The sequence below is a fragment of the Streptomyces sp. NPDC047002 genome (assembly GCF_040704505.1).
Classification (GTDB): Bacteria; Actinomycetota; Actinomycetes; order Streptomycetales; family Streptomycetaceae; genus Streptomyces.
In genome coordinates, this window is sequence record NZ_JBEYWC010000008.1 from 1 (window position 1) to 54,568 (window position 54,568).

Genomic DNA, 54,568 nt, shown 5'->3' on the forward strand with positions numbered 1-54,568 from the left:
ATCTTCGGGCACCTCGCCGCGCGGCGAGCCTGTCGGCTCAGGTGGTGGAGAGCCTGCGGGAGCAGATCACCTCGGGGGCGTGGCCCGCGCCACGACGTTGGTGATGCCGAGGCCGTACGCGAGCAGTTGGTCCTGCTCGTCGGGGCGCAGCTGCCGCGGGGTGAAGCCCGAGCGGTGCAGCACGGGCCAGAAGCGGTTGCCCGGCCTGGCGAAGTGGTGGCCCAGCGCAGCCGACAGCAGGCCCGGGTTGATGCCGCAGAACAGCACCCGCAGGCCGGGCGCCGCCACGTCGGGGACGAGGCGGCCGCGCGCGGCCTCCAGTTCCGCCGGGGTGACGCGCGGGGCGGGCTCCTTGCCTGCCACCCCGGTCAGAGGATCGAGCCGGGGGTGTATCCGGCCGCGTCCGGGTGCTGCTCGGCGATCTCCTCGACGCGCGCCACGACGGAGGCGATCTGGCTCTCGGCGGCGCCGGTGAAGGAGAGCTTGTCCGCCATCAGCGCGTCGAGCCGTGCCCGGTCGAGCGGCATGCGGTCGTCTGCGGCGAGGCGGTCCAGGAGTTCGTTGCGCTCGGCGCCCTGCTCGCGCATGGCCAGCGCGGAGGCGACCGCGTGCTCCTTGATGACCTCGTGCGCGGCCTCCCGGCCGACTCCCGCGCGCACGGCGGCCATCAGGACCTTCGTGGTCGCGAGGAACGGCAGGTAGCGGTCGAGCTCCCGCGCCACGACGGCGGGGAAGGCGCCGAACTCGTCGAGCACCGTGAGGAAGGTCTCCAGCAGCCCGTCGAACGCGAAGAACGCGTCGGGCAGCGCCACCCTGCGCACCACGGAGCAGGACACGTCGCCCTCGTTCCACTGGTCGCCGGCGAGCTCGCCCGTCATGGACGCGTAGCCCCGCAGGATCACCATCAGGCCGTTGACGCGCTCGCAGGAGCGGGTGTTCATCTTGTGCGGCATCGCCGACGAGCCGACCTGGCCCGGCTTGAACCCCTCGGTGACCAGCTCGTGCCCGGCCATCAGCCGGATCGTCTTGGCGAGGGAGGACGGGGCAGCCGCGAGCTGCACCAGCGTCGAGACGACGTCGTAGTCGAGGGAGCGCGGGTAGACCTGCCCGACGGAGGTGAACTCCCTCGCGAAGCCGAGGTGTCCCGCGATCCTGCGCTCCAGGTCGGCGAGGTCCGCCGTATCGCCGCCCAGCAGGTCGAGCATGTCCTGCGAGGTGCCGACCGGGCCCTTGATCCCGCGCAGCGGGTACCGGCCGAGCAGGTCGTCGAGCCGCCCGTACGCCACGAGCAGCTCGTCCGCGGCGGTCGCGAAGCGCTTGCCGAGCGTGATGGCCTGCGCGGCGACGTTGTGCGAGCGGCCCGCCATCACCAGCGCCCCGTGCTCGGCCGCCAGCCTGCCGAGCCGCGCGAGGACCGCGACCGTGCGGTCCCGCACCAGTTCGAGCGAGACGCGTACCTGGAGCTGCTCCACGTTCTCCGTGAGGTCACGCGAGGTCATGCCCTTGTGGATCTGCTCGTGCCCGGCGAGGGCGTTGAACTCCTCGATCCGCGCCTTCACATCGTGCCGCGTGACCCTCTCGCGCTCGGCGATCGACGCCAGGTCGACCTGGTCGACGACGCGCTCGTAGTCGGCGACCGCGGACGCCGGCACCTCGATGCCGAGGTCCTGCTGCGCCCGCAGCACGGCGAGCCACAGCTGCCGCTCCAGCTTCACCTTGTGCTCGGGGGACCAGACGACGGCGAGCTCGGTGGAGGCGTAGCGGCCGGCAAGGACATTGGGGATGCGTGGCTTCGCGGAGAGTGTCACAGTGACGATTTTACTGGGGCGCCGGTCCTGCCCCGGTCCCGGCCCCGTACGGCAGCAGCTCCGGGCGCTTGGGCGGGCGCCCGTCGCCCGACGAGCGGCCGGTCGCGCGCCGTACGATCCACGGCCACAGGTACTCCTTCGCGAACCGCAGGTCGCTGCCGCGCCGCAGCAGCCAGCGCGGCGGCACGTGCGGCGGCAGCGCGGCGCGCCAGTCGTGCCGCGCCTCGTAGCCCAGGGTCTCCCACACCGCCTCGGCGATCCGCCGGTGCCCCTCGGCGGTCGGGTGGAGCCGGTCCACGCCCCACATCCGCTGGTCGCCGAGGACCGGCGTCCCGTACAGGTCGACGACGAGCGCGCCGTGCCGGGCCGCCAGCGCGTCGATGTGCGCGAACAGCTCCTCCATGCGCGGCCGCACGCGCTCCATCACGGGTCCGTTGCGGCCTGGGCTGCGCATCAGCACCAGCTGCCTGCAGGCCGGGCGCAGCCGCTCCACTGCCTCGTCGAGCAGGCCCCGCACGCGGCCCATGTCCACCGTGGGGCGCAGCACGTCGTTGAGCCCGCCGACCAGGGTGATCAGGTCGGGCGTCATCGACGCCGCGAGGCCGACCTGCTCATCGACGATCTGGCCGATCAGCTTGCCGCGGACCGCGAGGTTCGCGTACCGGAAATCGGGGTTCCGCTCGGCGAAGCGGGCCGCGAGCAGATCGGCCCAGCCCCGGTACGAGCCGTCCGGCAGCAGGTCCGACATGCCCTCGGTGAAGGAGTCCCCGACCGCCGCGAAGCTGGTGTATTCGTCCGTCGTCTCCATGACGCGGACGATCCTACCGCGCGGTAGCAACCCGCCGAGGCCGCTGCGCGGGGCGGTCGGCGCCGGTCCGCGGGGCCGTCCCCGGGGTCGCGGGTACTGGTCCGTGGGACCGGGGGCGGGGACCGTCGGCGTCGGTCCCTGGGGCCGCCGGTGCCACCCGAAGCCGCTCGGTACTGCTGCGCGGGAGACCTTGGGAGGCCCCCAAGCGGCCCCTGAGCGCCCGGAGCCGGGACCCCGGGCCGCCGTGCCGCCCGAAGCCGCCCGGGACCGGAGGCAGAAGGACCCGGGGAGGTTCCGCGCGCGCCCGGATGAGCCCCTGGGAGGCCCATGGGGGCTGTCGGAGCCGGGCCCCCGGGCTGCCGGAGCCTGGCCTCGGGCTGTACCGGCGCCGGGTCACGGGAGCCCGAAGGCGTCAGGAGTGCCTGCCGACCAGCTCGCGCAGCACGTCCTCCATGGTCACCAGGCCCTTCAGCCTGCCGTCCTCGTCGAGCACCGCCGCCTGGTGGGTGCGGCTGCGGCGCATCGCGGTGAGCACGTCGTCCATCGGGGTGGCGTCCCGCACCCTGGCGATCTGCCGCATCTCGGCCACGGCGAACGGGCGGTCGCGGTCGACGGCGTCGAGCGCGTCCTTGACGTGCAGGTAGCCGAGGATGCGCCGGTTCGAGTCGACCACGGGAAAGCGGGAGAAGCCGGACTCGGCCGAGAGCCGTTCGAGTCCGTCGGGCGACACCCCGAGGCGCGCGGTGACCACCCGGGCCAGCGGCGTCACCACGTCGCGCACCGGCCGCCTGCCGAGTTCGAGCGCGTCGTGCAGCCGCTCGGACGCCCGGTCGTCGAGCAGCCCCGCATGGCTGGTCTCCGTGACGAGACGCCCCAGCTCGTCCCCGGAGAACGCCGCTGCCACCTCGTCCCTCGTGTCGACCCGCGCCAGCCTCAGCAGGGCGTTGGCGAAGGAGTTGATCGCGAAGATCACCGGCTTCAGCGCCCGCGCGAGCCCCACGAGCGGCGGCCCGAGCAGCAGCGCGGCCCGCGCGGGCTCGGCCAGGGCGACGTTCTTCGGCACCATCTCGCCGAGCAGCATGTGCAGATACGTCGCCAGGACGAGCGCGATCACGAACGCGATGGTGCGCCCGGCGCCTGCCGGCAGCCCCGCGGCGTGGAAGACCGGCTCCAGCAGGTGCTCGATGGCGGGCTCCGCGACGATGCCGAGGACCAGCGTGCACAGGGTGATGCCGAGCTGCGCCGCGGCCAGCAGCGCCGAGACGTGTTCGAGCCCCCACAGCACGGTGCGTGCGCGCTTGTCGCCCTCCTCAGCCAGCGGCTCGACCTGGCTGCGGCGCACGGACACGAGCGAGAACTCCGCGCCGACGAAGAAGGCGTTCACCACCAGCGTCAGCAGGCCGATGATCAGCTGGACCGCGGTCACCGCGCTCCTCCCTCGCCGCGCCCGGGAGCGCCGTCCCCCTGCTCCCCGGCGGGCAGCGGCGCCCGCAGCGTCACCCTCGCCGCACGCCTGCCGCGCGCGTCCGACACCTCGAAGCGCCAGCCGTCCTCCGTGTCGACCACGTCGTCCTCGGCGGGGATCCTGCCGAGCGCGGCGGCGACGAACCCGGCGAGCGTCTCGTAGGGCCCCTCAGGCACCCGCAGTCCGACCGCCTCCAGCTGGTCCGTCCGCACGGCGCCGTCGGCCGACCACAGCGCGCGGCCCGCCGCGTCGTCGCCGACGCGCGCCAGGTCGGCCGTCTCGTGCGGGTCGTGCTCGTCCCGCACCTCGCCGACGACCTCCTCGACGATGTCCTCGAGCGTCACCACCCCCGCGGTGCCGCCGTACTCGTCGATCACCACGGCCATGGTGCGCCGCCCGGTGAGCCGGTCCAGCAGCCGGTCGACGGTGAGCGTCTCCGGCACGAGCAGGGGCTCGCGCATCAGCGAGGTGACCGGGCGGCGCGGCCGCTCAGCGGCGGGCACCGCGAGGACGTCCTTGATGTGGGCCGTGCCCACCACCGTGTCGAGGCCGCCCCGGTGGACGGGGAAGCGGGAGAGGCCGGTCGCCCTGGTGGCGTTCGCGACGTCCTCGGCGCTGGCCTGCGCGTCGAGTGCGACGACCTGGACGCGCGGCGTCATCACGTTCTCCGCCGTCAGCTCCGCGAGGCTGAGGGTGCGTACGAACAGCTCGGCGGCGTCGGGTTCGAGCGCGCCCTCCTTCACGGAGTGCCGGGCCAGCGCGACCAGCTCCTGCGGGGAGCGCGCCGAGGCCAGCTCCTCGGTCGGTTCGAGGCCGAGGCGGCGCACGATCCGGTTGGCCATCGCGTTGAGGTGCCCGATGAAGGGCCGGAAGACGGTGGTGAAGTACGACTGGGGCGTCGCGACCACCTTCGCCACGGCGACCGGGGAGGAGATCGCCCAGTTCTTCGGCACGAGCTCGCCGACGACCATCAGGAAGACGGTGGACAGCGCCGTGCCGATCACCAGGGCGAGGGACGAGGCGGCGGACGGCGAGAGCCCTGCCGCCTCCACCGGGCCGCGGATCAGCCGGGCCACGGACGGCTCCGCCAGCATGCCGACGACCAGGTTGGTCACGGTGATGCCCAGCTGGGAGCCGGAGAGCTGGAACGTCAGGCTGCGCACGGCCCGCAGCGCGCCGGCGGCCCCGCGCTCGCCGCGCTCGGCGGCGCGCTCCAGGTCGCTGCGCTCCACGGTGGTCAGCGAGAACTCCGCTGCGACGAACCCGCCGCACAGCAGCGAGAGCAGCACCGCCACGGCGAGCAGGAGGACCTCGGTCATCGGTTCACCTCCGTCCCATGATCGGTCAGGAGGCTGCCGCGCGCGCGGCGCCCGGTCTCCTGCGGGGTTGCTCGGCCACGGTTGCAGGGAGGCTCGCCCATGGGCGGACGTTCACACCTTCCGGGGGTCGGGGCCTGTCGGCCCGGGGTCGTCACGGTGCCCGCGCCCCTGCCGGGCACGGCGGGGTGCACGGACAGAGCACGCATGCCCCCTTATGGTAAAGGAACGGCAAAGCGGCGCGGGGTGTCAGCCGGTCAGCGGCTTGACCCGGCGCGTCCACTGCGGCTCCGGCGCGTACCCGGCGGCCCGCCGGGCGTGGTGCGCGAGGCCGTTGCGGTCCGGCACCAGCGCATCGCCGCGCCGCCCGCCGAGCGAGGCGAAGCGCTCCTCGGCCGCCGCGAGCAGCGCGCAGGGGTCGCGCTTCAGCAGTCGGGCCACGCCCGCCCCGTCGTCGCTGATGTTCGACCCCTCCGCGGCGGCGCGCCAGAAGGCCGCCACCTCGCCCGAGAGCGTGCGCGACGTGGCCAGGCTCGTCAGGGACGGCACGGCGGACGTCACCGCCATCGCGGACGAGCTGCGCGGCTGGTGCCTGTGACCGCCTGACCTGCCCGGCGGCCCACGGGCGGACCCGGACCCGGCCCCGGATGCCCTGGCCCGGCGGGACCGGACCCGACGAGAGCGGTTCCTCGGTCGTGACGGCCCGCCAGGACCTGTGGTGGACGCCTGCGGCTACGATCCGTTGCGGGGACTGCCGCAGGCGCACGCGCCGGCGGTCAGGGCCGACATCAGGATGCGCACCTCGGACGGCCCGGCCGTCCGCGAGACGCGGCCCCCGTGCGGGGGCACGGCCGGGCCGGAGGAGGGGACATGATCACACTGACCAAGGACGACGGCGCCGCCGACCTGACGGGCGTGACGAAGATGGGGGTCGGCGCCTCCTGGGACACGTCCTCGGGCGGCAGCGGCGGCATCGTCGGCTGGGCGAAGAAGCAGCGCGGCGTCGACCTCGACGCCGTCGCCGTCCTCATGCAGGGCAACGAGCCCGTGCGCTACGCGGGCCTCGGCTCCCTCGACCCGCTCGGCAACGGCTCGGTCGTCCACTCGGGCGACAATCAGACGGGGCGCGGCGACGGCGACGACGAGACCGTCGACGTCACCTTCGCCGACGTGCCGTCCAACGTGACGTCGATCGTCTTCGTGTGCGCCGCGTTCAAGAAGGGCAGCGCCCTGGAGAAGGCGGCCAACGTCTCGCTGAAGATCTACGACGCGACGGGCGGCAGCACGCAGCAGGTCGCCGACATCTGGCCCTCGCTGCTCGGCGACGGCAACGCGGTGGCCGTGGCCAAGGCGTTCCGGGACGGCGCCTCCTGGAAGCTGGAGGTCGTCAACCGCCGCGGCAAGGTCAAGCAGGGCGACACCGCCTCGCTGATGCGGTTCGCCATGGGCAGCTGACCGGCTGCCCGCACCAGGGCCCCCGGGGCGCGTCCCGGCGCGCAGAACGGCGCGGTCAGGAGCCGACGAAGCAGAACTCGTTGCCCTGGGGGTCCTGGAGCACCTGGAAGCGCCCGTAGGTGTCGACCACCAGCTCGCCGAGCGCGGTCGCGCCCAGCGCCACGGCCTCCGCCGTCGCCCCGGGGATGTCGTCGGGCGCCAGGTCCAGATGGAGCCTGTTCTTCGCCGCCTTCGGCTCCGGCACCCGCTGGAAGGCGAGCCGCGGCAGGTCGGGCGGGTCCACGTACGACCAGTGCGGCTCCCGGTCCACCGGCTCTGCGCCGAGCAGCGCCGCCCAGAACCGGGCGAGCGCCGCCGGGTCGGCGCAGTCGAAGACGATCTCGTCGAGGCTTGCACGCATACGCCGAGTCTACGAGCGTCCGTTGCCGCTGTCCGGCGCTCGCGCCCGCCGGCTCCCGCGCCGCGGCGGCCGCCTGTCAGGCGCCCCGCGCGTCCTGCGGTGCGAAGCGGGCGCTGAAGGCGTCCGCGTCCCAGGTCCCGCCGAGCGTGGGAGCGAGCCAGCCGGCCGCCGCAGCGCGGAAGCCGGCTGGCGCGAGCGCCCCGGCGCCCTGCGGGAGCGCGCCGAGCAGCGGCATGCCCGAGACGGCAGGCAGGTCCACGAGGTTGCACCGTTGCGCGAGGTCGGGGGAGTTCGGCCAGCTGCCGATGACCGCGCCGAGCGCGCCGACGCCCCGGTGCTCCAGCGCCTCCGCCGTCAGCGCCGTCGCGTTGAGCGTGCCGAGCCCGGCCCGTACGACGACGAGCACCGGAGCGCCGAGCAGCCGGGCCGCGTCGGCGAGCGTGCCGCCCTCCCCGTCGAAGCGTACGAGCAGCCCGCCCGCGCCCTCCACCAGGACCAGGTCGTGCTCGGCCGCCAGCTTCTGCGCCGCCTCGGCGACGTCCACCGGCCGCACCGGCTCGGCGCCCGCCCGCCTCGCCGCCGTGTCTGGTGCCAACGGGTCGGGAAACCTGGCCAGTTCGAAGGTCGCGACCGGTCCCGCGAGCCGCCCTGCGAGCGCGACGTCCCCCTCCTCGCCGGGCGCGAGCCCGGTCTGCGCGGGCTTGAGCAGCGCGACGGACCGCCCGGCGGAGGCCGCGAGCGCGGCGACCGCCGCCGTCACCATCGTCTTGCCGATCTCCGTGTCCGTGCCGGAGACCACCACCACCGGCATCTCAGCCCTCCCGAGCCGCCGCGGTCACCGCGCGGCAGATCGTCGCCAGGTCGTCGTCGCCCGTCACATAGGGCGGCATCGTGTACACGAGGTCGCGGAACGGCCGCAGCCACACGCCCTCGCGTACCGCGGCGGCCGTCGCGGCCGCCAGGTCCACCTCGTGGTCGAGCTGCACCACCCCGATGGCCCCGAGCACCCGCACGTCCCGCACACCGGGCAGCAGGGCCGCCCCGGCGAGACCCTCGCCGAGGCCCGCCTCGATGCGCTTGACCTCGCCCGCCCAGTCCTGGCCGAGCAGCAGGTCGAGGGAGGCGCAGGCGAGGGCGGAGGCGAGCGGGTTGCCCATGAACGTCGGGCCGTGCGCCAGCACGGGCACGTCGCCGCGCGAGATGCCCGCGGCCACCCGCTCCGTGCACAGCGTCGCCGCCATCGTGACGTATCCACCGGTCAGGGCCTTGCCCACGCACATCACATCGGGCGCGACGGACGCCTGGTCGGCGGCGAACAAGGTGCCCGTACGCCCGAACCCGGTGGCGATCTCGTCGAACACCAGCAGCACACCGTGCTCGTCGCACGCCTCGCGCAGCACCCGCAGATAGGCGGGGGAGTGGAAGCGCATGCCGCCCGCGCCCTGCACCACGGGCTCCACCACCACGGCGGCCGTCTCGTGCGCGTGCCGCGCGACGGTCTCCCGCAGCGCGTCCGCGTACGCCTCCTCGTACGCCGCGGGCGGCGCCTCGGCGAAGACCTGCCGCGGCAGCGCCCCGGACCACAGCTCGTGCATGCCGCCCTCGGGGTCGCACACCGACATGGGGTGCCAGGTGTCGCCGTGGTAGCCGCCGCGCCAGGTCAGCAGCCGGTGCTTCTCGGGGCGGCCGAGCGAACGCCAGTACTGCAGGCACATCTTGAGGGCCACCTCGACCGAAACCGAGCCCGAGTCGGCGAGGAAGACATGGCGCAGCGGCTCCGGGGTGATCTCCACGAGCCGGGCGGCGAGCCGCACGGCGGGCTCGTGTGTGAGCCCGCCGAACATCACATGGCTCATCCGGCCGAGCTGGTCGCGGGCCGCCTCGTTGAGCACCGGGTGGTTGTAGCCGTGGATGGCCGACCACCACGACGACATGCCGTCGACCAGCTCGCCGTGGCCCTCGGCGGGCTCGGCGAGCCGCAGCCGCACTCCGGAGGCAGAGGTGACGACGAGCGGGTCAGCGCGGCCCGGCATCGGGCCGTAGGGGTGCCACACATGGGCCCGGTCCAGTGCCAGGAGTTCGGGTACGGCGAGGCCGCCGGGGGCGAGCGGCTCAGGCATTCGGCGCCAGGTCCGTCCCCGCGCCCCTGCGCCGCACCGCCACCAGGTCCGTGCGCGCGCCCTCCGCCGCGGCACCCTGCTCCGGCGCCTCCGGCGCCTCCGGCCCGCAGGGGGAGCCCGCGGCCCCGCAGCCGTCCGCCGCGTGCGCGCCGTCCGGTGAGCGGTCCGCCGCCGCGCCCTCTGCCGCAGCGCCGTCTCCCGCGCCCGCGCAGGCGCGGCCCTCGCCGCAGCCGTGGCCCGCCGCCTCCGCGCGGTGCGCGGGCAGCGTCGTCTCGTCCGCGCCCTCGACCGTGAAGCCGGCGTCCGCGATCATCTCCAGGTCCTTCTTGCCCTCCTGGCCCTCACTGGTGAGGTAGTCGCCGAGGAAGATCGAGTTGACCAGGTGCAGCGCCAGGGGCTGGAGGGAGCGCAGGTGCACCTCGCGGCCGCCCGCGAGCCTGACCTCCACGTCCGGGCAGACGAACCGCGCCATCGCGAGGATCCGCAGGCAGCGCTGCGGCGTCAGGTTCCACTCCTCGGCGAGCGGTGTGCCCTCGAAGGGGATGAGGAAGTTCACCGGCACCGAGTCCGGGTCCAGCGCGCGCAGCGAGAACACCACGTCGACCAGGTCGGCGTCGCTCTCGCCCATGCCGGCGATCAGCCCCGAGCACGCGGAGAGCCCGGCCGCCTGCGCGCGGTGCACCGTCTCCACCCGGTCCGCGTAGGTGTGGGTGGTCGTGATGTCCCCGTAGGTGGATTCCGAGGTGTTGAGGTTGTGGTTGTACGCGTCGGCGCCCGCCGACTTGAGGCGCTCGCCCTGCCCGGCGGAGAGCAGGCCGAGGCAGGCGCACACCTCGACGCCCTCGTTCTCCTCCTTGATCGCCTCGATGGTCTTCGAGACGCGGTCGATGTCGCGGTCCGTCGGACCGCGTCCGCTCGCCACCAGGCACACCCGCTTCGCGCCGCCCGCGACCCCGGCCGCCGCGGCACGCGACGCCTCGTCGGGCTTCAGCCAGGTGTACTTGAGGATGTCCGCGGTCGACCCGAGCCGCTGCGAGCAGTACGAGCAGTCCTCAGGGCACAGGCCGGACTTGAGGTTGACGAGGTAGTTGAGCTTCACCCGCCGCCCGAACCACTGGCGGCGCACCTTTCCGGCCGCTGCCACCACGTCGAGCAGCTCGTCGTCGGAGGTCGCGAGCACCGCGAGGGCTTCCTCGCGCGTCGGCTGCTCGCGCCGCAGCCCCTTCTCCACCAGTGTCTTCAGCAGATCCATGAACCGATCCTCGCGGACGGCCGTCACGCGGTGCCAGGGTGGAAGCCACCAAAACGACCACTGCGAAGTGTGGACATGACCACACCTCGGGACGGTTTGCCTCCGGTTAGTGTCTGTGCACTGCCTACAAAAGGACCCGACGCCATGGCCCACGACCCCTTCGCCTGGACCGAGGAAGCCGCGCGCGAGCGGGAGGGCTCGGGACTCGTACGGGCCCTGCGGCCGCGCCCCGAGCACAGCGACGTGCTCGACCTGGCGAGCAACGACTACCTGGGCCTCGCCCGCCGCCCCTCGGTCACCGAGGCGGCCGCCGACGCCGCGCTGCGCTGGGGCGCGGGCGCCACCGGCTCGCGCCTGGTGACGGGCAGCACCGCGCTCCACGCCGAGCTGGAGCGCGAACTCGCCGCGCACTGCGGCTTCGAGGCCGCCCTCGTGTTCTCCTCCGGGTACGCGGCCAACCTCGCGGCCCTCACCGCGCTGACCGCGCGCGGCTCCCTGCTCCTCTCCGACGCGGGCAACCACGCCTCGATCGTGGACGGCTGCCGCCTCTCTCGCGCGCAGACCTCCGTCGTGCCGCACGCCGATCCCGAAGCGGTCGGCAAGGCCCTCGACGCGTACGGCGGCGGACGGGCCCTCCTCGTCACCGACGCGGTCTTCTCCGTGGATGGTGACGCGGCCCCGCTGCGCATGCTCGCCGACGTCTGCCGTACGCGCGGCGCCGCGCTCCTGGTGGACGAGGCGCACGGACTCGGCGTCCTCGGGCCCGGCGGGCGCGGGGCGCTGCACGCCGCGGGGCTCGCGGACGCCGGGGGGCGGCTCCCCGGCGGCGTCGTCGCCACGGTGACCCTCTCCAAGTCCCTCGGCAGCCAGGGTGGCGCGGTCCTCGGCCCGGCGGCCGTGATCGAGCACCTGGTCAACACCGCGCGGACGTTCATCTTCGACACCGGGCTCGCGCCCGCGGCCGCAGGCGCGGCGCTCGCGGCGCTGCGCTGCCTGCGGGCGGAGCCGCACCTCGCCGAGCGCGCGCGGGAGGTGGCCCGTACCCTGCACACCGCGCTGACCGCGGCGGGACTCCAGGCGGTCCGCCCGGAAGCGGCGGTGGTGTCCGTGCGGGCGCCCTCGCCGCACGCGGCCGCCGCATGGGCGGCCGGCTGCCGCCGCGCCGGCCTCGCCGTGGGATGCTTCCGGCCGCCGTCCGTACCCGACGGGATCTCCCGGATCCGGCTGACCGCACGCGCCGACCTCACGGACGGCGAACTCGGCCGGGCCGTCCGTACGATCGTCGAAACCGCGCCCGAACACTGAGCGTTCGCCGCCCGGGGCGGGGCCCGGCCGGTGTCGCGGGCCCACAACCGGCCGAGTATCGAACAGTTCACTGCTTCGGGCGACAGATGCGGCATATCCCGGCGAATGGGCGGGCCCGGCGGCAGCATGGACCGCACGCCGACGCGGGGCGGACCGCTCCGTCCGCGCCGCGCGTGCGACCCCGTGCCCGCACTCGCACCCGGGCCCCGCCCGGTGGAAAAGGGACAGCCCCGCCATGGCAGACCACCAGGAAGCATCCGTCACACTGCCGAGCGAGCCCGCCTCGGTCCCGGTGGCCCGCAGATATGTCGCAGAACTCCTCACGGAGTGGGGCCTCCCGGTGGAGGCGGAGACTGCTGAAACGGTCCGCCTGGTCGTCTCCGAACTTGTCACCAACGCGGTGCTGCACACCTTCGGTACCTCGCCCACCTTCACCGTGGACGTGGCGCTCGACCGCCACGAGCGCCTCAGGATCGGCGTCACCGACAGCCATCCGCGCTGGCCGAGGCGGCTGCCGGCGGCCGTGCAGCAGGACAACGGGCGCGGCATGGTGATCGTCCGCTGGCTGGCCGCCGAGTGCGGCGGGCGGCTCTCGGTCACCCCGACGCCCGAGGGCGGCAAGACGGTCTGGATCACGCTGCCCTGGGTGGCGGCGGCCTGAGGCCTGCCGAGCGTGCCGCCGCCACCGCGCGGGCGGCGGGTCAGGCCACGCGCCCGTACCAGACGTCCTTCGTCCAGATGTGTTCGAGCCGCACCGTGGAACCCGTCTTGGGCGCGTGCCAGATGCGGTCGTCGCCCGCGTAGATGCCCACGTGGTAGGCGTTCGAGCCGCTGTGGAAGAAGACCAGGTCGCCCTTGCGCCTGGCCGAGGCCGCGATGTGCTCGGTGCCGTTGTACTGCTGCTGCGTGGTGCGGGGCAGCGACGTGCCGGCCTTCTTGTACGCGTAGGCGGCGAGCCCCGAGCAGTCGAAGCTGTCGGGCCCCGCCGCGCCCCAGTGGTACGGCGCGCCCGCCTTGGACGCGGCGACGCTCACCGCCCGGACGGCGACGGCGGAGGAGGCGGCGTGCGCGTCGGGCTGGGCGCCGGGGGCCACCAGGGCGCCGCCGACGGCCACCAGCGTGAGGGCCGACACGGTGCCGGCCCGGGAGAACAGAGACGGGACATGAACCTGCGCAGTCATGCGCAACCCTTCGTCAGCCGCCTGTGAAGGATGGCCTGTCGGGTTCGGGCGCGAAGGTGCCCGGCCGCCGAAGCGGCTTCACCCCGAGGAGCGGTCGCGTCGCCGCGCCGTTCCGTAACGCTCGGGTCCTCCACTCCTGCCGATCCACTCGTGTCCGCACGAAGTCCGGTACGGCGGCAGGACTCGGCGTCCGCCCGGACCGCCTCGCCAGGTGACGAGGGCTTGCGACCTGTCGCAGGGATCGTGACAAGCCGCCCGCGGATTTCCGAGCCGAAACGGCGATATGTGAAACTCATCACAGTTGATCTGTTTGTGCGTATTCGCCAGGTCGGTGGGAGGCTCCGCGGACCGGATCCCGGGCGCGGGCCAGCGGTGGTGGGGGCCGCTCAGCGTGTACGCATCGTCGCGGTACGCAACCGGGGCGTGCGCCGCACCGCCGGGGACGACTGGTCCGAACGGGGCCGGGCCCGACCCGCCGATTGCGCCGTCCGGGGAGCCCGCAGGGGAGCAGTGCCCGGGTGCGGCGGCCGGGGTGACTCCGGGCTTACGCCGAGGTGTCGCGCGGCAGCGCCACCCGCCCGGCGCGCCGCTCGCCGTCGAGCACCCGCAGCGCCCTGGCGAGCGTGCCCGCGTGCAGCTCGGACTCGCCGCGCGTGTGCATGCGCGCCAGGGCGTCCCGCAGTTCCACGGTGCGCGCGGGCAGCGCCTGCGCGGCACGCAGCGCGGCATACGTGTCCCCTCCGCGCGCCGGGTTGAGGCGGCCGACCAGGTCCACGACGGCCAGATAGCCGTCCACCACGTCGCACTCGGCCCGGGTCAGCGCGGGCAGCGGCGGCAGCTCGGGCGGCAGCACCGGCCGCTCACCGCCCCGCGGGGGCGCCCGCGCCCGCCGAGGGTCCGGCGGCGCGGCGGTCGACGACATGGTCCACGAGCCCGAACTCCAGGGCCCCTGCTGCGTCGAGGAAGGTGTCGCGGTCCAGGCTCGCCTCGATGTCGGCCGCTTCCCTGCCGGTGTGGTGCGCCAGCGTCCGCGTCAGGAACGCGCGCTGCCTGACCAGTTCCTCCGCGTGGATCAGCAGGTCGGACGGCTGCCCGCGCACCGGCTCAGGGAGGGAGGGCTGCTGGAGCGCGATCCGCGCGCCGGGCAGCGCCATCCGCTTGCCCGGCGCGCCGGCCGCCAGCAGCACGGCGGCGACCGAGGCGACCTGGCCGAGGCAGGTCGTGCCGACGTCGCAGGAGATCGTCCGCATCGTGTCGTAGACGGACGACATCGCGGTGACCGAGCCGCCGGGTGAGTTGAGGTAGAGCGCGATGTCCTGGTCTGGCGCCGCGTACTCCAGGTGCAGCAGCTGCGCGATCACGTCGTTGGCCGCGGCCTCGTCGACGGGCGTGCCGAGGAAGACGATGCGCCCTTCGAGCAGCTTCGAGTACGGGTCGAGGGTCCTGGTCCCGAGGCTGGTGCGCTCGGTGAACTCCGGCAGGACGTACCTGGCCGACGGCTGCTGCATGGCTCCTCCTGGAACGAAGAACGCAAAGTCTGTACAGGATGTACAGAACTATGATGGGGACTATGGCCCACGAGATTCCGGTGACGCAAGCCCGCGCCGAGTTCGCCGAACTGATCAACCGCGTCGTCTACGGCGGGGAGCGCGTGGTGGTCACCCGGCACGGAAAGCCCCTTGTCGCCCTGGTCTCCGCCGCTGACCTGGACTTCCTCGAAAGCGCCGAGGAGGGGGCGGGGGAGCAGGTGGCCCGCTCCGTCTCCACGGTCCGCGAGGTGCCGTCCGCCGAAGGCGAACGCCCGCGCTTCGGGATCGCCGCCCACCACACGTCCGAGCGCCGGCGGGAATGACCGCGCCCCGGCCCGGCGCGCTCGCGCGAGGCCGGGGCGGCGGGCATCCCGTCAGGGCCGCGAGGCGAGCCAGGCGTCCTCGGCCGCGTAGTCGAAGAGGCCGTCGCCGTACGCACGCGCCATCGCGGGGAAGGCGTCACGCCAGTCGGCGTGCGCGGCGAGCCGCTCGGTCAGGTAGGCCACCGTCGCGGGCAGCGAGTCCGCGTACGACGTCACCGGCCGGTAGCCGAGCGCGTGCTCGGCCCCGCCCATGTCGAGGACCACGGGGTGCGGCAGCGACCAGGGGGTGTCGCCGACCCCGTCCGCGGGCGGCGGCCCCGGCACGAGCACGGTCTCGGGGGCGCCGCCCGTCACCGCGTCCACCGCCGCCGCGATGGCGGCGACGCTCGGCGCCTCGGGATCGGCCGCGTTGAGCACCCGGGAGCCGGGGGCGCGGGCGGCCAGCCTGATCAGCTCGGCCAGGTTCGACGTGTGCACCGGGTGGAAGCGGCTCTCGCCGCCGTACGCGAGGACGCGCCGGGTGCGGCCGTCCAGCGCGCGCTTCACGAAGTACAGCTCGCGCGGGGTGCGGCAGTGCGCGCCGTGCACGGCGCCCGCCCGCAGCACGGTCGCGGGCAGCATGTCCCCGGACGCCGCGAGCCGCCGCTCAAGACGCACCTTGCGGGTGCCGTACGAGGCGTCGCCCGGCGCCACCGTCCGCTGCGACTCGGGGACGGGCACCGGGTAGCGGGGGAAGCCGCCCGGCTCGCCCTGCGTGTCGAAGCTCCGGCCCGCGTCGTCCTCGTAGACCGCCGCGGTGGAGACCACCACGGCGGAGCCGATCCGCCCCGCCGCCGCCAGCGCGGCCAGCTGCCCGGCGTGCTCCTCGTCGTACGCGACCAGGTCGACCACCACGTCGCAGCCGTCGCCGACGGCCGCGGCGAGCGCCGCGTCGTCGGCCCGGTCGAGCGCGGCGGCCCGCACCTCCTGCGGCCACGCCGCGTCCCGGCCGCCGCCGCGCGAGGCCGCCGTCACCCGCCAGCCGTCCTCGGCGAGCACCCGCACGGCGGCGCGCCCGATCTGTCCGGCGGCGCCGATCACCACCACGTCTCCTTGTGTCATGCCGGGCACGCTAGGCGCGGCGCGGCGCCCGCGACCAGCGCCGTTCGCCCGTCGCGGATACGCTAACGGCGGCGCCGCAGCGGGAACCTCCGGGACGGTCCTGGGAGTTCCGCCTTGACGTCCGCGGCGTAGCGGTCCACGTACTCCTGGCCGGAGAGGCGCAGGACGGCGTACATGATCTCGTCCGTCACCGCGCGGATCGCAACCTTCTCGCCGTCGAGCCCCGCGTAGCGGGAGAAGTCGAGCGGCTCGCCGAACCTGATCGTGACCCGGCCCGCGCCGAGCCGCGGCATCGTGCGCCCGGCGGGCTGGAGTTCGTACGTCCCGACCATGGCGCACGGCACCACGGGCACGCCCGCCCTGATCGCCATCACGGCGACCCCCACCTTGCCCTTGTACAGGCGCCCGTCGTGCGAGCGGGTGCCCTCCGGGTAGATACCGAGCAACTCGCCCCTGCCGAGCACCGCCAGGCCCTCCTCGACGGCGGTGCGCCCGGCGTCGCGACCCGACCTGTCCACCGGGATCTGCCCGGCGCTGCGGAAGAAGAAGGCGGTCAGCCGGCCCTTGGGGCCGCGGCCCGTGAAGTACTCCGCCTTCGCCAGGAAGGTGATGCGCCTGCGCAGGACCGCCGGCATCAGGAAATGGTCGGCGAAGGACAGGTGGTTGCCTGCGACGATCGCGGCGCCCCGCGCCGGCACCCGGTCGAGGCCCTCCACGCGCGGCCGGAAGACCACCCGCAACAGGGGCCCGAGCAGGACGTACTTGAGCACGTAGTAGAACACGATCTCTCCCTCGCTCCGCGGGATCGGCTCCGCAACCGCGTTCTGTCCCGGCCGTCCTCCTGCGGCCCGTCGTTCCGGCTGTGCCCTGGAGTATGGCCGTCCGCGCGCGTCCCCATGTCTGCCCGGCGAGGCTTCGCGGCCCGCGGCGGCGGGCAGAGGGTGGGAGCACGCATCCACGGGACGAGCACCAGGGAGCACCCATGCCGCAGATCGCCGTCGACTACTCCGCCGTACTGACCGACGCCTTCGACCGGCGCGCCTTCGCGTCGGCCATGCACGCGGCGGTGGTGGAGATCGCGGCCGCTGCGCTCTCCGACTGCAAGACCCGGTTCACCCGGTGCGAGGAGACCGTGGCGCGCGCGGGCGAGACGGCGCACGGGGTGGTGCATGTGACCATCGGCCTTCAGCCGGGTCGCGACGCCGAGGTCAAGGCGCGGCTCACGCGGGAGGTCGTCGAACTGGTCGTGCGGTACGTACAGCCGGTGGCGGGCGTCACGCTGCACGCCTCGGCCGAGGTCAGGGAGCTCGACCCGTCCTACCTCAAGGTCGTCCGCTGACCGCGGCGCGGAGGGCGGCGCCTTGCAATAGCTAGCGTGTGCAAGTATTGTCTTTGCATGTAAAGCGCGTACGCATTTAACGTGCGCGCGGTCGGTACAGGGCCTGCGGGACAGGCCGTCCGGCCCGCACACCCACCCCCTGCGAAGGCACTGTCATGTCCCTCAAGGAAGTACTCCCCGGCCGCCTCGGCTTCGGCACCGCCCCGCTCGGCAACATGTTCCGCGCGATCCCCGACGACGAGGCGCGCGCCACCGTCGAGGCCGCCTGGGAGCAGGGAGTCCGCTACTACGACACCGCGCCCTTCTACGGTGCGGGCCTCGCCGAGGAGCGCCTCGGCGAGGTGCTCTCCGCCAAGCCGCGCGACGCCTACGTGCTCTCCACCAAGGTTGGCAGGGTCGTCCTCGGCGAGCACGAGACCGCCACGGCCGACTTCGGCGAGAAGGGCGGCATCTTCGCGCACGGCAACCCGAACAGGATGCTCCACGCGTGGACGGCCGACGCCGCCGAGCGCTCCATCGAGGGCAGCCTCGAACGACTCGGCGTGGACCGCCTCGACGTCGTCTGGGTCCACGACATCGCCCAGGACTTCCACGGCGACCTGTGGGTGCAGAAGTTCGAGGAGGCGCGCACCGGAGCGTTCCGCGTCCTGTCCAGGCTGCGCGACGAGGGCGTCATCAAGGCCTGGGGCCTCGGCGTCAACAAGACCGAGCCCATCGAGATGACCCTGGCGCTCGACGAGCCGAAGCCCGACGGCTTCCTCCTCGCAGGCCGCTACACCCTCCTCGACCACGCGCACGCCCTCCAGCGCCTGCTGCCGCTCGCCGCTGAACAGCACGTCGGTATGGTCGTCGGCGGCCCCTACAGCTCCGGCATCCTCGCGGGCGGCGCCCACTTCGAGTACCGGCAGGCACCGCAGGAGATCGTCGAGCGGGTCGGCAGGCTCAAGGACCTCGCCGCGCGGCACGGCGTGAGCGTCAAGGCGGCCGCCCTGCAGTTCTCGCTCGCCCACCCGGTGGCCGTCGCCGCCGTGCCGGGCGCCACCCGTCCCGGCCGCATCGCCGAGGACGTCGCCGCGCTCGACGAGCGCGTCCCGGCCGCCTTCTGGCACGACCTGCGCGCCGCGAACCTGGTCAGCCCCGCGGCTCCCCTCCCCGGCGGCGCATGACCCGCACGGCGGGCCGCGCCGGAAAAATGGCGGGCACACGGCTGCCGCCGCCCGCCATACCGTCGGTAACGTCTGCCCCACTGCCTTCCGGGAGGAGTGGGAATGCGACGACGCACCCTCAGTCTCAGAGCCGCCGCGGCAGGCGCCGTGCTCGCCCTCGGCCTCGGGCTCGCCGCCCCGGCGCCGACGCGCGCGGCGGCCGAGGAACCCGGCGCCGACTACTGCAACGGCCAGTGCCGCGACATCCTGCCGCCCGGCGAGAACGGCAACGCCACACTGGCCGACATCCTCGCCAACCGCACCCTGGGCACACGCCCCGCGCACACCAGCGACCAACTCGGGCCCTACGCCGACCTGGCGGGCGGCTACCCGCAGCTGACGGACGCCGCGCTCGGCGCCTTCTACAACGACGCCTCCTTCGGCGTCCCCAAGGACCAGGTCGCCTCCGTCGAAAGCCCCCGCCCCGACGTCACCATCACGCGCGACAAGGCCACCGGGGTGCCGCACGTCAAGGGCACGACCCGCGCGGGCACCGAGTTCGGCGCCGGGTACGCGGCGGCCCAGGACCGGCTGTGGCTGATGGACCTCTTCCGGCACGTGGGCCGCGGCGAGCTGACCTCCTTCGCCGGCGGCGCAGCCGCCAACCAGGGGCTCGAGCAGCAGTTCTGGCGCGCGGCCCCCTACACGGAGGCCGACCTGCAGAGCCAGGTCGACCGGCTGTCGGCCGCCGGCGCGCGCGGCGCCCAGGCGCTCGCCGACGCGCAGGACTACGTCGCGGGGATCAACGCGTACATCGCCAAGGCCAAGCCGGGCCGCTACTTCCCCGGCGAGTACGACCTGACGGGGCACATCGACCCCATCACCAACGCGGGCACCATCGACCGGTTCAAGCCGACCGACCTGATCGCGCTCGCCTCCGTGGTGGGCGCGCTGTTCGGCTCCGGCGGCGGGGGAGAGGTGCAGAACGCCCTCTCGCTCCAGGCCGCGCAGTCCGAGTACGGCGTGGCGCGCGGCACCGAGGTCTGGGAGTCCTTCAGGGAGCGCGACGACCCGGAGGCCGTGCGCACCCTGCACGACGGCCAGAGCTTCCCCTACGCGGTCAGGCCCGCAGAACCCAGGGGCACGGCGCTGCCCGACCCCGGCTCGGTCACCGAGGAGCCCCTCGTGTACGACCGCACCGGCTCCGCGGCGCAGGGCGCGACGGCGCGGCGCACCCCCGTGCGGGCGCCCGCCCGGCTGAAGCCGCTCCAGGGCATCTACGACAACGGGGTGCTGCCCGCCGACCTCCTCGCCACCCCGCGCAAGGGCATGTCCAACGCGCTCGTCGTCTCCGGCGCGCACACCGCGAGCGGCCACCCCGTCGCCATCTTCGGCCCGCAGACCGGCTACTTCGCGCCCCAGCTGCTGATGCTCGAAGAGCTGCAGGGCCCCGGCATCAGCGCCCGCGGCGCCGCCTTCGCCGGCCTGAGCCTGTACGTGGAGCTCGGCCGCGGCCAGGACTACGCCTGGAGCGCCACCTCGGCGAGCCAGGACGTCACCGACACCTACGCCGTCCAGCTGTGCGAGCCGGACGGCTCGGCGCCCGCCAAGGACTCCACCTCCTACATGTGGCACGGGAGTTGCCTGCCGATGGAGAAGCTGGAGCGCGCCGACTCCTGGTCGCCGACGCTCGCCGACTCCACCGCCGAGGGCTCCTACCGGATGCAGGTGTACCGCACGAAGTACGGCCCGGTGCAGTACCGCGCGACCGTCGGCGGCAAGCCCGTCGCGTACACCACGCTGCGCAGCTCCTACCGGCACGAGGCCGACTCCATCATCGGCTTCCAGATGCTCAACGACCCTGGCTACGTGCACGATCCGGCGAGCTTCCAGAGCGCCGCGCAGCACATCGACTACACGTTCAACTGGTTCTACGCAGACGACCGGCACACCGCCTACTACAACTCGGGCACCAACCCGGTGCGCGCCGACGGCGTCGACGCCTCCCTGCCGGTGCTCGCCGAACCCGCCTACGAATGGCGGGGGTTCGACCCCGACGACAACACCGCCGACTACACACCGCCCGCCCAGCACCCGCAGTCGGTCGACCAGGACTACTACGTGTCCTGGAACAACAAGCAGGCCGCCGGGTACGATTCGGCCTCCTTCGGCGACGGTTCCGTGCACCGGGCCGACCTGCTCGACGCCCGGGTCAAGGCGCTCGTGCGCAAGGGCGGCGTCACCCGCGCCGCCCTCACCCGGGCGATGGCCGACGCGGCGCTGACCGACCTGCGGGGCGAGGACGTGCTGCCCGACCTGCTCGCCGTGGTGCGCAGCGCCCCCGTCACCGATCCCGCGGCCGAGGAGGCCGTGCAGAAGCTGGAGAGCTGGGCCGCGGACGGCAGCAAGCGCCGGGAGACCACCCCCGGTTCGCATGCCTACGCGGACGCCGACGCGGTCCGGATCATGGACGCCTGGTGGCCGCTGCTGGTCGAGGCCGAGTTCAAGCCGGGGCTCGGCGACGGCCTGTACACCGCGCTGACCGCGAACCTCACCGTCGACGAGTCGCCCTCGGCTGCGCACGGCCCCACCGGGGGCCACGCGGGCAGCTCCTTCCAGTACGGCTGGTGGTCCTATGTCGACAAGGACCTCAGGGCCGTGCTCGGCGAGCCGGTGCGCGGCGGCCTCGGCGCGGCCTACTGTGGCGGCGGCGACCTCTCCGCCTGCCGCACGGCGCTGCTCGACTCGCTGCAGCGGGCGGCGGCCGAGCCCGCCGGCCAGGTCTACCCGGGTGACGACGGCTGCGCGGCGGGCGACCAGTGGTGCGCCGACAGCGTCGTGCAGCGCCCGCTCGGCGGGGTCACCGACGACCGGATCTCCTGGCAGAACCGCCCCACGTACCAGCAGGTCGTGGAGTTCCCCGCGCACCGGTAGCGCGCCGGGCGCAGCCCGGGGCGGGGGACGGTGCGCGTCCCCCGCCTGCGGGCCGCGGGCGGGGGACGCGCGGTCAGACCACGACCTGCGCGTAGCCGCCGTCGGCGAAGAGATCCGCGCCGTTGACGTACGAGGAGTCGGGGGACGCGAGGAAGAGGGCGGCGCCCGCGATCTCGTCGGGGTCGCCCACGCGCCCCAGGGCGACCGCGGCGGCGAACCGGTCGAGCACCGCCTCCTCCTGGCCCTCGGGCAGGACGCCGAGCAGCCCCGGCGTCCTGGTCGGTCCTGGGCTGAGCACGTTGACGCGGAACTGCCGCTCCTTGGCCTGGCGCGCCCAGCTGCGCACGAGGTTGCGCAGGGCCGCCTTGGTGGCCGAGTAGACGTCGAGCCCCGGGTCGGGGCGGGTGGCGGTCGTCGAGCCCGTGACGATGACGGAGGCGCCGGGGGAGAGCAGCGGCAGCGCCTTCTGGAGGGTGAAAAGCGGACCCTTCACATTGGTGGCGAACATCGCGTCGAAGTCCTTCTCCGTGATCTCTCCGAGCGAACCGGCCACGCCGCCGCCCGCGTTGGCCACCAGGACGTCGATGCGTCCCGCGTCGGCGCGCACCCGCTCGTAGAGCGCGTCCAGTTCGGCGGGGTCGCCCGCGTCGGCCCTCACGGGCGTCACCCGGTCACCGAGCTCCGCGGCCGCCGCGTCCAGCGGGCCCTGCCTGCGGCCGGTGAGGAAGACATGCGCGCCCTCCCGGACGAAGCGCCGGACGATCGCGAGGCCGATGCCGCTGCCGCCCCCGGTGACCAGGGCCACCTTGTTCTCCAGTACGCCTGACATGACGGGTGCCTCCATAACAGCTACGTTATTGACCATACGGTCAAATAACGTAGCTGTTATGGACCGTGCGGTCAATTACTCCGGTGGGCCGCCTCCCGCGGCGCGCCCGCCCCCGGCCACCGCGCGCCGGTCAGCTCCACGGCGCGCTCCCACAGGTCGGCGGCGCGCCGCGGATCGCGCGCGGCGCGGGGCACCCGGGCGCGGCCGGGCGCGCCGACCGCCTCGAAGTTGCGTGAGGGGCCGAAGTAGTCGCCCTGGCGCGCGCCGGGGTCGGTGGCGGCCCGCAGCACCGGCAGGGCGCCCTGGTCGGCCCCCTGGTGCAGTCCGGGGACCCGCATGACCAGCGTCGTCGCGTTGACCGGGCGCTTCGTGGTGTCCTTGCCGAAGCGCTTCCCCGTCACCTGGAGGTTCGTGGTGCAGGACCCGGGGTGCGCGGCCGTGCTGGTGACGCCCCAGGACCCCCGCTCGCTCCTGCGGCCCAGCTCGAACGCGAACAGCAGCGCCGCGAGCTTCGACTGCCCGTACGCCCGCATCCCCGAGTAGCGGCGCTGGAGTTGGAGGTCCGACAGGTCGAGCCGGGTGGTCGGGAAGTTCACCGCGAGGCTGCCGAGGTTCACCACGCGGCCGCCGCCGGGCGAGGCGCGCAGCGCGTCGACGAGCCCGGCCGCCAGGGCGAAGTGCCCGAGGAAATTGGTGGCCAGCTGGAGCTCGAAGCCGTCGGGCGTCAGCTCGCGCCGCGGTACGTCCATGATCCCGGCGTTGTTGACCAGGATGTCCACCGGGGTGCCCGCCGCGGAGAGCCGGTGGGTGAAGTCGCGCACCGACGCGAGCGAGGCGACGTCGAGCCGCTCCTGCCCCACGGCGGCCCCCGGCACCTCGGCGCGGATCGCGTCGAGCGAGGCCCTGCCCTTGTCCGCGTTGCGCACCGCGAGGACGACCCGGGCGCCGGCGCGTGCCAGCTGCTTCGCCACCTCGAACCCGACGCCGCTGGTCGCGCCGGTCACGACCGCCGTGCGGCCGGTGCAGTCGGGGACGCTCCACCCCTGCCGGGTCCTGTGGTCGTCCTGCCGTTTCTGGGAACGCTGATCAGTCACTGTGCCGTACTTCCTGTGTGGAGGGTGCCTTCGCGGGCGCGGCCTAGGGCCGGCGCTCCTGGCCCTCGGAGTTCCACTGCGCGAGGAAGCGCAGGGCGTCCTCGGAGGGCGAGCCCGCCGGCGCGCTGTAGCCGACCAGGGAGAGGCCGGGGCTGCCCTCGACCGCGTACACCTGGGCGTCGAGCGTCATGGGGCCGGCGAGCGGATGGTGGTAGGTCTTGCGGCGCAGCTTGGGCGCGCTCACCGACTGGGCGGCCCACCAGGCCCGGAAGCGCGCGTCGCGCACGCTCAGCTCTCCGACGAGGGCCTGGAGCGCGGTGTCCTCGGGGCGGCGGCCCGCCTCCATGCGCAGCGCGGCCACCGACTCCCTGGCCATGGGCTCCCAGCCGTCGCCGAACAGGGCCTGGTAGCCGGGGTCGAGGAACGCCAGCCTGACCAGGTTGCGGCCCTCCTTCGGCAGCGCGCCGAAGTCCACGAGCAGCCAGGTGGCCGCCGTGTTCCAGGCCAGCACGTCCATGCGCCGGCTGAGGACGAGGGCGGGCAGCAAGGGCAGGCCGTCGAGCAGCCGCCGCACGCTGTCGGGCACCCGGTCGTCCGGCGTGTCCTGCGGGTGTGCCGCGTCCCGCGGGGAGGTCCCGGCGACGGCGACGGCGAAGAGGTAGAGCCGCTCGTCGCCGTCCAGGTCCAGCGCGTCCGCCAGGGCGGTCAGCACCGCGCGCGACACGCGCCGCTTGCGGCCCTGCTCGATCCGTACGACGTAGTCGACGCTGACGTGCGCGAGCTCCGCCAGTTCCTCTCTGCGCAGGCCGGGGACCCGGCGCGGCCTGCCGTCGTCGAACACGCCGAGCCGCGCCGGGTCGGCACGCCCGCGCAGCGCGCGCAGGAAGTCGCCGAGCGCCCGGTCGCCCGAGCCCGCGCCCGCCCGGCGGGCCTCGGACCGCGCGGCGGACCCGGACCTGCCCGCGGAGTCCGCGGTGTCCTTCGGGGAGTCGGAATCGGTGCGCCTCATGCCTTCCAGCATGGAACGCGGGGCGGCGATGTGCCTGGTACCCCCGGTCCCATGCGGCGGCCGGCGGCGCGGCCGCCGCGGCGCGCTACGAGCGGCCTGAGACCTGCGTGTCGGGCAGCGGGTCCTCCGGCGCCTCCGCCCGGCTCTCGCGCCGGGTGCGGCGGGCCGCACGGGCGGTGAGGCGGCGGGCCACCGGCTCGGTGAAGCGGGCGCCCAGCGGGCCGAGGATCACCAGGATCAGCACGTACGCGGTGGCCAGCGGGCCGATCCGCGAGTCGACACCCACGGCGAGCCCGGCGATGACGATGGAGAACTCGCCGCGTGCGACCAGCGCGCCACCCGCCCGCCACCGGCCCGCGGTCCTGATGCCCGCCCTGCGGGCCGCGACGTACCCGGTCGCCACCTTCGTCAGCGCCGTCACGGCGGCCAGCAGCAGGGCGGGCAGCAGCACCGGCGGGATGTCGGCCGGGTTGGTGCTCAGTCCGAAGAAGACGAAGAACACGGCGGCGAACAGGTCGCGCAGCGGTGTGAGCAGGCTGCTCGCGCCCTCCGCGACCTCCCCGGACAGGGCGATGCCCACAAGGAAGGCGCCGACCGCCGCCGAGACCTGGAGCTGCTGCGCGATGCCGGCGACGAGCAGCGCGAGGCCCAGCACGACGAGGAGCAGCATCTCCGCGTTGTCCGAGGAGACGGCCCTGCTGATCAGCCGCCCGTGGCGCAGCGCCACATAGAGGACGGCGCCGACCGTGCCGAGCGAGATGAGCAGGGTGATGCTGCCGCCCGCGAGGCCCACTCCCGAGAGCAGGGCCGTCAGGATCGGCAGGTACACCGCCATGGCCAGGTCCTCCATGACGAGGACACCGAGGATGACGGGGGTCTCGCGGTTGCCGAGCCGCCCGAGGTCGCCGAGCACCTTCGCGATGACGCCGGACGAGGAGATCCAGGTCACCCCCGCGAGGGCGACGGCGGCGACGGGCCCCCAGCCGAGCAGCAGCGCGGCCGCCGCGCCGGGCAGCGCGTTGAAGACGAAGTCGATGGCACCCGAGGGGTACTGCGTCTTGAGGCTGCTGACCAGCTCCGACGCGCTGTACTCCAGGCCGAGCAGCAGCAGGAGCAGGATGACGCCGATCTCGGCGCCTGTGGCGACGAAGTCCTCGCTGGCGTCGAGCGGGAGCAGCCCGCCCTTGCCGAAGGCGAGGCCCGCGAGCAGGTAGAGGGGGATCGGCGAGAATCCGATACGGCCCGCGAAGCGGCCCAGGATGCCGAGCGCCAGGACGATGGCTCCGAGTTCTATGAGCAGCGAGGTGTCCTGCACGCGCCTATCCTCCCGCGATCAGTGTGCCGACGGCGTCGACGCCCTCCCGGGTCCCGACGACCACCAGGACGTCGCCGATGGCGAAGCGGAAGTCGGGCGTGGGGGAGGGGAACGCGCCGGTGCGGCGCAGCACGGCGACGATGGACGCGCCCGTGCGGGTGCGCGCCTTGGTCTCGCCGAGCGGGCGGCCCGCGTACGGGGAGTTCTTGGAGACCGGGATGCGCTCGGTGACCAGGTCGATCTCGACCTGCTGCCGCACGGCCCGCAGCGAGTCGGGGGCGAGCACCTCCGCGAGCGCCGCCGCCTCGTCGGGCGCGAGGGTCACCGTCTCCTTGCAGCTGTCCTCGTCCTCCGGGTCGTGGAAGCCGACCGTGCGGCGGCCGTCCAGGTGGACCACGACGGACAGGTGCTGCCCTGTCCCGGTGTCGAGGTCGCACCGCGTCCCTACTCCTGGCAGCGCCGTTTTTCGCGTGCGTGCCGCACCCTTCATCGCCGGCCCCTCTGTTCCGCGTTCAAGAATTGCCCGGGATATCCTAACGAATTGGTCAAGCGTTCGATCCGGGGCGAGGCGGTGGGCAGGTCGCGGCGCGGGCGCGTACCGGGACGCGGGCGGGCGCGCGCTGGGCCGGGACCGCGGTGCGGGCGCGCGGAAGGCCCGTACCGCGGTGCGCGCGTCAGCCCCCGCGGGGCGCCGGCGCGCCGGTGTGTGACGGGAGCGCCGACGCGATGTCCGCGCCGTTGGCCTGAGTGACCTTCCACAGCTCCTGCTGGCGCCCGTGCACGTCGGCGACGGCGCCCGCCTGGTCGTCCAGCATCGACACCGCCAGCTCGGTGAGGCGCGCGCCGAGGTGCGCGTCGTGCACCGAAAGGCCCCAGCCGGGCCGGTCGATGTCCGCGAGGAAGTAGGCCATCTTCGGGTGCGAGATCAGGCTGATCACCGGCGTGCCGCAGCCGAAGGGGATCATCGTCGCGTGCCCGCGCATCCCGATGACGAGCCGGGTGCGGGCGAACACGTCCCTGATGGTGTCGTTGTCCGCGTCGTACAGGGGCACGACGGGCAGCGAGATCTCGTGCTCGCGCCGCAGGTCGAAGGCGACGCGCTCGTCGTCGAGTGCGTGCGCCACGCACTTCACCTCGGCGTGCGCGCCGATCGCCCGTACCGCCTCGGCCAACTGCCCGAGGAAGTGGCCGTAGTCGTGGCCGAAGCGCATCCCCGCGCGGTCGTAGGCCGCGTTGAGCAGGACCGTGTCGTCCCGGCGCGCCGGGTCGCGCCAGCCGTCGACGAGCTGCCGCGTGACCGTCGTCGGGCACGGCTGGTAGCGGACCTTGTCGCGCAGCCCTGCGGGCAGCAGCGCGCGCACCTGCTCGATGGAGCCGTGGTTGCGCAGCCCGAAGAAGTCGGCGCGCTCCACCAGCCGCGTGAGCGAGGTGCGGAACCTGTCGAAGCCGTAGCGCTGCCCGTCGAACGCGTTGAAACCGACGGCGTACACCACGACCGGCACGTCGATCCGGGCGAGCGCGTCGTCCGTGACGTTCCACTGCCAGCCGCTGTTGCCGTTGGGCGCGGTGTCCGGGATGAACAGGCCGCCACCGCCGACGACCAGGCCGCGCCGCCTGTTGACCCGGGCGAGCGCCGCCTCGTCGAACAGCCGGTGCGCGTGCACGGAGTGCCAGCGGCGCGGGCCGCTCTCCGGGCCGAAGGCCAGGCGCACAGACTCCGGCAGCACCTTGTCGCCCGCGTTGCCCTGCTGCGGCATGTAGAAGGCGACGTGCGCGAGCTGCTCGTCCGCCGGCCCCTCCTGGACGGGCGGGCGCGGCGCGCTGCGCTGCCGCATCAGGCGGCTCGCCCGGTGCGTCGGGTCGACGCGGAGGCCGTCCGTCGCGTAGGCGTGCGCCGAGGCGTCGTCGCCGCGCACCCAGGCGAGCTGCGCGAGCCGGCTGAAGGCGCTCGCCGCGCGCGTCGGCACAGAGGTGCCGAGCAGCAGGTGCGCCTCGGCCTCCCGGTCGCGCGACAGGCTCATCAGCGCCCGCCCGTACACCTCGTGCGGCAGGGCCTCGTCCGCGGGGATGTGCACACCGCTGAACGCGTCGGCGGCCTGCTGGTACTCGCCCGCGTCGAGGTGCGCCTGCGCGAGGCGGCGTGCGCCGTCGAGGCTCCCCGTGCGCGCCACGTGCGGGGTGCCGAGGTGCACGGCGAGGTCGTGGTGGAGTGCCTTCGGCAGCGCCAGGTACGCGGCGCGGAACCGGTCGTCCGCCAGCTCGAACGACCGCCAGCACTCCTCGGCGCCCGCGTAGCCGTCCTCCCCGCCCTGCCACGGCTTGTGGCGGCCGGTGAAGTGCAGGACCACCGTGTCCTCGGGGACCGGCAGGTCACCGGAGAGCCGCCGCTTGACGAAGTTGTACCGCGAGTCGAGCCGCACGAAGTCCCCGTCGAGCACCGCGTTCAGGATGCCCTGGTCGTGCTTGTCGAGCTCGTAGTCCCCGCTGCGGCCCACCGCGTCGAGCCGGGCGCAGAACGCGTCGGTGAGGTACTCGCGCTGGATCACCAGCAGGCCGCTGTTGAGCTTGTGCTGCCCGTAGAAGAACTGCGGCACGGCCGCGATCCCCTCGCGCAGCCGCAGCAGTTCGCCGAGGTCGCCGAGTACCACCATGTCGGTGTCGAGGGCGATGACCGTGTCGTAGTCGCGGACGCGGAACACATCGAGGATGAAGTACGCCTTGCGGACGAGGTAGTTGTGCTGATCGCCCTTGACGTATCCGTCATAGCGCTCCGCGTCCACCCGTATCAGCCTGACGCGGGGGTGCAGGGCGCGTATCCGCGCCACGGAGGTCGGGCGCAGGTCCTCGTGGAGGACGAGGAAGTCCTCGCACACCGACGGGTTCGACAGGGCGAGGCTGCGCAGCAGCGCGAGGAAGCCCGGCAGGTAGTTCTCGTCGACGAAGCTCGCGAAGGCGATCCTGCGCCGGCCCGTGAGGTTCCCGGTCTGCGGTGCGGCGGCGGTGCGGGATGCGCTGGTCATCTCAGGGAGATCCTTGTCTCTGTCACGCGGGTGGCGCGCTCCATCACCCAGGCCTTCTCGTCCCGGTACTCGTGCACGGAGGCGATGGGCTGGCGCATGGCCTCCTGGACGCGGTACGCGCCGCTCTCGTAGAAGTCGAAGCCGAACAGGTCGAGCCGCGGGCTGACGTCGAGGAAGTCGAGCAGCCACAGCGTGTTGAAGCCGGTGGTGGGGACGGAGGGCCAGACGTCGGCGCCCACCCTGCCGACGTTCCGCAGGGGCCAGCGCAGCGAGTCGTCGCCCAGGTAGCGCTGTGCCCCCGGCACCAGGCGGTTGCGCAGGGAGTACATCCAGTCGCCCGGGACGCCGCCGAAGACCAGCCGGGTCGTGACGTGCTGGTCCCAGTTGAAGGCGTGCTTGTGGATGGACGCGTGGATGTCCGTGCGCGCGCCGGTCGCCGGCGCGTCGATCCGGTACGAGTTGAAGCGCACCACCAGGTCGTAGGAGTCGATCTCCGCGCCCAGTGAACTGCGGCCCAGGCTCCGCGAGTTGGCGACCAGGCAGATCGACTTGCCGGTGATCAGGCCGCGGAACTCGCCGATGCTCAGCCACTCGGTCCCGCCGAACCCCGGGTCGTCGACCGGGCCGCGTATCCGGTTCCTGCGCATGTCCGCATAGAGGCCCGCCAGTTCGCCGAGGCCCGCGGCGTCGCCGCCCCGCCGCCCGGCGCGCAGGTCGAGGTAGTCGCCCACGCCCTGCCGGAAGTCGTCGGCGGGGCTCCCGTCGCCCGCGAGGGCGAGCAGCGCGCCGACGAGGCGCGGCTCGGCCCCCGCCCAGTCGCCCGCGTCGTGCAGGGCGAGGCCCTCGGCCCAGGCGTCGGTGGCCGGCCCCTTCGCGTACGGGGCCGCCGCCGGGCACGCGCGCTCAAGCAGCGCCACCGCCTCGGCCGCGCGCTCTCCCGCGATCCGCAGCCCCGCGATCTTCGAGGCGATGCCGTAGCCGTCCTCCGAGGTCCGGTCCAGGTAGTTCTGGTACGCGTCGATCGCCGCGCCCTCGTCGCCCAGGGCCTCAAGGGCGCGCGCCCGCAGCCGCCACCCCGCGCGCGAGCCCTTGCGCTCGGTGAGGATCGCGGCGGACATGAGCAGGGCGAGCCGCCGCTCGTCGTCGTACCCGCACTCGAGCGCCTTGCTCCCGGCGTCGAGGAGCGCGTCGAGCAGCCCGGGGGTCAGGGGCCTGCCGCCCGCCGCCTGCCCCGGACGCGCGGCCCGGCGGAACAGGCCGCTCACCGCACCGGAGCCGGCCGCGGCGGGCGCCTCCCGGGAGACCGGGTCCTGCGCGTGCAGGGCGAGCACGGCGCGCAGCCGCTCGGCCAGTTCGCCGCGGCGCCGGTCCAGGCTCGCCACGAGTTTGCCGCTGTGCGCCGCACAGGCGCTCAGGCACTCGGCGAGGGACACGGGCGCCACCTGCCCCGCGGCGGCGGGGGCGGCCGGTGCGCCGCTCCCGCCGCGCGGCCGGGGCCTGGGGTTGCGGGCCATCGTCATGCTGCTCCAAGGTCGCTGCCCCGCCGAGGAAGGTCGTACGGGGTCGCAGCACGCTAAGGAACGCGGACGAAGCCTCGGTGAACGCACGGCGACCGCCCGCGGAACCCGGCGGGCCGCGCCCGCAAAGACAGGGCAATGCCGGGTCGGTCGCGGGGAGTTCGGTGCGGCGCGCGGGGCCCTGTCAGGGGCGCGGGTCCCACAGGCCCGAGCGGCGCAGCGACTGCGGGCAGTGCCTGAACGACTCGTCGATCTCCACCAGCAGCGCCAGGGAGGGGCGTTGGCCCTTCACGGCCATCAGGTCGAAGAACGGCGCCTCGGTGAGGATGCGGGCGCGCCCGTTGATCCGGAGTATCTCCTTGGAGCCCGGCACCAGATGGAGCAGGCCCACGTGCGGGTTGCGCAGGATGTTGCGGAAGCTGTCGCCGCGCCGGTTGCCGGGGCGGTCCGGTATCGCCACCCTCCCGCGGTCCACGACGTGCACGAAGCCGGGGGAGCCGCCGCGGGGCGAGGTGTCGCAGTTGCCCTCGTCGTCGGAGGTGGCGACCACGCAGAACGGCGAGGCCGCGAGCAGCGCGAGGTCGGCGTCGGTGAGGTCGGGGCGCACCTTCTCGATGACGATCGGGTGCGGCGCGCCGCCCAGCAGCTCCGTCAGCTCCTCCTCGGAGCGCAGCTCGGTCCAGGCGGGCGCGGGCGGCGGCGTGAACCCGGGCGCGGGCGCCGGGACCTGGCGCGGCGCGGGCGCCGCGGTGGCGGCACTCGGGCGGGGCGGACGCCCCTGCGCCGTGCTCGCGGGTACGGGGGCCGTGGGGACGGCGGCCGTGGCGGACCGCGGGGGACGGGGCATGGCGGGTGCTTCCGGGGTGGGTGTCAGGGGCAGATCGCCTTTAGGTTAGCCTAACCTGATCTATCCCTCGCGTCGGGTCTCCGTACGGATGGCCCGGCCCCGACACGCCCAGGGGACCGCCGATGCCCCACGTGCTGCCCGCCGCCGCGGCGCCACCGCGCCCCGCGGCGCCCCGCGGCAGGGCGCGGCTGCTCGCCGCGGGGCTGCTGCCGGCGGCCGTGCTGCTCGCGGCGGCCGTCTGGGCGAGCCTCTTCGTCGGGTCGGGGAGCGTCGGCGCGGGCGACGTGGTGCATGCGCTGCTGCACTCCGACGCCCTGGACCGCGGGCAGTTGGTGGTCCACGAGGTGCGTGTGCCGCGCACGGCCGCCGGGCTGCTCGCGGGCGCGGCGCTCGGCCTCGCCGGCACGGTCATGCAGGGCGTGACCCGCAACCCCCTCGCCGACCCCGGGCTGCTCGGGGTGAACGCCGGCGCCTCGGTCAGCGTGGTCTTCGCGATCAGCGTGCTGGGCCTCGCGGAACCCTCGCACTACATCTGGTTCGGTTTCCTCGGCGCGGCACTCGCCGCCGCCCTCGTGTACGGGGTGGGGTCCATGGGCCGCGAGGGGGCGACCCCGCTCAAGCTCGCCCTCTCGGGCGCCGCGGTCAGCGCGGCCCTCACCGCGCTCACCACCTCGCTGCTGCTCGGCGACAACGACACCTTCGAGCAGTACCGCTTCTGGCAGGTCGGCTCCCTCGCCGGCCGGGAGGCGCCCGTGCTCTGGCAGGCCCTGCCGTTCGCGGCCGTCGGCGGCGCCTGCGCCCTGCTGCTCGGACCCGGGCTCAACGCCCTCGCGCTCGGCGACGATGTCGCCAGGGGGCTCGGCCAGCGGGTCGGCGCAGCCCGGCTCGGCGCCGCCGCGTGCGTGGTGGTGCTGTGCGGCTCCGCCACCGTGGTGGCCGGGCCCCTCGGCTTCGTGGGCCTGGTGGTGCCGCACGCGGTACGTCTGTTCACCGGCCCCGACCACCGCTGGATCCTGCCGTACAGCGCCCTGCTCGCACCCGTGCTCGTCCTGCTGGCCGACGTGGCGGGGCGGGTGGTGGCCCGGCCGGGCGAGGTGCAGGTGGGCATCGTGACGGCGGCGCTCGGCGCCGTGCCGTTCGTCCTGCTGGTGCGCTACCGCAAGGCGGTCGAGCTGTGAGCGGCCCGGGCTCCGCCGTGGCGTCCTGCGCGGACACCGCACCTGAGGTCCCGTACGGCGCGGCGGGGGAGCGGCTCGCGGCCGTACGGCGCCGGGTGGTGCGCGCGCGGCGCCGCGGCCTGGCCCGCACCGCCCTGGTGTGCGCGGCGCTCGCTGCCGCCGCGGCCGCCGTCTTCTGCCTCGCGCTGGCGCACGGCGACATGGCGGTGCCGCTGCGGGAGGTGGTCTCCGCGCTCACCGGCGGCGGCGACACCGCCACCCGCTACGTCGTGCTCGACCTGCGCCTGCCCAGGGCGCTCACCGGCCTCGCCGTGGGGCTCGCACTCGGCATGGCGGGCGCGGTCTTCCAGGCGCTGCTGCGCAACCCGCTGGCCAGCCCCGACGTCATCGGGGTGAGCCAGGGCGCCGGCACCGCGGCCGTCCTCGCCTCCCTCGTCTTCAAGGCCGGCGGATTCGCCCTGTCGGCCGCGGCGCTCGTCGGCGCCCTGGCCACGGCCGCGGCGATGTACCTGCTCGCGCGGCGGGGCGGGGTCACCGGGAGCCGGCTCGTGCTGATCGGCATCGGGATCGGCGCGGGGCTCTCCAGCGTCACCTCGTACCTCCTGACGAACGCCCAGGTCACCGAGGCGCAGGACGCGCTGCTCTGGCTCACGGGCAGTCTCAACGGCGCCTCGCTCGACCAGCTGTGGCCGCTGCTGCTCGCCCTCGCCGTGCTGCTCCCGCTGATGCTGCTCGTGGCCCGCCCGCTCGGGGCGCTACGGCTCGGCGACGACACCGCCGCGGGCCTCGGCGTCGGCGTGGAGCGCTCCCGCACCGCCCTGCTGGCCTGCGCCGTGGCGCTCGCGGGCGTGGCGACCGCCGCCGCGGGCCCGGTCGCCTTCGTGGCGTTCGTCGCCGGGCCCGTCGCGCGGCGGCTGGTGCCGGGCGGGGGACCGGCGCTGCTGCCCGCCGCGCTCACCGGCGGCCTGCTGGTGCTGTGCGCCGACTACGCGGCACAGCACCTGCTGTGGTCGAGCCAGTTCCCCGTCGGCGTGGTGACCAGCCTGATCGGCGCGCCGTACCTGCTGTGGCTGCTGGCGCGCTCCTCGTACGGCGGCCGCCGTTGACGCCCGCCCGTACGGCGCCCGCCCCCGGGCGCACCGCACGCCCCTCCTCCCGACATCCGGACGCAGAAGGACCACGATGACCTCGACCCCGCTCCTCCAGGCCCGCGGCCTCACGGTGGGCTACGACCGCCGCGAGGTGGTGAGCGGGCTCGACCTCGATGTCGAGCCGGGCGCGTTCACCGTGATCGTCGGCCCCAACGCCTGCGGCAAGTCGACCCTGCTGCGCACGCTCGCCCGGCTGCTCGCCCCGTCGGCGGGCGCCGCCCTGCTCGACGGGCGCAGCATCCACGCGATGCCGACCCGCCAGGTGGCGGCGGCCCTCGGCATCCTGCCGCAGAGCCCCTCGGCGCCCGACGGGATCACCGTCGCGGACCTGGTCGGCAGGGGCCGCTACCCGCACCACGGCAGATTCCGCCGCTGGAGCGCGCGGGACGACGAGGCGGTCGCCCACGCCCTGCTGGCCACCGGCGTCTCGGAGCTGGCCGAGCGGCCGGTCGACGCGCTCTCGGGCGGCCAGCGCCAGCGCGCCTGGATCGCCATGGCGCTGTGCCAGCGCACGGGCATCCTGCTGCTCGACGAGCCGACGACCTATCTCGACGTGCGCCACCAACTCGACGTCCTCGACCTGCTGGTGGACCTCAACCGGGACCGGGGCACCACGATCGTGGCCGTCCTGCACGACCTGAACCTCGCCTGCCGCTACGCCGACCGGCTGGTGGCCATGCGGGACGGCGCGGTGGTGGCGGAGGGCGCCCCCTCGCGGATCGTCACCGAGGAGCTGGTGACCGAGGTGTTCGGCATGCCCTGCCATGTGGTGCCTGACCCGGCGTCGGGGACGCCGCTGATCGTGCCCGTGGGGCGGCACCGCGTCGGCCCGCGGGACCCGGACACCCCGGGCACGAGTAAAGGTTAGGTTAGGCTAACCTAAATACATGTTCACTCGTGTGCAGCGCCCGACCGCAGGACCCCGCGGACGGTCCCTCCTCAGATCCCTCGTCCTCCCCCTGGCCGCGGCCGCCGTGCTCGCCTCGGGACTGACGGCCTGCTCGTCGGACGGCCCGGACTCCGCGGCCGCCACGGGCGCCCCGTCGGCCGCCGGGGCGCGGGACGCGGCCTTCCCCGTCACCGTCCCAACCAAGTTCGGTGACGTGACCGTCAAGCAGAAGCCCACCCGCGTGGTCGCGCTCGGCTGGGGCGACGCCGAGACGGCGCTCGCGCTCGGCGTCCAGCCGGTCGGCGCGAGCGACTGGCTCGCGTTCGGCGGCGACGGCGTCGGCCCCTGGGCCAAGGGCATCTACACGAAGAAGCCCGAGATCATCGGCACCCTGGAGCCCGAGTACGAGAAGATCGCCGCGCTCAGGCCCGACCTGATCCTCGACACCAAGGCGAGCGGCGACCAGAAGCGCTACGACAACCTCAGCAAGATCGCGCCCACCGTCGACGTCCCCAAGGGCGGCGACCAGTACAAGACCACCTGGGACCGGCAGACCCTGATGGTCGCCGACGCCCTCGGGCTCAAGGGCAAGGGCGCGCGACTCGTCGCGGCCGCCAAGAAGAAGTTCGAGAAGGCGGCCGCCGCGCACCCCGAGTTCCACGACAAGACCATCACCGTCGGCGCGCTCAGCGGCGCAGGGTACGGCGCGTACGTCAGCGGTGTGGACCGGGTCGACTTCGTCCAGCGCCTCGGCTTCCGCAACAACCCCGCCATCGAGAAGCGCGCGGGCGCCGCCTTCTCCGTCAGCGTCTCGCGCGAGAACCTCAACCTGCTCGACGCGGACGTCCTGCTGATGACGACCATCGGGGTCCCGGCCTCCAAGATCACCGGGGACCGGCTCTACCGGGCGATCCCCGGGGTGAAGGCGGGGCACAGCGTCGTCATGGACGACAGGAACGTCAGCCAGGCCTTCGCCACGGACTCCGTGCTCTCCATGGACTACGCGCTGAGCAAGGTCGTACCGCTGCTCGCGGGGGCCCTTGCCACGTGACGCCGCGCCGGGCCTGAGCCCGGGGCGCCCGTGGGGCCGCCGCCCCCGAGTGGGGCGGCGGCCCCACGGGGTTCCCGCCGCCCGCCATGGCATTCCTCACCCGGGGTGCGGGGATCGGGGCCCGCGGCGCACACGACTTCCTCGGGGACGCCGGTGAGAGAGCCGGCGCACCTGACGGAAGGCCGAGGAACGTGACGAGTGAGCTCGGGGTGACGGCTCAGGCACCACCACCGACAGCGGGACCGCAGGACGCGGGCCCCGGCCCGGCGCCCGGCGGCGCCGGCACCGCGCCGGACGGCCCGGTCCCGGAGCGCGGCGGCCCGGCGCTCCGGCAGGCGGTGCGCCCGCTGCTGCTGCGCCTGCACTTCTACGCCGGGGTGTGCGTCGGCCCCTTCCTGCTGGTCGCCGCCGTCACCGGACTCGCGTACACCACCACTCCCCAGCTCGAACAGGCCCTGTACCGGCATGAGCTGACGGTGAGCCCGGGGCCGGGGAGCCTGCCGGTCGCCGCGCAGGTGCGGGCGGCGGCGCACGCGGTGCCCCGTGGCACGCTCCAGTCCGTGGAGCCGGCCGCCACCCCCACGGCGAGCACCCGCGTCGCGTTCGGCGTCCCCGGCCTGCCGGACGGATACAGCACCACCGCGTTCGTCGACCCGCACACCGGCAATGTGCTCGGCACTCTGCGCACCAACGGCGACTGGCTGCCCGTACGCGCCTGGCTCGACAGCCTCCACCGCACCCTCCACCTCGGCGACTTCGGCCGCAACTACAGTGAACTGGCGGCTAGTTGGCTCTGGGTGGAGGTGCTGGGCGGCCTGGCGCTGTGGCTCGGGGCGCCCCGGCGCTCCCGGCGGCTGCGCCGCACACTGCTGCCCCGCGGGGGCGGCGGCCGCCGCCGTACCGCCTCCTGGCACGGTGCCCTGGGCCTGTGGGCGGCCGTCGGGCTGCTCGGACTCTCCGCGACCGGCCTGACCTGGTCGCTCCACGCGGGTACCGCCATCGGACAGATCCAGGACGCGCTGCACGGCTCGACGCCGGCGGTGGCGAAGGACCTGCCGCACCGGGCACCGGCGCCCGGCGCGGCGGGCTCCCGGGACGTGGGCATCGACGGCGCGCTCGCCGCGGCCCACCGGGCCGGGCTCTCGGGCCCCCTCGTGATCACACCGCCCGCGCGGCCCGGTGTGGCGTACGAGGTGAAGGAGAACAAGCGGTCGTGGCCCGAGGGCCAGGACTCCGTCGCCGTCGACCCCGCGACCGGCCGCGTCACGGCCCACCTGCGCTTCGCCGACTACCCCGTCCTCGCCAAGCTGACCCGCTGGGGCATCGACGCGCACATGGGCCTGCTGTTCGGGCTCGCCAACCAGATCGCCCTCGCGCTGCTCGCCCTGTGCCTGATCGCCATGGTCCTGCTCGGCTACCGGATGTGGTGGCGCCGCAGGCCCACAAGGGGCGGCGGGCGAAGGCTCCCCGCGCCGCCCGCGAGGGGAGCCTGGCGCAGACTGCCCGGCCGGGTGCTCGCGCCCGCCGCCGTCGCGCTGTGCGTACTCGGGTACTTCCTGCCGCTGTTCGGCATCCCGCTTGCGGTCCTCCTCGCCGCGGACGCGGCGACGGGCGCCGTACGACGCCGGAGGGCGGCCCTGTGATCGCGGCGGCCGGACTGCGGTGGCTGCTGACGCTCGTGTTCGCCGCACTCGCCGCGTACGCCGGATGGCGCGCCGCCGTCCCGGGGCCCACGGGCGGCCGGAGGCAGGACGCCACCGAGCGCGTCGCGCACGCCCTGCACGCGGTGATGGCGGTGGCCATGGCCGTGATGGCGTGGCCCTGGGGCATGGGCCTGCCGGCCGCGCCGCAGGTCGTGTTCTTCGCGCTCGCCGGCGCCTGGTTCCCCGCCGTCGCGCTGGTACGTGCCCGGCGTACGGGACTCGCCCGTGGCCTGCGGCACGCCCTGCCGCACGCGGCGGTGATGGGCGCCATGGCCTGGATGCTCGCCGCGATGGCGGCAGGGGACGCACCGCGCCCCGGCAGCGCAGGCGCCATGGCGGACATGCCGGGGATGGACATGTCGGCCCCGGGTGCCACCGCCTCGATGACACTGCACGGGACGGACGGCGCCGTGGCCGCCGTGCTCGCCGTGGCCTTCCTCGCCCTCGCGCTGCGCCTGCTCGCCCGCGGCTTCGACCTGGCGCGCGCCGCACCCCGCCGGGCGGGGGAGGGCGCAGCCGGCCCGGCACGCGCGGCGGCGGACGGCACCGCGTCCGCCGCCTACGACCTCTCCTGCCACGGTGTGATGGCGCTCGGCATGGCGGTCATGCTGGCCGTGCTCGCCTGAGTACCGCCACCGCCCCCGGTCGGCCACCGCCGGGGGCGGTGGCCGACGCCGTCATCGCGCGCCGGGTCCGCAGCCCGGGTCCTGCGCGCCGGGCCCACCGGACGCGGGCTCGTCGAGCAGGGCGGCGAGGCAGCTGCGCGCCCTGGCGACGCGCGAGCGCACCGTGCCCACGGGACAGGCGCACACCGCGGCCGCCTCCTCGTAGGGCAGCCCGAGGACCTGCGTGAGCAGGAACGCCTTGCGCCGCTCCGCGGAGAGCGCGCCGAGCAGTTCGCGCAGCACGACCAGGTCCTCCACCGGGGTGAGCGTGCCGTCCTGGCGCTGTTCCGCGAGGAGTTGCCAGTCCTCGCGGTCCGCGAGGCGCGGCCGGGCCGCCGCGCGTCTGATGCTGTCGGCGACCACCCGCCGTGCGATGGTCAGCATCCAGGTGCGCACGGAGGAGCGCCCCTCGAAGCGGCTGAGGCTGCCGAGCGCCCGCAGGAGCGTGTCCTGGGTGAGGTCGTCGGTCGCCTGCGGATCGTCGGCGAGGTACGCGACGTACCGCCGGATGTCCCGGTGCACGGCGCGCACCAGGTGGTCGACGGCGTCGTGGTCGCCGTCGCGCGCTGCCAGGGCCCAAGCGGTCATCGACGCGTCGCTCGGCCTCGGTGGCGCGTGGAGAGCAGGAGTCATCGTGCTGCTTCCTTCGCAGGGATCCGGGCGGCGGGCGCAGGGGTGCGCCGCGCCACCGCGGTGTCGGGGGGCCGCCGTACGGGCACGGCGGGGTGCCGGGGCCGCGGTGGCGCGGCGCCGGATGACGCGCTGTCAGGCGACAGCCGACCGCGCGGGCGGCCCCCTCGTGATGACGCAGTAGGTGAGCAGCAGCGGCCGCGGCGCGGCGGGCTCGTGCGGGACGGCGCAGCCGGGGCGCTCGGGCACCCGGGCGCTGTGCGGCGCGGGCAGGTGGAGCGGGGCGCGCAGCCACTGGGCGACCACCCGGGCGAGACGGAACGCCGCGCGCTCGCCGTGCGCGAGCCACAGCCCGCACACCAGGGCGGCGAGCAGGTGGGCCGCGAGCATGCCCGTGCCGGACATGCCGTGCGGCATCGGGGCCATGCCCGTTTCCATGCCCGTCCCCATGCCCATGCCCATGGACGACGTGGACGACCCGGAGGGCATGCCCGCCATCCCGGCCATCCCCGGCATGCCCGCCATCGCCGCCGCCCCGCCGGGCGGGGGAGCGGACAGGTGGTCGCCGAGCCCGGCGTCCACCACGATCCGGGTCGCCTCACGCGGGGTCAGGGAGCGCATGTCGAGGCCGCAGGTCACATACCGCGCCCACTGGAGGGAGAACGACGGCGGGGCCGTCGACGGCCCGGTGACGGCCTGCGCCAGGGTGAAGCAGGTGTGCAGGGCCGCCTGCGCCGCCACGGTGAAACCCACCACCCAGGGCGTGGTGCGCTCCCGCCCCGCGCAGCACCAGGCGGCGGACGCCGTGCCGAGCGCGGCGCCCGCCAGGGCCCACCAGGGCAGCGGCAGGCCCGACATCAGCACATGGCCGAGCGCGCCGAGCAGCACGCAGACGGCCGCGAACACCGCGGCCCGCAGCGCTCGTACTCCGCTTCCGGCAGGCATGGTGGCCCTCATGGTGCCACCCGCCGCGTCCGCGCACGGCGCCCGGGTGGCCGCCGTGCTCCACCCGTACGGGTGTGACCCGCGCGACAGGAGAGCACGGGAACCCACCGGTGGCGCGGGCCGACTACTGATACGGAACGGGCCTCGCGGTGCCGGTGGAGCAGGCGCCCGCCGCCTCTTCGCCCGCCCGGCACCCGGTGTGCGCTGCCGTGGCCCGTACTCCGCAACCCGGCCCACCCTCAACCCTGTTGACTCCTCCTCCCGGTCAGGAACTCCTGTGGCGCTCTCACCTCCCACCCCGGCCGCGCGACCGCGACGGCCCGTCCCCGCCGCCGCGCTCGCCCCGCTGCTCGGCTTCGTGGTCCTGCTGGCCGCCGTCTTCGCGGTGTCGTACACGGCCGGCGCGGCCGCAGGACCCGCCGCCCCCGGCTGGCACCGCACCGGGGGCGGCGGCCCCGGCGCGCCGGGCGGCGGCGCGGGCGGCATGGGCGGGATGAGCGGGATGGGCGGCTCATGACGGGGCGTGGGACGGCCGGGCCCGAGGCCCGTACCGCAACGGACCTCGCCGTGACCGGGATGACCTGCGCCGCGTGCGTGTCCCGGGTCGAGAAGCGGCTCGGGCGCCTCGACGGGGTCAGCGCCACTGTGAACCTCGCCACCGGCACCGCCCGGGTCCTGCACCCCGCGGCGACCCCCGCCGACGACCTGGTCGCGGCCGTCGAAGGCGCCGGGTACCGGGCGGAGGTACGGCGTCCCGCACCGCCCGCGGAGCCGGACGGCGGCGCCCGGGACGGCTCACCGGAGGCCGCGGCGACGGCGCGGCTCGTACCGGTCGCGCTGCTGGCCCTGCCCGTGCTCGTCCTGTCCATGTCGACGGCGCTCCAGTTCAGGAACTGGCAGTGGCTGTGCTTCGTCCTCACCGCGCCCGTCGCCACCTGGGGCGCCTGGCCGTTCCACCGCGGCGCGCTGCGCGGGCTGCGCCACTCGGCCGCGACCATGGACACCCTGGTGTCGCTCGGCGTCGCCGCGTCCTTCTGCTGGTCCGCGTACGCGCTGTTCCTGGGCGGCGCGGGCGCGCCGGGCATGCGGATGCCCTTCTCGCTCCTCCCCTCGGCCGGTCCCGGGGACCCCGGCACCTCGCACCTCTACCTGGAGGCCGCCGCGGGCGTCCCTCTCTTCGTGCTGCTCGGGCGGGTGCTGGAGGGCCGCGCCCGGCGGGGGACGGGGCAGGCGCTGCGGGCGCTCGCCGCCCTGACCGTGCGCAGTGTCCGCCTCCTCGACGGGGAGGGCCGCGAACGCCTCGTAGACGCATCGGAGTTGAAGGTCGGCGACAGGTTCACCGTACGGCCGGGCGAGCGGATCGCCACGGACGGGACCGTGGTCGAGGGGCGCAGCGCCGTCGACCTGTCCCTCGTCACGGGGGAGAGCGAGCCCGTCGAGACCGGCCCGGGCGACGGCGTGACCGGCGCCGCAGTCAACGCGGGCGGCCGGCTCGTGGTACGGGCGACCGCGGTCGGCGAGGACACCCGCCTCGCCAGGATCGCCCGGCTGGTCACCGAGGCCCAGGCGGGCAAGGCGCGCGCCCAGCGCCTCGCCGACCGCGTCGCCGGAGCGTTCGTGCCGTGCGTCGTCGCACTTGCCGTCACCGTCCTCGGGTTCTGGCTCGGCGCGGGGGCGTCCCCTGAGTCCGCCGTCACCTGCGCGGTCGCCGTCCTCGTGGTCGCCTGCCCGTGCGCCCTCGGGCTCGCCACGCCCACCGCGCTCCTCGCCGCGAGCGGCCGCGGCGCCCAGCTCGGCGTCCTGGTCTCAGGACCCACGGCGCTTGAGACGCTGCGGCGCGTCGACACGGTCGTGCTCGACAAGACCGGCACCCTCACCACCGGGCGCATGGCCGTCCTCGCGGCCACCGCCGACCCGGCGGGCCTCGGGGAGGAGGCCGCGACGCGCCTCGCAGGAGCGGTCGAGGACGCCTCCGAGCACCCGGTGGGCCGGGCGGTCGCCGCCCGCGCCCGCGGGCTCTCACCCGGCGCCGCGCTGCCGCGCGTCACGGACTTCGCCGCCACCCCGGGCGCCGGGGTGCGCGGCACGGTGGAGGGCCGCCGCGTGGCGGTGTACGCCGCGGGCCGCGGCCTGCCGCCCGAGCTCGCCAGGGCCGGGGACGCCGCCGAGTCCCGCGCCCACACGGCCGTGGCCGTCGAGGTGGACGGCAGGCCCGAACTGGTCCTGGAACTCGGCGACGTGCTGCGCCCCGGCGCCTACCGCGCGGTCGACCGGCTGCGCCGCCTCGGCCTTTCCGTGGTCCTCGCCACCGGCGACCTGGAGGGCCCGGCGCGCGGCGTCGCGGACCGGCTCGGCGTCACCGAGGTGCACGCCGGGCAGAGCCCGGAGGACAAGGCCCGTCTCGTACGGGAGTTGCGCGGACGCGGGCACCGCGTCGCCATGGTCGGCGACGGTGTCAACGACACCGCTGCGCTCGCCGCCGCCGACCTCGGGATCGCCCTGGGCAGCGGCACGGACGCCGCGGTCGGCGCTGCGGACGTCACGCTCGTGCGGGAGGAGGGGATCGAGGCGCTCGCCGACGCCTTCGCCCTGGCTCGCAGGACCGTGGCGACCGTACGGGCCAACCTGCTGTGGGCGTTCGGGTACAACGCCGTCACCCTGCCGCTCGCCGCGGTCGGCCTGCTCGACCCGATGGTCGCCGCCGCGGCCATGTCGGCGAGCTCGGTCCTGGTGGTCGCCGGCAGCCTGCGCCTGCGCACCTGGCAGCCGGGCCCGCACCGCCCGCCCCGCGCGGCCCTCGGCCCCCGCGCCCGCACCGCGGGGAGGCGCGCGTGAGGGGCGACGCGCTCCGGCGCGCGGCGCGCCGTGCCCTCGGAGCCGCGTCCCGAGCCCCGGGAGCCGCGCGCCGGGCCGCCGGGGCGCTGCGCGCCGCCGTCGCGCCCGTGCTGTGCTGCGGGCTCGCCCTGGCCGGCCTCGGCGCCTGGTCGGCCGGGGGCCACGCGGCCAGGCCGAGCAGGGTGACGGTGTCCGAGGGGACCGTCTACCGGCCGCCGCTCGACGCCCGCACCACCGCCGCGTTCTTCCGCATCGACAACACGGGCCCGGCGGGCGACACCCTCGACGCGGTGAGCTCGCCCGCCACGGGCCCCGCGGCGCTGACCCGGACGGTGCTCGCCGACCACGCGGGCACCATGCGCATGGGGGAGCCCGTCCGCGTCCCCGCACACGGCTCGGTCCGTATGACCGCGTACGGCCAGGACGTCATGGTCAGTCTCCGCCGGATCCCGAGGCTCGGCGAACACCTGCCGTTCACCCTGCACTTCAGGTACGCGGGCGACATCAGCGCCGAGGCTGTGGTGGTACGCCCGGGCGGCGGCGCCGCGAATTAGAAACGGAAGTCGTTTTCATATAGCCTCTCCTGACGACCTCAGGAGGTGCCGCATGGCCGTGCCCAAGCGCAAGATGTCCCGCAGCAACACCCGCCACCGCCGCGCGCAGTGGAAGGCGGAGACGCCCCAGCTCGTCCCGGTGACCGTCGACGGCGTGGTGCACCGGGTGCCCCAGCGCCTCGTCGCGGCGTACGAGCGCGGGCTGCTGCGCCCGGACGGCTGACGCGCCCGCTCCCGGGGCGGCCCTGCGCCGCCCCGGGCCGGGGCCCGCGCGGCGGCTCAGCGCAGGAAGACCGAGCCCAGGTCGTCCACGTACCAGTCGAGGCGGTCGCCCCGCAGGGCGCGCCGCAGAAACGGCCAGAGGCCGGGCGCCACCCACTTCCTCGCGTCCGTGGTGTGCTCCTGGAGCCACACGTCCGTACGGTCCGAGCCGCGCGGGAGACCGAACCGGTCGCCCTTGCCGTTGTCGCCGAAGAACAGCAGGTCGCTCCCGGCGCCCGCGCTCTCCCCGATCCCGGCCGCCGGCCACACCACCGCGTGCCCGAACGGGCCGACGACCCCGTCGCTCTCCCGCAGCAGGGCGTGCAGCGACGGCGGCAGCGGACCGCCGACGGCCTCGGCGAGCGCCGCGAGCGCCGCCTCGCCCGCGGGCGGGCCCGGCCGGGCGCCGGGGAAGCCGCCGATCATCTCACGCCATGCCGTGCCCAACCCCGCGCCGCCTTCCCTCTCCGCCGCGCACCCGCAGCGGTCCCGCCAGGTCACCGCAGCATAGCGCCGGGCTGCGGCAGCCGGACGACCCGGTGGGCGACGCCCAACTGCCGCGTGGATCAGGCGGGTTGGCGCAGCCGGTCCAGGCCGGTCACCGACCCGGGATCCCCGTCGAGCCCCGCGCGCAGCCGCAGCGCGATGCCCTCCCGCAGCCCCCAGGGGCACACCGGAAGCTCCTCGATCCCCGCGGCCCCCATCAGCGCATCGGCGAGCAGCGCCCCCGCCAGGATGTGCGGGGCCCGCGACCTGGAGACCCCCGGGCGTTCCGCGCGCTCCTGCCAGGTCATGGCGGCCAGCTCGGGCAGCGCGGCGCGCAGCCGCTCCCGTACCAGCACGGGCTCGCCGGCCGCGGCACCCGCCTCGGCCGTGGTGGCGGCGAGCTGCGCGAACACCCGCGAAGCACCCACCCGCGCCGTCCCGGCGGGCAGCGGCCCCAGCCGCTCCAGCAGGGCGGGCAGCTCAAGCGCCAGGCGGCGGCGCAGCCGCGCCACCTCCCCGGCGCCCGGCGGGTCGCCCGGCAGTGCGGCCAGGGTCAGGCGCCGGGCCCCGAGCGGCGCGGACACCGCGCTGCGGGCCCTCGGCCCGGTGCCGAAGGCCAGTTCGAACGTCCCGCCGCCGATGTCGGCGACGAGCAGGGGCGCGTCCCGCCCCGGGCGTCTCCAGGCCCGCGCGCCCTCGTAGGTGAGCCCGGCCTCCTGGCGCGGGCTCAGCACCCCGAGCCGCACGCCGCTGGCCGCTGCGACCCGCGCGAGCACCGCCTCGCGGTTGGGCGCGTCCCGCACCACGGACGTCGCGAAGGCCACCATCTCCTCGGCGCCGTGCTGCGCCGCCGTCTCGGCGGCCCTGCCCACCGCCTGCACCAGCCGGGCCATCGACTTCTTCCTGATCCGCCCGTCAGGACCCACCTCGCGGGAGAGCGACACCTTGTGCTTGACGGTCACCGACTGCCTGGGGGGCTTGCTCCTGCGCAGCTCGACCACGTCCACGTGCGCCGACGTCGAGCCCACGTCCACCACCGCGACACGCATCACGCCGTACCCCCTCCAGACCGCGGAAACACCCCATTATCCGGTGCCGGGCCGCGCCTACCCGGGAATCATGTGCCGCTGTCGTACGCAAGCATGCGATCTTCGACACACGGCAGCCGCCGCCACCGGCCGGATCGCGCGCGCCCCGCGCCCCGGTGATACTGGCCCCGCCGCCGACCCGCGCACCCGGGCTGCCCCCGGCGAAGGCCCGGCGAACCCCCGAAGAGAGGAGGAGCGCCATGCCGCTCCAGCCCGCAGACCCCGTGGTCGCCAGATTCGTCGAAGCACTCAACTCCGGTGACCGCGCGGCCTTCTCGGCCGTGCTCACCGACGAGGCGACGATGTCGGACGACGGCACGGAGCGCGACCTCGCCGCCTGGACCGAGCGCGAGATCTTCGGCGCCTCCGGCCACCTCGAGGTCGAGTCGCAGTCCGACGACGGCAGGTCGCTCGTCGCCGACTACTCCAACAGCACCTACGGGCACATGCGCACCCGGTGGTCGTTCACCGTGCGCGGCGACCGGATCAGCCGGTTCGAGACCGGACAGGCGTGACGCGTTCCCGCCCGCGCCTGCGGTGCGGTGCGGGGCCCGTCCTGCCGTAGCCCGGACGGACGCGTGCGCTCGCCGGGCGGCGGGCGGCGGGTTCCACTGGGGGCGACCGCCGCACGGGGCCGTGCCCCCGCCGTACCCGCCGTCCCGCTGTACCCGCCGTCCCGCCGGACGTGCCGAGGAACGCCAAGGAACACGGAGTCCCCATGCCGCTCCCGCCCCGCACCGTCCGGCCCCGGCTCGCCGCCGCACTGGCTGTCGGCGCGCTCGCCGTCGCGGGCTGCTCCGGGGGCGGGGGCGGCGGCGGTGCGTCGCCCTCCGCCCGCCCGCCGTCGGCGTCGTCGGCGCCCGCCGCGGGCGGGCACACCATCACCGTCGACGACTTCAGGTTCGCGCCGTCCAGGCTGACGGTGAAGGCCGGGACCAGGATCACCGTCACCAACAAGGACACCACCGCCCACACGGTCACCGGCACCGGCAGCGGGAAGTTCGACACCGGGCACATCGCGCCCGGCAGGACGGCGTCGTTCACGGCGCCCCGCACGGCGGGCTCCTATCCGTTCGACTGTTCCATCCACCCCTTCATGAAGGGCACACTCACGGTCAACTGAGGGAGCTGCCATGAGAGATGACATGAGAGCGGGACGCTTCCCGCGCGGCGCCGCCCGAGTGCTCGCCGCCGCTGGGCTCGCCGTCGACGCCTATCTGCACGCCCATCTCGCCGACCGCTACGACGCCGTCAGCGAGAGCATCAGCCAGGGCACGCTCTTTCGCATCGAGGCCGCGCTCGCCGCGCTCGCCGCCCTGCTCGTCCTCGTGTGGCGGCGGGTGCCGGGCGACGTGTTCGCGTGGGCCGTCGCAGCGGGCGGCCTCGCCCTGCTGCTGATCTACCGCTACGCCGACGTGGGCACCCTCGGGCCGTTCCCCGACATGTACGAGCCGGTGTGGTTCCGCGACAAGACCCTCACCGTCGTCGCGCAGGCCGTCGCCGTGCTCGCCACCGTTTTCCTGTTGCTGTACCGGCCGCGGCGGACCAGGCCGCGGGGCGGCAGGCACGCCGCGTACTGACCCGGCGCCGCGCGCGAAAGCGCGCCCAGGTGGCGGAGCAGGTGACTCCGGTTTCGGTACGGGCCCGGCGGGCACGGCTAGGTGTGCCCGCCGGGTGAGCACACGGCCGCGCCCCCGCGGCCGCCGCACCCACCGAGAACCACCACGAAGGAGCCGCCGCCGTGCGCATCGGCATCGCACTCCCCAACACCACCACCGGTACCAGCGCCCCGCTGATGCGGGACTGGGCGGTCCGCGCCGAGGAGCGCGGCTTCGCCTTCGTCTCCACCATCGGCCGCGTCCCGTACCCCTCGTACGACTCGCTCACCGCGCTCGCCGTCGTGGCGGGCGCGACCTCCCGCATCGGGCTGACCACCAACGCGGTCCTCGGCCCCACCTACCCCGACGCGGTGCTCGCCAAGATCACCGGCACCCTCGCCCAGCTCAGCGGCGACCGCCTCACCCTCGGCCTCGGCGTCGGCGCCCGCCCCTCCGACTACGCCCCGGCCGAGCGCGACTTCGAGGGCAGGGGTGCGGCCTTCGACCGCCAGCTGGAGTACCTGCACGCCGCCTGGCGCGGCGAGGCCGTCGAGGACGGCGACTTCCCGGGCGAGCGGCGCGCCGTGGTCCCCGGCGGGGCCGAGGTTCCCGTACTGATCGGCGGCCACGGCGCGCGCGCCGTGCGCAGGACCGCGCGCTGGGGCGCGGGCTGGACCGGTGCGGGCGGCGGTCCCCGCAGGGCCGAGCCCATGGTCGGCCGGATCCGCGACGCCTGGCGCACCGCGGGCCGCACCGGCGAGCCCCGGCTGCTCGGCCTCGCCTACTTCTGCACCGACCCCGCGGACGAGGAGGCGTCCGACCGCTATGTCCGCAGCTACTACGCCTACGCGGGCGACCACGCGGGCACCATCGCCGACGGCGTGGTCCGCACCCCCGAGCGCATCCGCGGCATCGTCCGCGAGTTCGCCGGCATCGGCGTCAACGAGCTGACGTTCACGCCCACGATCGCGCGCCTCGACGAGGTCGACAGGCTGGCGGACCTGCTCCTGTGACGTGGGCGTTCCGTTCCCGTTCGGTGACGTCCCGGGGACAGTGCCCGGCGGCCGGTCCGGAGTAGTGTGAAGGCGTCCGGCGGCAGGGGGCCGCCGGGCAGCTCCGGTCCCGGCCGGACGGGTGGGTGGAGGTGGGACTGCGGTCGATGTCCGAGACAGATCTCTCGTCGGAGAGCCCCGTGGGGGCGGTCGGCCGGATCACGGTCCCGATCCCGCAGGACGGATTCGGCGAAGTGCTGGTAGCCGTGCGGGGCGGCTCCGAGGCGTACGCGGCCTGGGCGGACCAACCGATCGGCGCACACATCAGGGTGCTGGTCACCGAGTGCATCTCGGCCCGCTCCGTGATCGTGGAGCCCCTTCCCTCCTGACCACCGACCACCACGTTTGCGACAGGAGTCCACTCATGTTGTTCTGGCGTGTTCCCGCGCCCAACGAGGCCATGCTCATCTCCGGTTCCAAGCGGCGGCGGGACGACACGCAGTTCCGTATCGTCACGGGCCACGGCAGTTTCGTCCTTCCGGTCAAGCAGCGGGCGCGCATGCTCTCGCTCGCGCTGCGCGAGGCCGAGATCGCGGAGGAGTGCGTCACCCAGCAGGGCATCAGGCTGACCGTGCGGGCGGTGGCCGTCTTCAAGGTGGGCGACGACGCGGTGTCCATCGCCAACGCCGCCCGCAGGTTCCTCACCGAGCAGCACCGCATGGAGGAGCTGGTCGGCCGGATCTTCTCCGGCCATCTGCGGTCCATCATCGGCGGCCTCACCGTCGAGCAGATCATCCGCGAGCGCGACCGGGTCTCCCAGGAGGTGAAGGCGGGCAGCCACAGCGAGATGGAGAAGCTGGGCATCGTCGTGGACGCCCTCCAGATCCAGGAGATCATGGACAGCACCGGCTACGTCGACAACCTGGCGGCGCCGCACGCCGCCGCCGTCGCGAGCCAGGCGCGCATCGCCCAGGCACGTGCCGACCAGCAGGCGGCCGAGCGCGAGCAGGAGGCCGCCGCGCTCAAGGCCGCCTACGAGCGGGACACGGCGATCAAGCGCGCCGGGTTCCAGGCCGAGACCGAGCAGGCGGCGGCCCGCGCGAGCCAGGCGGGACCGCTGGCGGAGGCCAACGCCTCGCACGAGGTCATCGAGGCGCAGACGGCCCTCGCCGAGCGCCAGGCCCGGCTGGCCGCCCAGCGCCTGGAGGCGGAGGTACGGCGCCCCGCCGACGCCGAGGCGTACCGGCAGCGGACCCTCGCCGAGGCCAACCGCGACCGTGCCAAGGCGGAGGCGGACGGCAGGGCCTACGCCGAACGGGCCCTCGCGCAGGCCGAGGCCGACGCCAACGCCGCGCGCGCCGAGTCCCTGAAGAACGGCAACCAGGAGCTCATCGCCGCCAACCGCGTCGTCGAGGTGCTGCCCGAGCTCGCCGAGGCGGCGGCCCGCGGCCTCCAGGGCTCCCAGCTGACCGTGCTCAACGGCACGGACGGGCTCAACGAGATGGTGGCGGGCCTGGTCGGCCAGGGCATGGCCATCCTGAACACACTCCGCGCGCAGACCGGGCCGGCCAAGGCCGCGCAGAGCGGCACGGACCAGGCGCCGGGCGCCGAACTCCAGGTCCGCGAGCAGTCGGGCAGCGTCAACGGCGCGGCGACCGCGGCCCGCCGCGACGACAGCGGCTGACCGCCGCAGGGGGCCGTACCGCAGCGGACGGCGGTACGGCTCCCCGCGGTCGGTACGGTCGCGGGGAGCCGGCCTGCCGGGCCCGCCCCCCGCTCAGTGCTCCCTGCCGGTGGCGATCATGCCGAGGGTCACCAGGCCGAGCACGACCCAGCCGAACCAGAGCCAGCCGCTGCTCCCGAGCCCCACGGTGTACGCGGTGACCACCACGAGCGCGACCACGGTGACGACGCCCATGGTCTTGGTGGAACCGGACATCTGTGTCCTCCTCCCCGGCCAGACGGTGCCCCCATCCTCGCCGAACGGAGGCGCGGGCGCTAGCGGCCCCTGGCCTGGAGCGCCGCCAGGTAGGCGTTGTACGCGGCGAGCTCCTTGTCGCCGTCGCGATCGGCCGCCCGGTCGCTGCGGACGGCCTGGCGCTGGTCGGAGCGGTACCACTGGAAGACGAGAGCGATCAGCACCAGCACCGAGGGGACCTCGCTGAAGCCCCAGGCGATGCCGCCCGCCGCCGTCTGGTCGGAGAGCGCGTCGATGCCGAGCGAGGCCGCGGGGTGCTCGTACGCGCGGATCATCGGCTGGCTCGCCATCATCAGCGCGATGCCGAAGAACGCGTGGAACGGCATGCCCGCGAACAGCTCCAGCATCCGCATCAGGTAGCCGGAGCGGTGCGGGCCCGGGTCGACGCCCATGATCGGCCAGAAGAACAGCAGGCCCACCGCGAGGAAGTGCACCATCATCACGATGTGCCCCGCTTCGGAGCGCATCAGGAAGTCGAAGATCGGCGTGAAGTAGAGGCCGTACAGGCTCGCGATGAACACCGGGATCGTGAACGCCGGGTGCGAGACCACCCGCACGAACCGGCTGTGCAGCAGCATCAGCAGCAGCTCGCGCGGCCCCTTGCGGCCCCGCCCCAGCACCGGCAGGGTCCGCAGCGCCAGGGTCACGGGGGCGCCGAGCAGCAGCAGGATCGGCGCGACCATGCTGATGATCATGTGCTGCACCATGTGCACGCTGAACATGACCATGCCGTAGTCGTTGAGCGCCGTGCACATCGTCACGCCGACCATCAGGACGCCCGCGGCGAACGACACGGTCCTGCCGGGCGACCAGGCGTCGCCCCTGCGGCGCAGCCGCACCACGCCCCAGCCGTAGAGCGCGAGCGCCAGCACGCAGCCGACCAGGAAGAACGGGTCGTCCGAGTAGGCGAAGGCGCGCCCCAGCGTGAACGGCGGCAGGTCCGTCATCATGCCGTGCATGCCGTGATCCATCCGCGTACTCCCATGGGGGCTGGTTCGTGCCTGATGTCCGGACCCAGACTAGAACCGCCCCCGGCCGCGTTCGCGGGCGGGGGCGGCACCGGGACACGGCGGACGCACCGTCAGGCCGGCCGGCTCACAGCACGCACTCCGCCTCCGCGTACCGCTCGGCGGGCACCGTCTTGAGCGTCTCGACGGCCTCCGTCAGCGGCACCATGTCGATGTCGGTGCCGTGCAGCGCCGTCATCATGCCGAACTCGCCGCGGTGCGCCGCCTCGACCGCGTGCCAGCCGAACCGGGTCGCGAGCACCCTGTCGTACGCCGTGGGCGTGCCGCCGCGCTGGACGTGGCCGAGGATGACAGGCCGCGCCTCCTTGCCGAGCCGCTGCTCCAGCTCGACGGCGAGCTGCCCCGCGACGCCGGCGAACCGCTCGTGCCCGTAGATGTCGGTGCCGCCCTCGTCGAACTCCATCGAGCCCTCGCGCGGCTTCGCGCCCTCGGCGACCACCACGATCGCGAACCGCTTGCCCGCGGAGAACCGCCTGCCGACGACCTCGGCCAGCTCGTCGATGGCGAAGGGCCGCTCCGGCACGACGACGGCGTGGGCGCCCGCAGCCATGCCCGAGTGCAGCGCGATCCACCCGGTGTGCCGGCCCATGACCTCCACGATCAGCACCCGCTGGTGGGACTCGGCGGTGGTCTTCAGCCGGTCGAGCGCCTCCGTCGCCACCCCCACGGCCGTGTCGAAGCCGAAGGTCACGTCCGTCGACGCGATGTCGTTGTCGATGGTCTTCGGGACGCCGACGATCGGCAGCCCCGCCTCGGAGAGCAGGTTGGCCGCCTTCAGGGTGCCCTCGCCGCCGATCGGGATGATCACGTCGAGCCCCAGGTCGGCGACGTGGCCGCGGGCACGCTCCACGCCGCCGCGCAGGTGCGCGGGCTGCACGCGGGAGGAGCCGAGGATCGTGCCGCCCCTGGCGAGGATGCCGCCGACCGCGTCGAGGTCGAGCTTGCGGTAGTCGCACTCCAGGAGGCCCTTCCAGCCGTCGTGGAACCCGATGACCTCGTCGCCGTGGTCGACGACGGCCCGGTGCACCACGGACCGGATCACCGCGTTGAGACCAGGGCAGTCGCCGCCGGAGGTGAGGACGCCAATTCGCATGGCCCGGACAACCTTTTCAACGTGTGGGGCGATGGCCGGACCCCGTCGTCCGGTCTGATCGCCGCCACCCTACCGGCGCCCGGGGCCCGCGCCGAACCCGGCGTCCGCCTGCTGGACAGGCGGGCGCAGGCCCTCCCCGCCCCCGCGCTCAGATGGCGAATCCCCTGCTCAGAAGGGGTGCGGCCGGGGGTGTCCCCGGAGCCGCTCGGGTGGGCGGGAGGGCTGCTCAGGCGGGCTGCACGGCGGCGCTGATGCGCTCGTTCCTGAGGGCCTCGTACCACCGGTCGTCGACCGGCGGCAGCGCGTTCACGTCGAGGGCCAGCTTCAGCAGCAGGTCCGCGATGTGCGGGTTGCGCGCCATCACGGGCCCGTGCATGTACGTGCCGAAGACGGTGTCGTTGAACGCGCCCTCGGTGCCGTCGCCCGTGCCGTTGCCCCGGCCGAGCCGCACCCGGGCGAACGGCCGCGCCGTCGGGCCGAGGTGGGTGATGCCCTGGTGGTTCTCGAACCCGGTCAGCTGCGGCAGGTTCAGGTTCGGGTCGATGTCCGCGAGGACGTCGCCCACGCACCGATCACCCTCGCCGCGGGTGGAGATCACGTCGAGCAGGCCGAGGCCCGGCTCGCGCCGGCCGAGGTCGTTGACGAACTCGTGGCCCAGGATCTGGTAGCCCGCGCACACCGAGAAGACGATCGCGCCGTTGGAGACGGCGCGGTTCAGCCCGCCGTCCCTGCGCAGCCGCTCGGCGGCGAGCCGCTGCGGCCGGTCCTCGCCCCCGCCGATCAGATAGATGTCCCCCGAGGTCGGCACCGGCTGGTCGCTGCGGACGTCGACCCGGGACACGTTCAGCCTGCGCTGGTGGGCCCGGCGCTCGACGACCAGCGCGTTGCCCTGGTCCCCGTAGGTGCTCAGCAGGTCGGGGTAGATCCACACCAGCCTGAGGCTGCTCTCGCTCATGCTCGCTCGTTCCTCTCGTAAAGCTCGGCGGTGCGCGATCAGTTGCCGACGCGGCGGCGCAGGTCCTGGAAGGCCGTGTAGTTGGCGATCACCTCGATGCGTCCCGGGGGTGCGTACTGCACGGCCTCGTCCAGCGACTCGCAGACGCGGAAGGCGAGGCCCGCCACTTCGAGGCGGACCGCGAGATCGAGCTTGCGGTCGCCGAGCACGCAGATCGGGTGGCCCGTCAGCCGGGTGTAGTCGACGTCCCACAGCCAGGACGTGTCGGTGCCGTCGGCGCCGCGGGCGTTCACCGAGAGGATGACCGGGGTCGGCGGGGGATCGATCAGCGAGAAGGTCTCGAGCCAGCCCGCCGGGTTCTTCGCGAGCAGCAGCCGCAGGTCGCGGTTGTCGAACGACACCACGTCGTAGCGGCCCGCGACCGCCTGCACCTGGTACATGCGCTGGAGCGCGACGCCGGGCGGCACTCCGAAGGCCGCGGCGACAGCGGCGGACGTGGTGGCATTGGCCTTGTTGGCGCGCCCCGGCAGCTGGAGGTGGATCGGCCAGGCCGAGCCGTGCGGATCGAGCACGTGGTCGTCGCGCAGCGCCCAGCTCGGCGCAGGCCTGCGGAAGCCGCACTCGCCGCAGAACCAGTCGTCGCCCGGCCGCTGCATCACACCGCCGCAGGACGGGCAGGACCAGGCGTCGTCCTTCCACTCCTGGCCCGCCGCGACCCAGACCACGTTCGGGGACGAGGAGGCGGCCCAGACGATCAGCGGGTCGTCGGCGTTGGCGATCACCACGGCCTTGGTCCCGGCGAGCCCCTCGCGCCACTTCTCGGCGAGCATCCGGGTCTCCGCCGCGCGGTCGAGCTGGTCGCGGGAGAGGTTGAGCAGCGCGATCGCCTTGGGCGTGGTGTCGCGCGCGACACCCGCCAGGTACTTCTCGTCCACCTCGATCACGCCGAAGCGCGCGTCCGAGCCCCCGGCGAGCGCGGAGGTGATGCCCGCGGGCATGTTGGCGCCGAGCGCGTTGGAGACCACGGGGCCCGCCGCGCGCAGGGCCTCGGCGATCAGGCGGGTGGTGGTCGTCTTGCCGTTGGTCGCGGACACGAGGACGACGTCGAGGTGGTGCGCGAGCCGGCCCAACAGGTCGGGGTCGAGCCGGAGCGCCACCTTCCCGCCGATCACCGATCCGCTGCCGCGTCCGGCCGCGCGCGACACCGCCGCCGCGGCCTTGCCCGCCGTCACGGCCAGCTTGGCCCGCGAAGGCAGCGGCTCCGTGTTGCCTGCCATCGTCCCTGATCCTCCTCGCCTCGGTCCTGGGTCAGCCTACCGAGATCCGGCCACGCCCCAGAACCGAGGCACGGGCCCGCACCGCACGGAACACGCCGATCGTGCGGACCGTACCCTGGCGGTCATGCGAAAGCGTCCGATCCCCGGCAGCGCCGGGCGGGTACGAGCCGTGCGGACGCTCGGCGACCCCGTGCTGCACACGCCCTGCGCCCCGGTCACCGACTTCGGCCCCGCGCTCGCCGAGCTGGTCGACGACCTCTTCGCGACGATGTACGCGGCGGGCGGTGTCGGTCTGGCGGCCAACCAGATCGGCGTGGCGCGCCAGGTGTTCGTCTACGACTGCCCCGACGACGACGAGGTCCGCCACGTCGGGCACCTGGTGAACCCGCGGCTGCTCGCGGTGGAAGGACCGCTCCTGCGGGGCCCGGAGGGCTGCCTCTCCCTGCCGGGCCTCGAAGCGGGCACCGAGCGCGGCGACCGGGCCGTCGTGGCCGGTGCGACCTGCGAGGGGGAGCAGGTGCGCGTGGCGGGGGAGGGGTTCTTCGCGCGCTGCCTGCAGCACGAGACGGACCACCTGGCGGGCCGGGTGTACCCCGACCGGCTCGCCGGCAGGCGCAGGGCCAGGGTGCTGCGGGCCGCTGCCAGGGCGCCGTGGGCGGTCCGCTGAGCGGGGCGCGGCGCCGGGCGGCGTCAGAAGCCGGGGCCCTCGGCGCGGTCCTCGACGGTCGAGAGGCGGCCCCAGAGCAGGTCGGCCATGGCGGTCACCAGCTCGGCGCGGGAGCAGGGCCGTTCGCCGAGCCACCAGTCGCCGGCGCCGTGCATCATCCCGACGATCCCGTGGCCCCAGATCCTGGCGCGTCCCACGCCTGCGCCGCCCGATTCGACGCGTTCCTCGATGACCTTGCCCAGCTCCTCGCCGAGGCGGCGCAACAGCGGCGCGGAGTGCCGTCCCACGTCGAAGTTGCGGTCGAGCGGCGGCGGGTCCTCCGCCGGGTGCATGAGGAAGCGGTAGACCTGCGGGTTCGCCTCGATCGCCGCGAGGTACGTGTCGAGCGTGGCCTCCACGCGTCTGCGGCGCTCGGCCGGTGCGTCGAGCGCG

At 74.7% G+C, this 54,568-nt stretch carries 57 protein-coding genes, 1 pseudogene and 1 riboswitch (1 of these 59 cut by a window edge); of the genes and pseudogenes, 25 read left to right on the forward strand and 33 right to left on the reverse strand.

Annotated features, from left to right (window positions below; genetic code table 11):
• Positions 1 to 78: 78 nt before the first annotated feature.
• From AB0910_RS10340 to AB0910_RS10365, 6 genes and pseudogenes are all read right to left on the reverse strand, one after another.
• Positions 79 to 363, reverse strand: a pseudogene (locus AB0910_RS10340) (mismatch-specific DNA-glycosylase); the annotation flags it as partial.
• 5 nt (positions 364 to 368) lie between these two features.
• The gene (gene purB / locus AB0910_RS10345; RefSeq protein WP_366744117.1) at positions 369 to 1,808 is read right to left on the reverse strand and encodes an adenylosuccinate lyase; all 1,440 of its coding nucleotides are present in this window, start codon (positions 1,806 to 1,808) and stop codon (positions 369 to 371) included.
• 10 nt (positions 1,809 to 1,818) lie between these two features.
• Positions 1,819 to 2,616, reverse strand: coding sequence for an SGNH/GDSL hydrolase family protein (locus tag AB0910_RS10350; RefSeq protein ID WP_366744118.1), 798 nt, complete (start codon positions 2,614 to 2,616; stop codon positions 1,819 to 1,821).
• A gap of 412 nt (positions 2,617 to 3,028) precedes the next feature.
• Complete coding sequence (locus AB0910_RS10355) at positions 3,029 to 4,042, reverse strand: hemolysin family protein (protein ID WP_366744119.1); 1,014 nt, start codon at positions 4,040 to 4,042, stop codon at positions 3,029 to 3,031.
• Positions 4,039 to 5,400: a hemolysin family protein gene (locus tag AB0910_RS10360; RefSeq protein ID WP_366744120.1), complete on the reverse strand. Its 1,362-nt coding sequence runs from the start codon at positions 5,398 to 5,400 to the stop codon at positions 4,039 to 4,041. Before AB0910_RS10360 ends, AB0910_RS10355 begins: the two co-directional genes overlap by 4 nt.
• A gap of 246 nt (positions 5,401 to 5,646) precedes the next feature.
• On the reverse strand, positions 5,647 to 5,898 hold the full coding sequence (locus AB0910_RS10365) for a hypothetical protein (RefSeq protein WP_366744298.1): 252 nt from the start codon (positions 5,896 to 5,898) through the stop codon (positions 5,647 to 5,649).
• Here AB0910_RS10365 and AB0910_RS10370 point away from each other — a divergent pair.
• Both AB0910_RS10370 and AB0910_RS10375 read left to right on the forward strand, forming a co-directional pair.
• Entirely contained in the window at positions 5,858 to 5,995 is a 138-nt protein-coding gene (locus AB0910_RS10370; protein ID WP_366744309.1) for a hypothetical protein, read from the forward strand. The genes AB0910_RS10365 and AB0910_RS10370 overlap by 41 nt on opposite strands.
• A gap of 272 nt (positions 5,996 to 6,267) precedes the next feature.
• The gene (locus AB0910_RS10375) at positions 6,268 to 6,852 is read left to right on the forward strand and encodes a TerD family protein (protein WP_366744121.1); all 585 of its coding nucleotides are present in this window, start codon (positions 6,268 to 6,270) and stop codon (positions 6,850 to 6,852) included.
• A 55-nt stretch (positions 6,853 to 6,907) separates the two neighbouring features.
• Here AB0910_RS10375 and AB0910_RS10380 read toward each other — a convergent pair whose 3' ends face one another.
• From AB0910_RS10380 to bioB, 4 genes are all read right to left on the reverse strand, one after another.
• A complete protein-coding gene (locus AB0910_RS10380; protein ID WP_366744122.1) occupies positions 6,908 to 7,252 on the reverse strand; it encodes a VOC family protein in 345 nt (114 codons plus the stop codon).
• A 76-nt stretch (positions 7,253 to 7,328) separates the two neighbouring features.
• A complete protein-coding gene (gene bioD / locus AB0910_RS10385) occupies positions 7,329 to 8,063 on the reverse strand; it encodes a dethiobiotin synthase (protein ID WP_366744123.1) in 735 nt (244 codons plus the stop codon).
• Between the two features lies 1 nt (position 8,064).
• Positions 8,065 to 9,372 carry an adenosylmethionine--8-amino-7-oxononanoate transaminase gene (locus AB0910_RS10390; RefSeq protein ID WP_366744124.1) on the reverse strand — a complete coding sequence of 436 codons (1,308 nt, stop codon included), beginning with the start codon at positions 9,370 to 9,372 and terminating at the stop codon, positions 8,065 to 8,067.
• Positions 9,365 to 10,624, reverse strand: a complete 1,260-nt coding sequence (gene bioB, locus AB0910_RS10395; RefSeq protein ID WP_366744125.1) for a biotin synthase BioB — start codon at positions 10,622 to 10,624, stop codon at positions 9,365 to 9,367. Before bioB ends, AB0910_RS10390 begins: the two co-directional genes overlap by 8 nt.
• A 144-nt stretch (positions 10,625 to 10,768) precedes the next feature.
• On the opposite strand from bioB, the gene AB0910_RS10400 reads away from it, so the two are divergent.
• Both AB0910_RS10400 and AB0910_RS10405 read left to right on the forward strand, forming a co-directional pair.
• Positions 10,769 to 11,929, forward strand: coding sequence for an 8-amino-7-oxononanoate synthase (locus AB0910_RS10400; protein ID WP_366744126.1), 1,161 nt, complete (start codon positions 10,769 to 10,771; stop codon positions 11,927 to 11,929).
• 235 nt (positions 11,930 to 12,164) lie between these two features.
• Complete coding sequence (locus AB0910_RS10405) at positions 12,165 to 12,590, forward strand: ATP-binding protein (RefSeq protein ID WP_366744127.1); 426 nt, start codon at positions 12,165 to 12,167, stop codon at positions 12,588 to 12,590.
• 40 nt (positions 12,591 to 12,630) lie between these two features.
• Here the strand turns inward: AB0910_RS10405 and AB0910_RS10410 are convergent, their stop codons facing one another.
• The 3 genes from AB0910_RS10410 to AB0910_RS10420 form a co-directional block, all read right to left on the reverse strand.
• Positions 12,631 to 13,110 (reverse strand): C40 family peptidase, encoded by a 480-nt coding sequence (locus tag AB0910_RS10410; RefSeq protein ID WP_366744128.1) that lies wholly within the window; start codon positions 13,108 to 13,110, stop codon positions 12,631 to 12,633.
• A 3-nt stretch (positions 13,111 to 13,113) separates the two neighbouring features.
• Positions 13,114 to 13,296, reverse strand: a riboswitch (cyclic di-AMP (ydaO/yuaA leader).
• Between the two features lie 358 nt (positions 13,297 to 13,654).
• On the reverse strand, positions 13,655 to 13,963 hold the full coding sequence (locus AB0910_RS10415; RefSeq protein ID WP_366744129.1) for a hypothetical protein: 309 nt from the start codon (positions 13,961 to 13,963) through the stop codon (positions 13,655 to 13,657).
• Between the two features lie 7 nt (positions 13,964 to 13,970).
• A complete protein-coding gene (locus tag AB0910_RS10420; RefSeq protein WP_366744130.1) occupies positions 13,971 to 14,618 on the reverse strand; it encodes an ATP-dependent Clp protease proteolytic subunit in 648 nt (215 codons plus the stop codon).
• Between the two features lie 62 nt (positions 14,619 to 14,680).
• Between AB0910_RS10420 and AB0910_RS10425 the strand changes: the two genes are divergently transcribed.
• A complete protein-coding gene (locus AB0910_RS10425) occupies positions 14,681 to 14,962 on the forward strand; it encodes a type II toxin-antitoxin system Phd/YefM family antitoxin (protein WP_366744131.1) in 282 nt (93 codons plus the stop codon).
• A gap of 51 nt (positions 14,963 to 15,013) precedes the next feature.
• Here the strand turns inward: AB0910_RS10425 and AB0910_RS10430 are convergent, their stop codons facing one another.
• Positions 15,014 to 16,063, reverse strand: a complete 1,050-nt coding sequence (locus AB0910_RS10430; protein ID WP_366744132.1) for an NAD(P)-dependent oxidoreductase — start codon at positions 16,061 to 16,063, stop codon at positions 15,014 to 15,016.
• A gap of 62 nt (positions 16,064 to 16,125) precedes the next feature.
• A complete protein-coding gene (locus tag AB0910_RS10435) occupies positions 16,126 to 16,845 on the reverse strand; it encodes a lysophospholipid acyltransferase family protein (protein WP_366744133.1) in 720 nt (239 codons plus the stop codon).
• A 200-nt stretch (positions 16,846 to 17,045) separates the two neighbouring features.
• On the opposite strand from AB0910_RS10435, the gene AB0910_RS10440 reads away from it, so the two are divergent.
• The 3 genes from AB0910_RS10440 (at position 17,046) to AB0910_RS10450 (ending at position 21,481) form a co-directional block, all read left to right on the forward strand.
• Complete coding sequence (locus tag AB0910_RS10440) at positions 17,046 to 17,402, forward strand: isomerase (protein ID WP_366744134.1); 357 nt, start codon at positions 17,046 to 17,048, stop codon at positions 17,400 to 17,402.
• A gap of 155 nt (positions 17,403 to 17,557) precedes the next feature.
• A complete protein-coding gene (locus AB0910_RS10445) occupies positions 17,558 to 18,568 on the forward strand; it encodes an aldo/keto reductase (protein WP_366744135.1) in 1,011 nt (336 codons plus the stop codon).
• Between the two features lie 102 nt (positions 18,569 to 18,670).
• Positions 18,671 to 21,481, forward strand: coding sequence for a penicillin acylase family protein (locus AB0910_RS10450; protein ID WP_366744136.1), 2,811 nt, complete (start codon positions 18,671 to 18,673; stop codon positions 21,479 to 21,481).
• A gap of 73 nt (positions 21,482 to 21,554) precedes the next feature.
• Here the strand turns inward: AB0910_RS10450 and AB0910_RS10455 are convergent, their stop codons facing one another.
• From AB0910_RS10455 to AB0910_RS10490, 8 genes are all read right to left on the reverse strand, one after another.
• Positions 21,555 to 22,310, reverse strand: coding sequence for an SDR family oxidoreductase (locus AB0910_RS10455; protein WP_366744137.1), 756 nt, complete (start codon positions 22,308 to 22,310; stop codon positions 21,555 to 21,557).
• Positions 22,311 to 22,381: 71 nt separating this feature from the next.
• A complete protein-coding gene (locus AB0910_RS10460) occupies positions 22,382 to 23,404 on the reverse strand; it encodes an SDR family oxidoreductase (protein WP_366744138.1) in 1,023 nt (340 codons plus the stop codon).
• Positions 23,405 to 23,447: 43 nt separating this feature from the next.
• Positions 23,448 to 24,413: a helix-turn-helix transcriptional regulator gene (locus AB0910_RS10465; RefSeq protein WP_366744139.1), complete on the reverse strand. Its 966-nt coding sequence runs from the start codon at positions 24,411 to 24,413 to the stop codon at positions 23,448 to 23,450.
• Positions 24,414 to 24,498: 85 nt separating this feature from the next.
• A complete protein-coding gene (locus tag AB0910_RS10470; RefSeq protein ID WP_366744140.1) occupies positions 24,499 to 25,728 on the reverse strand; it encodes a cation:proton antiporter in 1,230 nt (409 codons plus the stop codon).
• A 4-nt stretch (positions 25,729 to 25,732) separates the two neighbouring features.
• Positions 25,733 to 26,218 (reverse strand): TrkA C-terminal domain-containing protein, encoded by a 486-nt coding sequence (locus tag AB0910_RS10475; RefSeq protein WP_366744141.1) that lies wholly within the window; start codon positions 26,216 to 26,218, stop codon positions 25,733 to 25,735.
• A 184-nt stretch (positions 26,219 to 26,402) separates the two neighbouring features.
• Positions 26,403 to 28,748, reverse strand: a complete 2,346-nt coding sequence (locus tag AB0910_RS10480; RefSeq protein WP_366744142.1) for a glycosyltransferase — start codon at positions 28,746 to 28,748, stop codon at positions 26,403 to 26,405.
• Positions 28,745 to 30,268, reverse strand: a complete 1,524-nt coding sequence (locus AB0910_RS10485; protein ID WP_366744143.1) for a glycosyltransferase family 29 protein — start codon at positions 30,266 to 30,268, stop codon at positions 28,745 to 28,747. The genes AB0910_RS10480 and AB0910_RS10485 overlap by 4 nt, the downstream gene beginning before the upstream one ends.
• Positions 30,269 to 30,449: 181 nt before the next feature.
• Positions 30,450 to 31,112, reverse strand: coding sequence for an MSMEG_1061 family FMN-dependent PPOX-type flavoprotein (locus AB0910_RS10490; protein WP_366744144.1), 663 nt, complete (start codon positions 31,110 to 31,112; stop codon positions 30,450 to 30,452).
• Between the two features lie 122 nt (positions 31,113 to 31,234).
• Between AB0910_RS10490 and AB0910_RS10495 the strand changes: the two genes are divergently transcribed.
• The 6 genes from AB0910_RS10495 to AB0910_RS10520 all read left to right on the forward strand — a co-directional run bounded on the left by AB0910_RS10495 (position 31,235) and on the right by AB0910_RS10520 (position 37,710).
• A complete protein-coding gene (locus AB0910_RS10495; RefSeq protein ID WP_366744145.1) occupies positions 31,235 to 32,290 on the forward strand; it encodes an iron ABC transporter permease in 1,056 nt (351 codons plus the stop codon).
• A 95-nt stretch (positions 32,291 to 32,385) separates the two neighbouring features.
• Positions 32,386 to 33,396 carry an iron chelate uptake ABC transporter family permease subunit gene (locus AB0910_RS10500; RefSeq protein ID WP_366744299.1) on the forward strand — a complete coding sequence of 337 codons (1,011 nt, stop codon included), beginning with the start codon at positions 32,386 to 32,388 and terminating at the stop codon, positions 33,394 to 33,396.
• 76 nt (positions 33,397 to 33,472) lie between these two features.
• Positions 33,473 to 34,309: an ABC transporter ATP-binding protein gene (locus AB0910_RS10505; RefSeq protein WP_366744146.1), complete on the forward strand. Its 837-nt coding sequence runs from the start codon at positions 33,473 to 33,475 to the stop codon at positions 34,307 to 34,309.
• Between the two features lie 19 nt (positions 34,310 to 34,328).
• Positions 34,329 to 35,381 carry an iron-siderophore ABC transporter substrate-binding protein gene (locus AB0910_RS10510; protein ID WP_366744147.1) on the forward strand — a complete coding sequence of 351 codons (1,053 nt, stop codon included), beginning with the start codon at positions 34,329 to 34,331 and terminating at the stop codon, positions 35,379 to 35,381.
• Between the two features lie 191 nt (positions 35,382 to 35,572).
• Positions 35,573 to 37,024 carry a PepSY-associated TM helix domain-containing protein gene (locus AB0910_RS10515; RefSeq protein ID WP_366744148.1) on the forward strand — a complete coding sequence of 484 codons (1,452 nt, stop codon included), beginning with the start codon at positions 35,573 to 35,575 and terminating at the stop codon, positions 37,022 to 37,024.
• Positions 37,021 to 37,710 (forward strand): DUF5134 domain-containing protein, encoded by a 690-nt coding sequence (locus AB0910_RS10520; RefSeq protein WP_366744149.1) that lies wholly within the window; start codon positions 37,021 to 37,023, stop codon positions 37,708 to 37,710. Before AB0910_RS10515 ends, AB0910_RS10520 begins: the two co-directional genes overlap by 4 nt.
• Before the next feature lie 51 nt (positions 37,711 to 37,761).
• On the opposite strand, the gene AB0910_RS10525 is transcribed toward AB0910_RS10520, so the two are convergent.
• Complete coding sequence (locus tag AB0910_RS10525) at positions 37,762 to 38,382, reverse strand: sigma-70 family RNA polymerase sigma factor (protein ID WP_366744150.1); 621 nt, start codon at positions 38,380 to 38,382, stop codon at positions 37,762 to 37,764.
• A 132-nt stretch (positions 38,383 to 38,514) separates the two neighbouring features.
• A complete protein-coding gene (locus AB0910_RS10530) occupies positions 38,515 to 39,324 on the reverse strand; it encodes a hypothetical protein (protein ID WP_366744151.1) in 810 nt (269 codons plus the stop codon).
• Between the two features lie 277 nt (positions 39,325 to 39,601).
• Here AB0910_RS10530 and AB0910_RS10535 point away from each other — a divergent pair, with 277 nt between their 5' ends.
• From AB0910_RS10535 to rpmF, 4 genes are read left to right on the forward strand one after another with little or no spacing between them, the layout of a single operon-like run.
• A complete protein-coding gene (locus AB0910_RS10535) occupies positions 39,602 to 39,841 on the forward strand; it encodes a hypothetical protein (protein WP_366744152.1) in 240 nt (79 codons plus the stop codon).
• Positions 39,842 to 39,900: 59 nt separating this feature from the next.
• Complete coding sequence (locus AB0910_RS10540) at positions 39,901 to 42,159, forward strand: heavy metal translocating P-type ATPase (protein WP_366744300.1); 2,259 nt, start codon at positions 39,901 to 39,903, stop codon at positions 42,157 to 42,159.
• Entirely contained in the window at positions 42,156 to 42,713 is a 558-nt protein-coding gene (locus AB0910_RS10545) for a copper chaperone PCu(A)C (RefSeq protein WP_366744153.1), read from the forward strand. Before AB0910_RS10540 ends, AB0910_RS10545 begins: the two co-directional genes overlap by 4 nt.
• 52 nt (positions 42,714 to 42,765) lie before the next feature.
• Positions 42,766 to 42,936 carry a 50S ribosomal protein L32 gene (gene rpmF / locus AB0910_RS10550; RefSeq protein ID WP_366744154.1) on the forward strand — a complete coding sequence of 57 codons (171 nt, stop codon included), beginning with the start codon at positions 42,766 to 42,768 and terminating at the stop codon, positions 42,934 to 42,936.
• Between the two features lie 56 nt (positions 42,937 to 42,992).
• Here the strand turns inward: rpmF and AB0910_RS10555 are convergent, their stop codons facing one another.
• Entirely contained in the window at positions 42,993 to 43,421 is a 429-nt protein-coding gene (locus tag AB0910_RS10555; RefSeq protein ID WP_366744155.1) for an SMI1/KNR4 family protein, read from the reverse strand.
• A gap of 119 nt (positions 43,422 to 43,540) precedes the next feature.
• Positions 43,541 to 44,509: a Ppx/GppA family phosphatase gene (locus tag AB0910_RS10560; RefSeq protein WP_366744301.1), complete on the reverse strand. Its 969-nt coding sequence runs from the start codon at positions 44,507 to 44,509 to the stop codon at positions 43,541 to 43,543.
• A 239-nt stretch (positions 44,510 to 44,748) separates the two neighbouring features.
• Between AB0910_RS10560 and AB0910_RS10565 the strand changes: the two genes are divergently transcribed.
• The 6 genes from AB0910_RS10565 to AB0910_RS10590 all read left to right on the forward strand — a co-directional run bounded on the left by AB0910_RS10565 (position 44,749) and on the right by AB0910_RS10590 (position 48,822).
• Positions 44,749 to 45,063, forward strand: a complete 315-nt coding sequence (locus tag AB0910_RS10565) for a nuclear transport factor 2 family protein (RefSeq protein WP_366744156.1) — start codon at positions 44,749 to 44,751, stop codon at positions 45,061 to 45,063.
• A 203-nt stretch (positions 45,064 to 45,266) separates the two neighbouring features.
• On the forward strand, positions 45,267 to 45,671 hold the full coding sequence (locus tag AB0910_RS10570; protein ID WP_366744157.1) for a cupredoxin domain-containing protein: 405 nt from the start codon (positions 45,267 to 45,269) through the stop codon (positions 45,669 to 45,671).
• 10 nt (positions 45,672 to 45,681) lie between these two features.
• Entirely contained in the window at positions 45,682 to 46,128 is a 447-nt protein-coding gene (locus AB0910_RS10575; protein WP_366744158.1) for a hypothetical protein, read from the forward strand.
• A gap of 161 nt (positions 46,129 to 46,289) precedes the next feature.
• Positions 46,290 to 47,159, forward strand: a complete 870-nt coding sequence (locus AB0910_RS10580; protein WP_366744159.1) for an LLM class flavin-dependent oxidoreductase — start codon at positions 46,290 to 46,292, stop codon at positions 47,157 to 47,159.
• Between the two features lie 146 nt (positions 47,160 to 47,305).
• Positions 47,306 to 47,527 carry a hypothetical protein gene (locus AB0910_RS10585; protein ID WP_366744160.1) on the forward strand — a complete coding sequence of 74 codons (222 nt, stop codon included), beginning with the start codon at positions 47,306 to 47,308 and terminating at the stop codon, positions 47,525 to 47,527.
• Between the two features lie 35 nt (positions 47,528 to 47,562).
• Complete coding sequence (locus tag AB0910_RS10590; RefSeq protein ID WP_366744161.1) at positions 47,563 to 48,822, forward strand: SPFH domain-containing protein; 1,260 nt, start codon at positions 47,563 to 47,565, stop codon at positions 48,820 to 48,822.
• Between the two features lie 93 nt (positions 48,823 to 48,915).
• On the opposite strand, the gene AB0910_RS10595 is transcribed toward AB0910_RS10590, so the two are convergent.
• From AB0910_RS10595 to AB0910_RS10615, 5 genes are all read right to left on the reverse strand, one after another.
• Positions 48,916 to 49,077 carry a hypothetical protein gene (locus AB0910_RS10595; RefSeq protein WP_366744162.1) on the reverse strand — a complete coding sequence of 54 codons (162 nt, stop codon included), beginning with the start codon at positions 49,075 to 49,077 and terminating at the stop codon, positions 48,916 to 48,918.
• Between the two features lie 59 nt (positions 49,078 to 49,136).
• On the reverse strand, positions 49,137 to 50,087 hold the full coding sequence (locus AB0910_RS10600; protein WP_366744163.1) for a cytochrome c oxidase assembly protein: 951 nt from the start codon (positions 50,085 to 50,087) through the stop codon (positions 49,137 to 49,139).
• Between the two features lie 124 nt (positions 50,088 to 50,211).
• Positions 50,212 to 51,237 carry a 6-phosphofructokinase gene (locus tag AB0910_RS10605; RefSeq protein WP_366744164.1) on the reverse strand — a complete coding sequence of 342 codons (1,026 nt, stop codon included), beginning with the start codon at positions 51,235 to 51,237 and terminating at the stop codon, positions 50,212 to 50,214.
• A gap of 226 nt (positions 51,238 to 51,463) precedes the next feature.
• Positions 51,464 to 52,192, reverse strand: coding sequence for a glutamine amidotransferase (locus AB0910_RS10610; RefSeq protein ID WP_366744165.1), 729 nt, complete (start codon positions 52,190 to 52,192; stop codon positions 51,464 to 51,466).
• 38 nt (positions 52,193 to 52,230) lie between these two features.
• Positions 52,231 to 53,469, reverse strand: coding sequence for a MurT ligase domain-containing protein (locus tag AB0910_RS10615; RefSeq protein ID WP_366744166.1), 1,239 nt, complete (start codon positions 53,467 to 53,469; stop codon positions 52,231 to 52,233).
• A gap of 124 nt (positions 53,470 to 53,593) precedes the next feature.
• On the opposite strand from AB0910_RS10615, the gene def reads away from it, so the two are divergent.
• Entirely contained in the window at positions 53,594 to 54,136 is a 543-nt protein-coding gene (gene def, locus AB0910_RS10620) for a peptide deformylase (protein WP_366744167.1), read from the forward strand.
• 23 nt (positions 54,137 to 54,159) lie between these two features.
• On the opposite strand, the gene AB0910_RS10625 is transcribed toward def, so the two are convergent.
• Positions 54,160 to 54,568 carry the 3' portion of a TetR family transcriptional regulator gene (locus tag AB0910_RS10625; protein WP_366744168.1) on the reverse strand. Its footprint extends 236 nt past the window's final position, so 409 of the gene's 645 nt are visible here — the last part of the coding sequence; the start codon falls outside the window, past its right edge — the gene reads right to left on this strand; the stop codon is at positions 54,160 to 54,162.

Coding starts and splice junctions, on each gene's coding strand:
- AB0910_RS10530 (WP_366744151.1), bottom strand. CDS start 39,324: ATGCCTGCCGGAAGCGGAGTACGAGCGCTGCGGGCCGCGGTGTTCGCG.
- AB0910_RS10405 (WP_366744127.1), top strand. CDS start 12,165: ATGGCAGACCACCAGGAAGCATCCGTCACACTGCCGAGCGAGCCCGCC.
- AB0910_RS10565 (WP_366744156.1), top strand. CDS start 44,749: ATGCCGCTCCAGCCCGCAGACCCCGTGGTCGCCAGATTCGTCGAAGCA.
- AB0910_RS10590 (WP_366744161.1), top strand. CDS start 47,563: ATGTTGTTCTGGCGTGTTCCCGCGCCCAACGAGGCCATGCTCATCTCC.
- AB0910_RS10360 (WP_366744120.1), bottom strand. CDS start 5,400: ATGACCGAGGTCCTCCTGCTCGCCGTGGCGGTGCTGCTCTCGCTGCTG.
- AB0910_RS10400 (WP_366744126.1), top strand. CDS start 10,769: ATGGCCCACGACCCCTTCGCCTGGACCGAGGAAGCCGCGCGCGAGCGG.
- AB0910_RS10480 (WP_366744142.1), bottom strand. CDS start 28,748: ATGACCAGCGCATCCCGCACCGCCGCCGCACCGCAGACCGGGAACCTC.
- AB0910_RS10525 (WP_366744150.1), bottom strand. CDS start 38,382: ATGACTCCTGCTCTCCACGCGCCACCGAGGCCGAGCGACGCGTCGATG.
- AB0910_RS10375 (WP_366744121.1), top strand. CDS start 6,268: ATGATCACACTGACCAAGGACGACGGCGCCGCCGACCTGACGGGCGTG.
- AB0910_RS10495 (WP_366744145.1), top strand. CDS start 31,235: ATGCCCCACGTGCTGCCCGCCGCCGCGGCGCCACCGCGCCCCGCGGCG.
- AB0910_RS10610 (WP_366744165.1), bottom strand. CDS start 52,192: ATGAGCGAGAGCAGCCTCAGGCTGGTGTGGATCTACCCCGACCTGCTG.
- AB0910_RS10440 (WP_366744134.1), top strand. CDS start 17,046: ATGCCGCAGATCGCCGTCGACTACTCCGCCGTACTGACCGACGCCTTC.
- AB0910_RS10475 (WP_366744141.1), bottom strand. CDS start 26,218: ATGAAGGGTGCGGCACGCACGCGAAAAACGGCGCTGCCAGGAGTAGGG.
- AB0910_RS10510 (WP_366744147.1), top strand. CDS start 34,329: ATGTTCACTCGTGTGCAGCGCCCGACCGCAGGACCCCGCGGACGGTCC.
- bioD (WP_366744123.1), bottom strand. CDS start 8,063: ATGCCGGTGGTGGTGGTCTCCGGCACGGACACGGAGATCGGCAAGACG.
- AB0910_RS10575 (WP_366744158.1), top strand. CDS start 45,682: ATGAGAGATGACATGAGAGCGGGACGCTTCCCGCGCGGCGCCGCCCGA.
- AB0910_RS10425 (WP_366744131.1), top strand. CDS start 14,681: ATGGCCCACGAGATTCCGGTGACGCAAGCCCGCGCCGAGTTCGCCGAA.
- AB0910_RS10430 (WP_366744132.1), bottom strand. CDS start 16,063: ATGACACAAGGAGACGTGGTGGTGATCGGCGCCGCCGGACAGATCGGG.
- AB0910_RS10560 (WP_366744301.1), bottom strand. CDS start 44,509: ATGCGTGTCGCGGTGGTGGACGTGGGCTCGACGTCGGCGCACGTGGAC.
- AB0910_RS10370 (WP_366744309.1), top strand. CDS start 5,858: ATGTTCGACCCCTCCGCGGCGGCGCGCCAGAAGGCCGCCACCTCGCCC.
- AB0910_RS10615 (WP_366744166.1), bottom strand. CDS start 53,469: ATGGCAGGCAACACGGAGCCGCTGCCTTCGCGGGCCAAGCTGGCCGTG.
- bioB (WP_366744125.1), bottom strand. CDS start 10,624: ATGGATCTGCTGAAGACACTGGTGGAGAAGGGGCTGCGGCGCGAGCAG.
- AB0910_RS10490 (WP_366744144.1), bottom strand. CDS start 31,112: ATGCCCCGTCCCCCGCGGTCCGCCACGGCCGCCGTCCCCACGGCCCCC.
- AB0910_RS10465 (WP_366744139.1), bottom strand. CDS start 24,413: ATGAGGCGCACCGATTCCGACTCCCCGAAGGACACCGCGGACTCCGCG.
- AB0910_RS10595 (WP_366744162.1), bottom strand. CDS start 49,077: ATGTCCGGTTCCACCAAGACCATGGGCGTCGTCACCGTGGTCGCGCTC.
- AB0910_RS10505 (WP_366744146.1), top strand. CDS start 33,473: ATGACCTCGACCCCGCTCCTCCAGGCCCGCGGCCTCACGGTGGGCTAC.
- AB0910_RS10570 (WP_366744157.1), top strand. CDS start 45,267: ATGCCGCTCCCGCCCCGCACCGTCCGGCCCCGGCTCGCCGCCGCACTG.
- AB0910_RS10410 (WP_366744128.1), bottom strand. CDS start 13,110: ATGACTGCGCAGGTTCATGTCCCGTCTCTGTTCTCCCGGGCCGGCACC.
- AB0910_RS10485 (WP_366744143.1), bottom strand. CDS start 30,268: ATGACGATGGCCCGCAACCCCAGGCCCCGGCCGCGCGGCGGGAGCGGC.
- AB0910_RS10380 (WP_366744122.1), bottom strand. CDS start 7,252: ATGCGTGCAAGCCTCGACGAGATCGTCTTCGACTGCGCCGACCCGGCG.
- AB0910_RS10585 (WP_366744160.1), top strand. CDS start 47,306: ATGTCCGAGACAGATCTCTCGTCGGAGAGCCCCGTGGGGGCGGTCGGC.
- AB0910_RS10455 (WP_366744137.1), bottom strand. CDS start 22,310: ATGTCAGGCGTACTGGAGAACAAGGTGGCCCTGGTCACCGGGGGCGGC.
- AB0910_RS10605 (WP_366744164.1), bottom strand. CDS start 51,237: ATGCGAATTGGCGTCCTCACCTCCGGCGGCGACTGCCCTGGTCTCAAC.
- AB0910_RS10390 (WP_366744124.1), bottom strand. CDS start 9,372: ATGCCTGAGCCGCTCGCCCCCGGCGGCCTCGCCGTACCCGAACTCCTG.
- AB0910_RS10540 (WP_366744300.1), top strand. CDS start 39,901: ATGACCTGCGCCGCGTGCGTGTCCCGGGTCGAGAAGCGGCTCGGGCGC.
- AB0910_RS10450 (WP_366744136.1), top strand. CDS start 18,671: ATGCGACGACGCACCCTCAGTCTCAGAGCCGCCGCGGCAGGCGCCGTG.
- AB0910_RS10350 (WP_366744118.1), bottom strand. CDS start 2,616: ATGGAGACGACGGACGAATACACCAGCTTCGCGGCGGTCGGGGACTCC.
- AB0910_RS10600 (WP_366744163.1), bottom strand. CDS start 50,087: ATGGATCACGGCATGCACGGCATGATGACGGACCTGCCGCCGTTCACG.
- def (WP_366744167.1), top strand. CDS start 53,594: ATGCGAAAGCGTCCGATCCCCGGCAGCGCCGGGCGGGTACGAGCCGTG.
- AB0910_RS10420 (WP_366744130.1), bottom strand. CDS start 14,618: ATGCAGCAGCCGTCGGCCAGGTACGTCCTGCCGGAGTTCACCGAGCGC.
- rpmF (WP_366744154.1), top strand. CDS start 42,766: ATGGCCGTGCCCAAGCGCAAGATGTCCCGCAGCAACACCCGCCACCGC.
- AB0910_RS10445 (WP_366744135.1), top strand. CDS start 17,558: ATGTCCCTCAAGGAAGTACTCCCCGGCCGCCTCGGCTTCGGCACCGCC.